General features: G+C 41.7%; 60 protein-coding genes (2 of these 60 cut by a window edge). 52 read left to right on the top strand and 8 right to left on the bottom strand.

All coding sequences use genetic code 11. The features are described from left to right. The 9 genes from lepA to mtaB all read left to right on the top strand — a co-directional run. Positions 1–1,289: the 3' portion of a translation elongation factor 4 gene (lepA, locus tag NSQ25_RS11775; RefSeq protein ID WP_326136229.1), read on the top strand. 550 nt of this gene lie to the left of the window's left edge; 1,289 of the gene's 1,839 nt are visible here — the last part of the coding sequence; its start codon lies beyond the left edge, outside the window; its stop codon occupies positions 1,287–1,289. Positions 1,290–1,403: 114 nt separating this feature from the next. Beyond that, positions 1,404–2,543 carry a radical SAM family heme chaperone HemW gene (gene hemW, locus NSQ25_RS11770; RefSeq protein ID WP_075623535.1) on the top strand — a complete coding sequence of 380 codons (1,140 nt, stop codon included), beginning with the start codon at positions 1,404–1,406 and terminating at the stop codon, positions 2,541–2,543. Between the two features lie 81 nt (positions 2,544–2,624). Beyond that, positions 2,625–3,656, top strand: a complete 1,032-nt coding sequence (gene hrcA, locus NSQ25_RS11765; RefSeq protein WP_003217350.1) for a heat-inducible transcriptional repressor HrcA — start codon at positions 2,625–2,627, stop codon at positions 3,654–3,656. 63 nt (positions 3,657–3,719) lie between these two features. Beyond that, complete coding sequence (gene grpE, locus NSQ25_RS11760) at positions 3,720–4,277, top strand: nucleotide exchange factor GrpE (RefSeq protein WP_024423035.1); 558 nt, start codon at positions 3,720–3,722, stop codon at positions 4,275–4,277. 24 nt (positions 4,278–4,301) lie between these two features. Continuing rightward, positions 4,302–6,140: a molecular chaperone DnaK gene (dnaK, locus tag NSQ25_RS11755; protein WP_041086261.1), complete on the top strand. Its 1,839-nt coding sequence runs from the start codon at positions 4,302–4,304 to the stop codon at positions 6,138–6,140. A 165-nt stretch (positions 6,141–6,305) separates the two neighbouring features. Further along, complete coding sequence (gene dnaJ, locus NSQ25_RS11750; protein ID WP_024427952.1) at positions 6,306–7,439, top strand: molecular chaperone DnaJ; 1,134 nt, start codon at positions 6,306–6,308, stop codon at positions 7,437–7,439. 22 nt (positions 7,440–7,461) lie between these two features. Next, entirely contained in the window at positions 7,462–8,397 is a 936-nt protein-coding gene (gene prmA, locus NSQ25_RS11745) for a 50S ribosomal protein L11 methyltransferase (protein ID WP_024423032.1), read from the top strand. A gap of 23 nt (positions 8,398–8,420) precedes the next feature. Continuing rightward, the gene (locus tag NSQ25_RS11740) at positions 8,421–9,191 is read left to right on the top strand and encodes a 16S rRNA (uracil(1498)-N(3))-methyltransferase (protein ID WP_326136231.1); all 771 of its coding nucleotides are present in this window, start codon (positions 8,421–8,423) and stop codon (positions 9,189–9,191) included. Continuing rightward, the gene (gene mtaB / locus NSQ25_RS11735) at positions 9,191–10,549 is read left to right on the top strand and encodes a tRNA (N(6)-L-threonylcarbamoyladenosine(37)-C(2))-methylthiotransferase MtaB (RefSeq protein WP_326136654.1); all 1,359 of its coding nucleotides are present in this window, start codon (positions 9,191–9,193) and stop codon (positions 10,547–10,549) included. The genes NSQ25_RS11740 and mtaB overlap by 1 nt, the downstream gene beginning before the upstream one ends. Positions 10,550–10,591: 42 nt before the next feature. On the opposite strand, the gene NSQ25_RS11730 is transcribed toward mtaB, so the two are convergent. Then, positions 10,592–11,521, bottom strand: a complete 930-nt coding sequence (locus NSQ25_RS11730) for a Na/Pi symporter (RefSeq protein WP_305933710.1) — start codon at positions 11,519–11,521, stop codon at positions 10,592–10,594. Between the two features lie 182 nt (positions 11,522–11,703). On the opposite strand from NSQ25_RS11730, the gene rpsU reads away from it, so the two are divergent. The 25 genes from rpsU to NSQ25_RS11605 all read left to right on the top strand — a co-directional run bounded on the left by rpsU (position 11,704) and on the right by NSQ25_RS11605 (position 35,054). Continuing rightward, positions 11,704–11,877: a 30S ribosomal protein S21 gene (gene rpsU, locus NSQ25_RS11725; RefSeq protein ID WP_003152957.1), complete on the top strand. Its 174-nt coding sequence runs from the start codon at positions 11,704–11,706 to the stop codon at positions 11,875–11,877. 14 nt (positions 11,878–11,891) lie between these two features. Then, positions 11,892–12,341, top strand: coding sequence for a GatB/YqeY domain-containing protein (locus NSQ25_RS11720; protein ID WP_024423028.1), 450 nt, complete (start codon positions 11,892–11,894; stop codon positions 12,339–12,341). A 141-nt stretch (positions 12,342–12,482) separates the two neighbouring features. Beyond that, entirely contained in the window at positions 12,483–13,796 is a 1,314-nt protein-coding gene (locus tag NSQ25_RS11715; RefSeq protein ID WP_034280117.1) for a nodulation protein NfeD, read from the top strand. Between the two features lie 27 nt (positions 13,797–13,823). Beyond that, the gene (gene floA / locus NSQ25_RS11710; RefSeq protein ID WP_024423026.1) at positions 13,824–14,816 is read left to right on the top strand and encodes a flotillin-like protein FloA; all 993 of its coding nucleotides are present in this window, start codon (positions 13,824–13,826) and stop codon (positions 14,814–14,816) included. Positions 14,817–14,847: 31 nt separating this feature from the next. After that, positions 14,848–15,345 (top strand): hypothetical protein, encoded by a 498-nt coding sequence (locus tag NSQ25_RS11705; RefSeq protein ID WP_070326493.1) that lies wholly within the window; start codon positions 14,848–14,850, stop codon positions 15,343–15,345. Positions 15,346–15,550: 205 nt separating this feature from the next. Then, positions 15,551–15,832, top strand: a complete 282-nt coding sequence (gene yqfC, locus NSQ25_RS11700) for a sporulation protein YqfC (RefSeq protein WP_012010618.1) — start codon at positions 15,551–15,553, stop codon at positions 15,830–15,832. Positions 15,833–15,850: 18 nt separating this feature from the next. Beyond that, entirely contained in the window at positions 15,851–17,041 is a 1,191-nt protein-coding gene (gene yqfD / locus NSQ25_RS11695; RefSeq protein ID WP_041118008.1) for a sporulation protein YqfD, read from the top strand. A 3-nt stretch (positions 17,042–17,044) separates the two neighbouring features. Continuing rightward, positions 17,045–18,004 carry a PhoH family protein gene (locus NSQ25_RS11690; protein ID WP_046311804.1) on the top strand — a complete coding sequence of 320 codons (960 nt, stop codon included), beginning with the start codon at positions 17,045–17,047 and terminating at the stop codon, positions 18,002–18,004. A 138-nt stretch (positions 18,005–18,142) separates the two neighbouring features. Next, on the top strand, positions 18,143–20,230 hold the full coding sequence (locus NSQ25_RS11685; RefSeq protein ID WP_326136655.1) for an HD family phosphohydrolase: 2,088 nt from the start codon (positions 18,143–18,145) through the stop codon (positions 20,228–20,230). After that, the gene (ybeY, locus tag NSQ25_RS11680) at positions 20,231–20,710 is read left to right on the top strand and encodes an rRNA maturation RNase YbeY (RefSeq protein WP_024423021.1); all 480 of its coding nucleotides are present in this window, start codon (positions 20,231–20,233) and stop codon (positions 20,708–20,710) included. Further along, positions 20,688–21,074, top strand: coding sequence for a diacylglycerol kinase family protein (locus tag NSQ25_RS11675; protein WP_024423020.1), 387 nt, complete (start codon positions 20,688–20,690; stop codon positions 21,072–21,074). The genes ybeY and NSQ25_RS11675 overlap by 23 nt, the downstream gene beginning before the upstream one ends. Before the next feature lie 113 nt (positions 21,075–21,187). Then, the gene (locus tag NSQ25_RS11670; protein ID WP_008356263.1) at positions 21,188–21,586 is read left to right on the top strand and encodes a cytidine deaminase; all 399 of its coding nucleotides are present in this window, start codon (positions 21,188–21,190) and stop codon (positions 21,584–21,586) included. Further along, positions 21,579–22,484 carry a GTPase Era gene (gene era, locus NSQ25_RS11665; RefSeq protein WP_326136232.1) on the top strand — a complete coding sequence of 302 codons (906 nt, stop codon included), beginning with the start codon at positions 21,579–21,581 and terminating at the stop codon, positions 22,482–22,484. The genes NSQ25_RS11670 and era overlap by 8 nt, the downstream gene beginning before the upstream one ends. A 148-nt stretch (positions 22,485–22,632) precedes the next feature. Further along, positions 22,633–22,776, top strand: coding sequence for a YqzL family protein (locus tag NSQ25_RS11660; RefSeq protein ID WP_003217288.1), 144 nt, complete (start codon positions 22,633–22,635; stop codon positions 22,774–22,776). 35 nt (positions 22,777–22,811) lie between these two features. Beyond that, positions 22,812–23,582 (top strand): DNA repair protein RecO, encoded by a 771-nt coding sequence (gene recO / locus NSQ25_RS11655; RefSeq protein ID WP_034280128.1) that lies wholly within the window; start codon positions 22,812–22,814, stop codon positions 23,580–23,582. 328 nt (positions 23,583–23,910) lie between these two features. Next, the gene (glyQ, locus tag NSQ25_RS11650) at positions 23,911–24,798 is read left to right on the top strand and encodes a glycine--tRNA ligase subunit alpha (protein ID WP_012010611.1); all 888 of its coding nucleotides are present in this window, start codon (positions 23,911–23,913) and stop codon (positions 24,796–24,798) included. Next, positions 24,791–26,836, top strand: coding sequence for a glycine--tRNA ligase subunit beta (gene glyS, locus NSQ25_RS11645; RefSeq protein WP_120208221.1), 2,046 nt, complete (start codon positions 24,791–24,793; stop codon positions 26,834–26,836). The genes glyQ and glyS overlap by 8 nt, the downstream gene beginning before the upstream one ends. Positions 26,837–27,003: 167 nt before the next feature. Continuing rightward, entirely contained in the window at positions 27,004–27,642 is a 639-nt protein-coding gene (locus NSQ25_RS11640; protein ID WP_024423017.1) for a helix-turn-helix transcriptional regulator, read from the top strand. A gap of 25 nt (positions 27,643–27,667) precedes the next feature. Next, on the top strand, positions 27,668–28,489 hold the full coding sequence (locus NSQ25_RS11635; RefSeq protein WP_008342399.1) for a pyruvate, water dikinase regulatory protein: 822 nt from the start codon (positions 27,668–27,670) through the stop codon (positions 28,487–28,489). Between the two features lie 261 nt (positions 28,490–28,750). Continuing rightward, positions 28,751–29,251: a YaiI/YqxD family protein gene (locus tag NSQ25_RS11630; RefSeq protein WP_024423016.1), complete on the top strand. Its 501-nt coding sequence runs from the start codon at positions 28,751–28,753 to the stop codon at positions 29,249–29,251. 33 nt (positions 29,252–29,284) lie between these two features. Beyond that, complete coding sequence (gene dnaG / locus NSQ25_RS11625) at positions 29,285–31,114, top strand: DNA primase (RefSeq protein ID WP_326136233.1); 1,830 nt, start codon at positions 29,285–29,287, stop codon at positions 31,112–31,114. Positions 31,115–31,320: 206 nt separating this feature from the next. Next, positions 31,321–32,442, top strand: coding sequence for an RNA polymerase sigma factor RpoD (gene rpoD, locus NSQ25_RS11620; RefSeq protein ID WP_326136234.1), 1,122 nt, complete (start codon positions 31,321–31,323; stop codon positions 32,440–32,442). Positions 32,443–32,743: 301 nt separating this feature from the next. After that, positions 32,744–33,103, top strand: coding sequence for a cytochrome c550 (gene cccA, locus NSQ25_RS11615; RefSeq protein WP_034280134.1), 360 nt, complete (start codon positions 32,744–32,746; stop codon positions 33,101–33,103). A gap of 120 nt (positions 33,104–33,223) precedes the next feature. Further along, positions 33,224–33,940 carry a tRNA (adenine(22)-N(1))-methyltransferase TrmK gene (locus NSQ25_RS11610; RefSeq protein WP_041118000.1) on the top strand — a complete coding sequence of 239 codons (717 nt, stop codon included), beginning with the start codon at positions 33,224–33,226 and terminating at the stop codon, positions 33,938–33,940. Beyond that, positions 33,933–35,054, top strand: coding sequence for a Nif3-like dinuclear metal center hexameric protein (locus NSQ25_RS11605; RefSeq protein ID WP_326136235.1), 1,122 nt, complete (start codon positions 33,933–33,935; stop codon positions 35,052–35,054). The genes NSQ25_RS11610 and NSQ25_RS11605 overlap by 8 nt, the downstream gene beginning before the upstream one ends. Positions 35,055–35,091: 37 nt before the next feature. Here NSQ25_RS11605 and NSQ25_RS11600 read toward each other — a convergent pair whose 3' ends face one another. After that, positions 35,092–36,036 (bottom strand): 4-hydroxy-3-methylbut-2-enyl diphosphate reductase, encoded by a 945-nt coding sequence (locus NSQ25_RS11600; protein ID WP_034280141.1) that lies wholly within the window; start codon positions 36,034–36,036, stop codon positions 35,092–35,094. Between the two features lie 157 nt (positions 36,037–36,193). Further along, positions 36,194–36,898 carry a VrrA/YqfQ family protein gene (gene vrrA / locus NSQ25_RS11595; protein ID WP_041117998.1) on the bottom strand — a complete coding sequence of 235 codons (705 nt, stop codon included), beginning with the start codon at positions 36,896–36,898 and terminating at the stop codon, positions 36,194–36,196. A gap of 155 nt (positions 36,899–37,053) precedes the next feature. Here vrrA and NSQ25_RS11590 point away from each other — a divergent pair, with 155 nt between their 5' ends. Both NSQ25_RS11590 and NSQ25_RS11585 read left to right on the top strand, forming a co-directional pair. Beyond that, positions 37,054–38,373, top strand: a complete 1,320-nt coding sequence (locus NSQ25_RS11590) for a DEAD/DEAH box helicase (RefSeq protein WP_024423009.1) — start codon at positions 37,054–37,056, stop codon at positions 38,371–38,373. A 9-nt stretch (positions 38,374–38,382) separates the two neighbouring features. Next, entirely contained in the window at positions 38,383–39,276 is an 894-nt protein-coding gene (locus NSQ25_RS11585; RefSeq protein ID WP_041117997.1) for a deoxyribonuclease IV, read from the top strand. 47 nt (positions 39,277–39,323) lie between these two features. Here the strand turns inward: NSQ25_RS11585 and NSQ25_RS11580 are convergent, their stop codons facing one another. Further along, on the bottom strand, positions 39,324–39,578 hold the full coding sequence (locus NSQ25_RS11580) for a DUF2624 domain-containing protein (RefSeq protein ID WP_024423008.1): 255 nt from the start codon (positions 39,576–39,578) through the stop codon (positions 39,324–39,326). A 140-nt stretch (positions 39,579–39,718) separates the two neighbouring features. On the opposite strand from NSQ25_RS11580, the gene NSQ25_RS11575 reads away from it, so the two are divergent. From NSQ25_RS11575 to NSQ25_RS11555, 5 genes are all read left to right on the top strand, one after another. Beyond that, a complete protein-coding gene (locus tag NSQ25_RS11575) occupies positions 39,719–40,600 on the top strand; it encodes a YitT family protein (protein WP_024427967.1) in 882 nt (293 codons plus the stop codon). 135 nt (positions 40,601–40,735) lie between these two features. Further along, the gene (locus tag NSQ25_RS11570) at positions 40,736–41,512 is read left to right on the top strand and encodes a metal ABC transporter ATP-binding protein (protein WP_024423006.1); all 777 of its coding nucleotides are present in this window, start codon (positions 40,736–40,738) and stop codon (positions 41,510–41,512) included. Beyond that, positions 41,512–42,372, top strand: a complete 861-nt coding sequence (locus NSQ25_RS11565) for a metal ABC transporter permease (RefSeq protein ID WP_326136236.1) — start codon at positions 41,512–41,514, stop codon at positions 42,370–42,372. Before NSQ25_RS11570 ends, NSQ25_RS11565 begins: the two co-directional genes overlap by 1 nt. Then, the gene (locus tag NSQ25_RS11560; protein WP_003217433.1) at positions 42,350–42,778 is read left to right on the top strand and encodes a Fur family transcriptional regulator; all 429 of its coding nucleotides are present in this window, start codon (positions 42,350–42,352) and stop codon (positions 42,776–42,778) included. The genes NSQ25_RS11565 and NSQ25_RS11560 overlap by 23 nt, the downstream gene beginning before the upstream one ends. 119 nt (positions 42,779–42,897) lie before the next feature. Next, entirely contained in the window at positions 42,898–43,815 is a 918-nt protein-coding gene (locus NSQ25_RS11555) for an ROK family protein (protein ID WP_034280152.1), read from the top strand. A 66-nt stretch (positions 43,816–43,881) separates the two neighbouring features. On the opposite strand, the gene NSQ25_RS11550 is transcribed toward NSQ25_RS11555, so the two are convergent. Further along, on the bottom strand, positions 43,882–44,460 hold the full coding sequence (locus tag NSQ25_RS11550; protein ID WP_326136237.1) for a hypothetical protein: 579 nt from the start codon (positions 44,458–44,460) through the stop codon (positions 43,882–43,884). A 139-nt stretch (positions 44,461–44,599) separates the two neighbouring features. Here NSQ25_RS11550 and NSQ25_RS11545 point away from each other — a divergent pair, with 139 nt between their 5' ends. After that, a complete protein-coding gene (locus NSQ25_RS11545) occupies positions 44,600–44,962 on the top strand; it encodes a DUF308 domain-containing protein (RefSeq protein WP_024423002.1) in 363 nt (120 codons plus the stop codon). Between the two features lie 43 nt (positions 44,963–45,005). On the opposite strand, the gene ispG is transcribed toward NSQ25_RS11545, so the two are convergent. Together ispG and NSQ25_RS11535 are read right to left on the bottom strand one after the other, a co-directional pair. Then, a complete protein-coding gene (gene ispG, locus NSQ25_RS11540) occupies positions 45,006–46,121 on the bottom strand; it encodes a flavodoxin-dependent (E)-4-hydroxy-3-methylbut-2-enyl-diphosphate synthase (protein WP_024423001.1) in 1,116 nt (371 codons plus the stop codon). A gap of 105 nt (positions 46,122–46,226) precedes the next feature. Continuing rightward, positions 46,227–46,529, bottom strand: coding sequence for a hypothetical protein (locus NSQ25_RS11535; RefSeq protein WP_039180007.1), 303 nt, complete (start codon positions 46,527–46,529; stop codon positions 46,227–46,229). Between the two features lie 200 nt (positions 46,530–46,729). Here NSQ25_RS11535 and NSQ25_RS11530 point away from each other — a divergent pair, with 200 nt between their 5' ends. Next, positions 46,730–47,272 carry a GNAT family protein gene (locus NSQ25_RS11530; RefSeq protein ID WP_326136238.1) on the top strand — a complete coding sequence of 181 codons (543 nt, stop codon included), beginning with the start codon at positions 46,730–46,732 and terminating at the stop codon, positions 47,270–47,272. Positions 47,273–47,344: 72 nt separating this feature from the next. Here the strand turns inward: NSQ25_RS11530 and NSQ25_RS11525 are convergent, their stop codons facing one another. Beyond that, complete coding sequence (locus NSQ25_RS11525; protein WP_041117993.1) at positions 47,345–48,103, bottom strand: DUF1189 domain-containing protein; 759 nt, start codon at positions 48,101–48,103, stop codon at positions 47,345–47,347. Between the two features lie 145 nt (positions 48,104–48,248). Here NSQ25_RS11525 and NSQ25_RS11520 point away from each other — a divergent pair, with 145 nt between their 5' ends. From NSQ25_RS11520 to pstB (NSQ25_RS11480), 9 genes are all read left to right on the top strand, one after another. Further along, positions 48,249–48,734, top strand: a complete 486-nt coding sequence (locus NSQ25_RS11520) for a DUF456 domain-containing protein (RefSeq protein WP_039180001.1) — start codon at positions 48,249–48,251, stop codon at positions 48,732–48,734. A gap of 182 nt (positions 48,735–48,916) precedes the next feature. Then, positions 48,917–49,525: a superoxide dismutase SodA gene (gene sodA / locus NSQ25_RS11515; RefSeq protein WP_326136239.1), complete on the top strand. Its 609-nt coding sequence runs from the start codon at positions 48,917–48,919 to the stop codon at positions 49,523–49,525. A gap of 122 nt (positions 49,526–49,647) precedes the next feature. Further along, positions 49,648–50,934, top strand: coding sequence for an MFS transporter (locus NSQ25_RS11510; protein ID WP_034280166.1), 1,287 nt, complete (start codon positions 49,648–49,650; stop codon positions 50,932–50,934). Positions 50,935–51,056: 122 nt separating this feature from the next. Further along, entirely contained in the window at positions 51,057–53,192 is a 2,136-nt protein-coding gene (locus NSQ25_RS11505; protein WP_024427976.1) for a penicillin-binding protein 2, read from the top strand. A 214-nt stretch (positions 53,193–53,406) separates the two neighbouring features. Beyond that, positions 53,407–54,324, top strand: coding sequence for a phosphate ABC transporter substrate-binding protein (locus NSQ25_RS11500; protein ID WP_046311780.1), 918 nt, complete (start codon positions 53,407–53,409; stop codon positions 54,322–54,324). Positions 54,325–54,403: 79 nt separating this feature from the next. Beyond that, entirely contained in the window at positions 54,404–55,330 is a 927-nt protein-coding gene (pstC, locus tag NSQ25_RS11495) for a phosphate ABC transporter permease subunit PstC (RefSeq protein ID WP_024422994.1), read from the top strand. Beyond that, positions 55,330–56,214 carry a phosphate ABC transporter permease PstA gene (pstA, locus tag NSQ25_RS11490; protein ID WP_046311778.1) on the top strand — a complete coding sequence of 295 codons (885 nt, stop codon included), beginning with the start codon at positions 55,330–55,332 and terminating at the stop codon, positions 56,212–56,214. The genes pstC and pstA overlap by 1 nt, the downstream gene beginning before the upstream one ends. A 32-nt stretch (positions 56,215–56,246) precedes the next feature. Then, positions 56,247–57,050 carry a phosphate ABC transporter ATP-binding protein PstB gene (gene pstB / locus NSQ25_RS11485; protein WP_170825867.1) on the top strand — a complete coding sequence of 268 codons (804 nt, stop codon included), beginning with the start codon at positions 56,247–56,249 and terminating at the stop codon, positions 57,048–57,050. 15 nt (positions 57,051–57,065) lie between these two features. Then, positions 57,066–57,671 carry the 5' portion of a phosphate ABC transporter ATP-binding protein PstB gene (gene pstB, locus NSQ25_RS11480; protein ID WP_041106885.1) on the top strand. It continues 177 nt past the right edge of the window, so the window shows 606 of its 783 coding nt (coding positions 1–606); its start codon is at positions 57,066–57,068; its stop codon lies off the right edge, out of view.

Raw genomic sequence — 57,671 nt, 5'->3', positions numbered from 1 at the left:
AACAAATCGTTGAAAAGGTGCCGGCTCCCGCTGGAGATCCAGAAGCACCACTTCAAGCCCTTATTTTTGATTCTCTTTACGATGCGTATCGCGGCGTTATTGCGTACATACGAATTGTCGAAGGAACCGTCAAACCTGGTCAGAAAATTAAAATGATGGCGACGGGGAAAGAATTTGAAGTACTAGAAGTGGGCGTTTTCACACCAAAAGCCATGCCAACAGACGAACTCACCGTTGGAGATGTTGGCTACTTAACCGCTGCAATTAAAAATGTCGGTGATACACGAGTAGGGGATACGATCACAAGCGCGGAAAACCCTGCGAAAGACGCACTTCCAGGATACAGAAAGCTAAACCCAATGGTATACTGCGGACTTTATCCAATTGATACAGCGAAATACAACGACTTACGTGAAGCGTTAGAAAAGCTTGAATTAAATGATTCTTCACTTCAATATGAGGCGGAGACATCCCAAGCACTTGGCTTCGGTTTCCGCTGCGGCTTCCTTGGAATGCTTCATATGGAAATCATCCAAGAACGGATTGAACGTGAATTTAAAATTGATCTGATTACGACAGCGCCAAGTGTTATTTATGATGTGTATATGACAGATGGAGAAAAAATCGTCGTAGATAACCCATCAAATCTGCCTGATCCGCAAAAGATTGAGCGAATTGAAGAACCGTATGTAAAAGCCACAATGATGGTGCCGAATGACTATGTAGGCTCTGTGATGGAGCTTTGCCAAGGAAAACGCGGGAATTTCATTGATATGCAGTATCTTGATGCGAACCGCGTGAGCATTGTGTACGAAATTCCTTTGGCAGAGATCGTATACGAATTCTTTGATCAGCTAAAGTCCAACACAAAAGGCTATGCGTCCTTTGATTATGAGCTGATTGGCTATCGTCCTTCGACGCTGGTGAAGATGGATATCATGCTGAATGGCGAAAAAATCGATGCCCTTTCCTTTATTGTTCACCGCGATTATGCATATGAACGAGGCAAGATCATCGTAGAAAAGCTAAAAGAATTGATTCCACGCCAGCACTTTGAAGTACCGGTTCAAGCAGCAATCGGTCAAAAAATCGTTGCTCGTTCCACCATTAAAGCGATGCGTAAAAACGTACTTGCTAAATGTTATGGTGGAGACATTTCCCGGAAAAGAAAGCTTCTTGAGAAGCAAAAAGAAGGGAAAAAGCGCATGAAGCAAGTGGGCTCTGTTGAAGTCCCGCAAGAAGCATTTATGGCTGTGCTGAAGATGGACGACAGCACACCAAAAAAATAACATCCTCAAGGCTACCTGCTTTACAATGTCTGCCTTGACGTTTATAGTCGATAACAAACAAAGACGCCGCAGCGATAAACTGCGGCTCTTTACCTGTAAAGAAGGTGTCATCAAATGAAAGCAGCATACATTCACATTCCATTTTGTGAGCATATTTGCCACTATTGTGATTTCAATAAATTTTTCATCAAAACGCAGCCAGTCGACGAATACTTAGCCGCTCTTGAGACAGAGATGCAGCACACGATTGAGCAAAAAGGCGAGCAGGAACTAAAGACGATTTTTATTGGCGGGGGAACCCCGACATCACTGACTGTCAGCCAGCTAGACCAGCTCATGAACAGCATTCACCGCGTACTAAAGCCGACAAAAAACCTGATTGAATTTGCAGTAGAAGCAAACCCAGACGAATTATCGCTTGAGAAACTGCATGTGCTTAAAGCAGCCGGCGTGAATCGGCTTAGCTTTGGCGTTCAAACTTTTGAAGACGATTTGCTCAAGAAAATTGGACGAGTTCATCAAAAGAAGGATGTCCTTACATCCTTTGAGCGAGCTAGAGCGGTTGGATTTGACAATATTAGCCTTGATCTCATGTTTGGCTTGCCGCATCAAGAAAAGCATCATGTGATGAATTCACTTGAGACGGCTTTCTCGCTGGGGGCAGAGCATTATTCGGTTTACTCACTCATCGTCGAGCCGAAAACCGTTTTTTACAACTTAATGCAAAAAGGAAAACTTCATTTACCGCCGCAAGAACGTGAGGCTGAAATGTATGAGCTTGTGATGGATGAAATGGAGCGCCATGGATTAAAGCAGTACGAAATTAGCAATTACGCCAAACCTGGCTTTGAAAGCCAGCATAACCTGACTTATTGGAGCAATGAAGATTACTTTGGTTTTGGTGCAGGCGCACACGGGTATGTAGATGGCATCCGAAATGTGAACGCAGGGCCGGTGAAACATTATTTGGAGCTGATTGACCAAACTGGGTTCCCGTATAAGGAAACACATCAGGTCACAAAAGCAGAGCAAATAGAAGAAGAAATGTTTTTAGGTCTTCGAAAAATCGAAGGGGTGAAAAGCGCTGATTTCCAAGCAAAATATGGTGCTGCACCAGAAGCACTTTTTTCCACTGTTCTTGAAGATTTAGAAGAAAAAGGCCTCATTGTAAAAGATGACATGGGGATACGTTTAACAAGAAAAGGAAAATTGTTAGGCAATGAAGTATTTCAAGCGTTTCTCGGTGAGTTATAATTGACATTTTAATTTGAGTTTGGTAATTTTGTTTATACAATTAGCACTCGTTGAAAGAGAGTGCTAACAGGGGTGATGATGATGTTAACAAATCGTCAGCTTTTGATTCTGCAAGTCATCATTAATGACTTTATTCGTTCGGCGCAGCCAGTTGGATCAAGGACTCTTTCTAAAAAAGAAGACATTACATTCAGCTCTGCGACGATTAGAAACGAAATGGCTGATTTGGAGGAACTTGGTTTTATTGAAAAGACCCATTCTTCATCAGGAAGAATTCCTTCCGAAAAAGGATATCGTTATTATGTAGATCATTTGCTCTCTCCGCGAAAACTGTCGTCTAAAGAGCTTGTGCTCATCCAGTCGGCCTTTCAGGAGAAAATTTTTGAGCTGGAAAAGACAGTTCAAAAATCGGCGGAAATTTTATCAGATCTCACAAACTATACATCGATTGTGCTTGGTCCAAAGCTAAGTGAAAATCGATTAAAGCAAATTCAGCTTGTCCCTGTTCAGCCAAACAAAGCAGTGGCGATCATGATTACAGACAGCGGACATGTTGAAAACAAAACCATTACCTTCTCTGAGCATCTCGATGTCTCCGATATTGAGAAGCTGATGAATATTTTAAACAGCCGCCTAGCCGGAGTCCCGATGGATCAGCTGAAGGACAGAATGTATAAAGAAGTTGTGATGCTTCTTCGTACGCATTTAAAAGATTATGATCATATTTTAGATGCGCTCGGCAATACATTTACATCGACTCAAAATGAATCAAAACTTTTCTTTGGCGGGAAGATTAATATGTTGAATCAGCCGGAGTTTCATGACATTGACCGCATCCGCTCACTCATGATGCTTATTGAGCAAAAGAATGATGTCATGCAGCTGTTTCATCCAAATCAGCAAGGAATCACCATTAAAATCGGTTCAGAAAACAATTTGGAAGCGATGGAGAACTGTAGCCTAATCACAGCTACTTATTCGATTGATCAAAAATCACTCGGCTCCATTGCCGTCATTGGTCCAACCCGTATGGATTATGGGCGGGTTGTCAGTCTCTTGCATCATGTATCAAAAGACTTGTCAAACGCACTTTCCAATTTGTATGATGAGTAGGGTGATAAAAGATAGGGGCACAGCCCCTTCGTATTTTTGAATCTTTTGAGGGAGGTGAACACAATGTCAGAAGAAAAACAGACACCTGAGCAAGAAGCAGAGGTTGAAGCACAAGAAGAAGCAGTTCAAGCAGATACTGAGGAAGTAACAAATGATGAACAGTCTGCCTTCCAAGAAAAAATCGATGAATTGCAGCAGCTTCTAGATGAAAAAGAAAACAAAATTCTGCGTGTTCAAGCAGATTTTGAAAACTATAAACGCCGTGCTCGAACTGAAGTGGAGACCGTGCAAAAATATCGTTCTCAACATGTTGTCAGTGATCTTCTCCCAGCTCTTGATAACTTTGAAAGAGCGCTTGGAATTGATCCAGACAATGAGCAGACGAAAAGTTTGTTAGAAGGAATGCAAATGGTTTACCGCCAGCTGGTAGAAGCGTTGAAAAATGAAGGCGTAGAACCAATTGAAGCTGTCGGCAAAGAGTTCGATCCAAACCTTCATCAAGCCGTCATGCAAGTTGAAGATGAAAACTACGATTCAAATATCGTTGTAGAAGAATTGCAAAAGGGCTATAAACTCAAAGACCGAGTTATTCGTCCATCAATGGTAAAAGTAAATCAATAACTACATAATGGGAGGTCATCGAATATGAGTAAAATCATTGGGATTGACTTAGGAACAACAAACTCATGTGTTGCAGTACTTGAAGGCGGCGAGCCAAAAGTCATTGCTAACGCTGAAGGAGCACGTACAACACCATCTGTTGTCGCTTTTAAAAACGGAGAGCGCCAAGTGGGTGAAGTAGCAAAACGTCAATCAATTACAAACCCGAACACGATCATGTCTGTTAAAAGACATATGGGTACTGATTATAAAGTAGAAGTTGAAGGCAAGAACTACACGCCGCAGGAAATCTCTGCGATTATTCTTCAGCATCTTAAATCATACGCTGAAGGCTATCTTGGCGAAGAAGTAACAAAAGCTGTTATCACAGTTCCTGCTTACTTCAACGATGCAGAACGTCAAGCAACGAAAGATGCTGGTAAAATTGCTGGTCTTGAAGTAGAACGTATCATCAACGAACCAACAGCAGCTGCACTTGCATATGGTTTAGATAAAACAGAAGAAGATCAAACGATTCTTGTATACGACCTTGGCGGCGGTACATTTGACGTATCGATCCTTGAGCTTGGAGACGGCGTCTTTGAAGTGCGCTCAACTGCTGGGGACAACCGTCTAGGTGGAGACGATTTTGACCAAGTCATCATTGATCACCTAGTGGCTGAATTCAAAAAAGAAAATGGCATTGATCTTTCTAAAGATAAAATGGCGCTTCAGCGTTTAAAAGATGCTGCTGAAAAAGCGAAAAAAGATCTTTCTGGTGTATCTTCTACACAAATCTCACTGCCATTTATCACAGCTGGAGAAGCAGGTCCTCTTCACCTTGAATTAACGTTAACGCGTGCTAAATTTGAAGAGCTTTCTGCAGATCTTGTAGAGCGTACAATGACACCTGTACGTCAATCACTGAAAGATGCTGGTTTATCTGCTAGTGAGATTGATAAAGTCATCCTTGTTGGTGGATCAACTCGTATTCCTGCAGTACAAGAAGCAATCAAAAAAGAAACAGGCAAAGAGCCTCATAAAGGTGTAAACCCTGATGAAGTAGTTGCACTTGGTGCAGCCATCCAAGGTGGAGTGATCACAGGGGATGTCAAAGACGTTGTTCTTCTTGACGTAACACCACTTTCTTTAGGAATTGAAACAATGGGCGGCGTATTCACGAAGCTGATTGAACGCAATACAACAATTCCAACAAGTAAATCTCAAGTATTCTCAACAGCTGCTGACAACCAAACAGCTGTAGATATCCATGTCCTGCAAGGTGAGCGCCCAATGGCTGCAGATAACAAAACATTAGGCCGCTTCCAATTGACTGATATCCCGCCGGCACCACGCGGCGTACCGCAAATCGAAGTATCTTTTGATATCGATAAAAACGGTATTGTCAACGTACGTGCGAAAGATATGGGTACAGGCAAAGAGCAAAACATCACAATCAAATCTTCTTCAGGTCTTTCTGATGATGAGATCGAAAAAATGGTCAAAGAAGCAGAAGAAAATGCTGAAGCAGATGCGAAGAAAAAAGAAGAAATCGAAGTGCGCAACGAAGCAGATCAATTAGTGTTTACAACTGAAAAAACATTAAAAGATCTAGAAGGCAAAATCGATGAAGAGCAAGTGAAAAAAGCAAATGACGCGAAAGATGCGCTAAAAGCTGCGATCGAAAAAGGCGAGTTTGAAGACATCAAAGCGAAAAAAGATGAGCTGCAAACAATCGTTCAAGAATTAACGACAAAGCTCTATGAAGAAGCTGCAAAACAAGCACAAGCTCAGCAAGAAGGCGCTGAAGGTGCTCAAAAAGCAGATGACAATGTAGTGGATGCAGAATACGAAGAAGTAAACGACGATCAAGAGAAAAAATAATCACCTTTACTTTTGAAAAAGACTGCTGAAACGTACTCGTCAGAAAGTCAAAGTCAGGATCTCTTGGCTTTGACTTTTTTTCTTTTCAACGATGAAAGGAATTGAAAAAGGTTAAATCAAAATGATACAATCGTATTTATGTGAGAAAATCGGGAGTGTGAAGAGATGAGTAAGCGTGATTACTATGAAGTGCTTGGCGTAAGTAAGAGCGCCTCAAAGGACGAAATCAAAAAGGCATACCGCAAGCTTTCAAAAAAGTATCACCCTGATATTAATAAAGAAGCTGGCTCAGATGAGAAATTCAAAGAAGTAAAAGAAGCCTATGAAACCCTTTCTGATGATCAAAAACGTTCGCATTATGACCAGTTCGGTCATACCGATCCAAACCAAGGCTTTGGTGGCGGCGGTTTTGGCGGAGGAGGAGACTTTGGCGGCTTCGGCGGCTTTGATGACATCTTCTCTAGTATTTTTGGCGGCGGAGCCAGAAGAAGAGATCCAAATGCACCGCGCCAAGGAGCGGACCTGCAATATACAATGACGCTTTCGTTTGAAGAAGCGGCATTTGGAAAAGAAGCAACCATTGAAATCCCTCGTGAAGAATCTTGCGAGACATGTCATGGATCAGGTGCAAAGCCTGGTACGCAGGCAAAAACCTGTTCACATTGCGGCGGTTCTGGTCAATTAAATGTTGAGCAATCCACTCCGTTTGGTAAAGTGGTCAACCGCAGAGTATGTAACTACTGCAGCGGAACAGGGAAACAAATTGATCATAAATGTTCAACATGCGGCGGCTCTGGCAAAGTGCGTAAGCGTAAGAAAATTAACGTGACGATCCCTGCAGGTGTTGATGATGGTCAGCAGCTCAGAGTGTCTGGGCAAGGTGAACCAGGCGTAAATGGAGGACCTCCAGGCGATCTATTCGTTGTCTTCCATGTGCGTGCGCATGAATTCTTCGAACGTGATGGAGATGACATTTACTGCGAGATGCCGCTTACCTTTGCGCAGGCTGCATTAGGTGACGAAATTGAAGTGCCGACATTACACGGAAAAGTAAAATTAAAAGTTCCTGCTGGCACTCAAACTGGCACGAAGTTTAGACTCAAAGGAAAAGGTGTGAAAAATGTACGCGGCTACGGCCAAGGTGATCAGCATATCGTTGTACGTGTCGTCACACCGACAAATTTAACAGACAATCAAAAAGATATCATTAGAAAATTTGCTGAAGTGAGCGGAAATAAACCAGACGAACAAGAAATGAGCTTTTTCGACAAGGTAAAACGCGCATTTAAAGGCGAGTAAGACGGATAAGGAGTTGGTAGTATTGAAGTGGTCAGAAATTAGCGTCCATACAACAAATGAAGCGGTGGAACCGATCACCAATATTTTGCATGAAGCAGGTGCAAGTGGTGTCGTGATTGAGGACCCGCTTGATTTAGTCAAGGAACGTGAAAATGTATACGGTGAGATCTACCAGCTCGATCCGAATGACTATCCAGATGAAGGTGTCATTGTGAAAGCCTATCTTCCAATGAACAGCTTTTTGATGGAAACGGTAGATGAGATCAAAGAAGCCATCAACAACCTTCTTCTATACGATATTGACCTTGGACGCAATACACTGTCAATTTGTGAAGTAAATGAAGAAGAATGGGCCACCGCCTGGAAGAAATACTATCATCCTGTGAAAATCTCTGAAAAATTCACCATCGTTCCCACGTGGGAAGAATATACACCGGTTCATTCTGATGAACTGATTATTGAAATGGATCCTGGAATGGCATTTGGAACAGGTACGCATCCAACAACCGTCCTTTGCATTCAGGCGCTTGAGCGCTACGTGAAGGAAAACGATACGGTGATTGATGTTGGAACAGGCTCTGGAATTCTAAGTGTGGCAGCAGCGATGCTTGGTGCAAAGGACATTCAAGCCTTTGATCTCGACACCGTTGCGGTAGAAAGTGCGAAGCAAAACATCGAATTAAATGGTGTAAGTGACCAAGTGACGGTCAAACAAAACAATTTGCTTGATGGAATTTCAGGTGAGCGTGATGTGATTGTCGCCAACATTCTGGCAGAAGTGATTTTGCGCTTTACAGATCAAGCCTATGACCTATTGAAGAAAGATGGCTATTTCATTACATCAGGCATCATTGGACAAAAGAAATTACAGGTCAAAACAGCATTAGAAGAGGCGGGTTTTGACATTGTTGAAGTGCTGTCAATGGAAGATTGGGTCAGCATTATAGCGAAAAAATAAAGCGAGTAGGTGTCAGGACACGTATGCAACGATATTTTATCGACCTCACGAAAGAAGAAGTGACGTTAAAGGGAGCCATCGTTATAAAAGGTGAAGATGTACATCATCTTTCCAATGTCATGCGGATGAAAGCAGGGCAGGAAATCCTTTGTTTAACGACAGACGGCTTTGAAGCGCTCAGTAAAATTGATACAATAACAAAGGAAGAAGTGATTTGTCACCTTGAAAGCTGGACAAATCAAGACAGAGAACTTCCGATTAGGGTGACGATTGCAAGCGGTCTTCCAAAAGGAGATAAGCTTGAGCTCATTATCAAAAAAGGCACAGAGCTTGGCGCAAGTGCTTTTATTCCGTTTCAAGCGGCTCGTTCTATTACAAAGCTTGACCAAAAAAAATCCCATAAAAAACGAGAGCGCTGGGAGAAAATCGCGAAAGAAGCAGCCGAGCAGTCCTACCGGAATATCATTCCCCGTGTTTATTCAGTATCAACGTTTAAAGAGCTGACGCAATTAGCTGGTGAATTCGATAAATGTGTCGTTGCATACGAAGAATCATCGAAAGAAGGAGAGCAAAGCCGCTTTCAAACTGTGCTTCAACAGATGAAAGGCGGACAAACCTTGCTAGTGGTTTTTGGCCCTGAAGGCGGTTTGGCAGAAAAGGAGATTGAAGAGCTTGAAACGCTTGGTGCAGTCATTTGCGGGCTTGGACCACGCATTTTAAGAACAGAAACTGCTCCTTTATATGCGCTTTCCGCTATATCTTATCAAACAGAGTTATTAAGAGGTGAATCATGATGGGAACAGTAGCGTTCCATACACTTGGCTGTAAGGTCAACCACTATGAGACAGAGGCGATCTGGCAGCTGTTTAAAGAAGCTGGCTATGAAAGAAAAGAGTATGAATCAAAAGCAGACGTATATGTCATTAATACATGTACGGTCACGAATACAGGCGATAAGAAAAGCCGCCAAGTCATTAGAAGAGCCATTCGCCATAACCCGGATGGTGTCATTTGTGTAACAGGCTGCTATGCGCAAACATCACCAGCAGAAATCATGGCGATTCCTGGTGTTGATATTGTGGTTGGAACACAGGACAGACATAAATTACTAGGCTATATTGAAGAATACCGCAGAGAAAGACAGCCGATCAACGGGGTTGGCAATATCATGAAAGCACGTGTGTTTGAAGAACTTGATGTTCCTGCCTTCACAGACAGAACGCGCGCTTCATTAAAAATCCAAGAAGGCTGTAACAATTTCTGTACATTCTGCATTATTCCTTGGGCGCGCGGACTTCTTCGTTCTCGTGATCCAGAAGAGGTCATCAATCAAGCGCAGCAGCTTGTTGATGCGGGCTATAAAGAAATTGTGCTGACAGGTATTCACACAGGCGGATACGGAGAAGACTTAAAGGATTATAACTTTGCAAAGCTTCTGAGAGAATTAGATGAACGTGTTATTGGCTTAAAACGAATCCGTATTTCATCTATTGAAGCAAGTCAAATTACAGATGAAGTGATTGAAGTGCTTGATCAGTCAGATAAAATTGTCAGACACTTACACATCCCGCTTCAATCTGGCTCAAATACTGTGCTGAAAAGAATGCGCCGTAAATATACGATGGAATTCTTTGCAGAGCGTTTAACAAAGCTGAAAAAAGCATTGCCGGGACTTGCTGTCACCTCTGATGTAATCGTTGGATTCCCTGGGGAAACAGAAGAAGAGTTCTTGGAAACGTACAATTTTGTCAAAGATCATCAATTCTCTGAGCTGCACGTCTTCCCTTACAGCAAACGTACAGGTACCCCTGCTGCAAGAATGGGAGATCAAGTGGATGAGAATGTGAAAAACGAACGTGTCCACCGTTTGATCGCTCTTTCTGACCAGCTTGCGAAAGAGTACGCATCAGCCTACGAAGGTGATGTGCTAGAGATTATTCCGGAAGAATCCTTCAAAGAACAAGAAGGAAACCACAATCTTTATGTTGGTTATACCGATAACTACATGAAGGTTGTTTTTGAAGGGACAGAGGACATGATCGGCCGTCTGGTCAAAGTGAAAATTACGAAAGCGGGCTATCCTTATAACGAAGGACAATTCGTTCGCATCAGCGATGATGTGCAGCCAGACAAAGTGAGAATGACCTCATAATAGATAAAAAAACCGGCAGCCAAAAGGGCAAGCCGGTTTCTTTTATTTTGACTGATTCGGCATGAGACACAAGATCAATGCGTGAAAAGGGCGAATGAACGGAAAGAAGAGGAGAGAGCTTGCCACATTAAACAGCAGGCTGAAATGCGCAATCTGCTGGGCAGGAGAGCTTGCGAGAAGGGCGACAACCTCTGTGATCAGGGCGAGAAACGGCAGGCATAAAAGAACCCCAAGCACATTAAACACGACGTGTGCATAAGCCGTTTGACGTGCTGCGTAGCCGCCGGATATCGCAGCCATCACAGCCGTAATACATGTCCCAATATTGGACCCCAACACAAAGCTGATGCCTTCCTGAAGTGCCACAGTTCCTTCATTCATAAATCCCATTAAAATACCGATACAGACTGAGCTCGAATGAACAATTGCTGTGAAAATGGTACCCGAAAGCAGCGCTGTCCAGTCTGAATGCTGCATCATTTCAAGAAAACGCAATGTCTCAGGCTGGCTTGTCATCATCCCTGCAATTTTTGAAAAGCCTTGTATGCAAAAAAAGATCATCCCGAGCCCAAATAAACTTTTTCCTGCATGTCTAAAAGATGTCCTGCCAAAAAGGATAAATACAAGACCGGCTATGATCAAAACCCACATGAATACGTCCATTTTAATGGCGATAAATTCTGTCGTAAACGTGGAGCCGATATTGGTTCCAAGAATCATTGGGATCGATTTTTTAAAAGAGAGAATGCCAGTACTGACAAAGCCGATGACGATGACCATAAAAGCAGAACTGCTTTGTAGAACCCCTGTAAACACAATGCTGACCAAGAATGCTTTTAACGGGTGATCTGTAAAGAGAAGAAGTGATTTCTCAATACGAGACGACGCAAGCGCCATTAATCCTTTTCTCAGCAAACCCATTGACCATAAAAAAATGAAAATAAGTGCACAAAAATAAATGATCGCCATCATAGAAAAGTCCTCCTCTTACCAATGAATATATGGACTTGTCTACCTGCTCATGACGAAAATATATTTCCAAATCACTTAGTTGACCTCACACTGGGCTTATATTATAATGTCTAGGTACATGTTTTGCATGTATATCTTTTTTTAATGCAGTCGATTGGTGTATTCGGAGGGAGGGAAAGAGAATGTCAAAAACGGTCGTTAGAAAAAACGAATCGCTTGAAGATGCTCTTCGTCGCTTTAAACGCAGTGTATCCAAAACTGGAACATTGCAAGAAGCAAGAAAGCGTGAATTTTATGAAAAGCCTAGCGTAAAGCGTAAGAAAAAGTCTGAAGCTGCTAGAAAACGTAAATTCTAAAGAGGGTGGATTTTATGAGTCTTCTTGAGCAATTAAATTCTGATATGAAGCTTATGATGAAAAACCGTGAGAAAGACAAGCTTGTTGTCATTCGTATGGTAAAGGCTTCGCTGCAAAATGAAGCAATTAAGCTTAAGAAAGACAGTTTGACCGGCGATGAGGAACTAACCGTCCTTTCCCGCGAGATTAAGCAACGTAAAGACTCCCTCCATGAATTTTCGAAAGCTAATCGCTTAGATTTAGTAGATAAAGTTCAAAAAGAGATTGACATATTAGACGTTTATTTACCTGAACAGCTTTCTGAAGAAGAACTGCAAACGATCGTGAAAGAAACGATTACTGAAACAGGTGCTTCCTCGAAGGCTGACATGGGTAAAGTCATGAGCGCTATTATGCCAAAAGTAAAAGGTAAAGCTGATGGAGCTGTCATTAACAGACTTGTCAGCGAGCAGCTGTCTCAATAAAAAAGTATCCTTCTATTGTTAGAAGGGTACTTTTTTTATGCCCTCGTGATTCTGTCATATAAAAATGAAACCTATGATACATTTGTAACGTATGTAAAGGAACAGTAAAATGGAAGAAAGAGAGGAGGGATCACCAAATAGATGAAAAAAATAAAAATTTCTATTGCTCTCTTCAGTTGTTTTATAATATGCTTGTTATTAGGGGTTCAATTGACCGCGAAATCAGCAGATCAGAAAGTACATGTTATCCCAATTGAAGATACAGTAGAAAAAGGACTTTCTAAATTCATTGAACGATCGTTTGAGCAGGCAAAGTCGGAACGGGCGAAGCATATTATTCTCGACATCAATACACCGGGTGGTGCAGTTGATGCAGCGCTTGAGATCGCAGATACGATTCGTGCTTCCGATATCCCAGTGACAGCATTTGTCAATCATAGAGCGCTTTCAGCCGGGGCCTTCATCGCGCTAAATGCCGATCAAATTTATATGACCCCGAATGGAAAAATGGGGGCTGCTGCGATCATTGATGGAGAAGGCAATGCTGCCGATCAAAAATCTGAATCTCTATGGCTTGCTGAAATGAGTGATGCTGCCGAAAAGCAGGGGCGTGATCCAAAGTATGCTCTTGCCATGGCGGATGTAGATATAGACGCAAAAGAAGCCGGTGCACCAAAAGGAGAATTGCTCACCTTCAACACAGACCGGGCGCTTCAATTCGGGTATGCAGAAGGGGAAGCAAAAAATATGGATGACTTGCTTCAGAAGCTGAAATTACAAGACGCTTCTGTTCAATACGATGAAGTGAGCTTTGCTGAAAAGGTTGCGCGTTTTCTTACGCACCCAATTGTCATTCCAATCCTTTTATCCATTGCAAGCTTAGGGTTAGTTGTTGAGCTCTATTCTCCTGGCTTTGGGGTCCCGGGCACCATGGGAGTGACAGCGCTTCTTCTATTCTTTTATGGTCATCTCGTGGCAGGTTTTGCAGGATATGAGACGTTGTTCCTGTTTTTAGCAGGGATTGCACTCATCATTCTGGAATTGTTTTTGCCAGGGGGAATCGTAGGTGTCATTGGACTGATCTGTGTCGTTGTCAGCTTATTTTTAGCAGCTGGAAGCTTTACAGAAATGGCGATTTCCATCTTGATTGCCACTGCTGTTTCAACCATAGCAGTTATTTTATTGACAAAGGTGTTGGGGAAACGTATGAAATTCTTTAAAAAGTTCATTTTAACCGATTCAACCAATAAAGAAAGCGGTTATGTCTCAAATGAAACAAGAGAGGATCTTGTTGGACAAATCGCAGTGACAGCCACTGCACTTCGTCCATCTGGTACGATCGTACTTGGAGATGAGCGCATTGATGTTGTGTCAGAAGGTGCATTTATCGATAAAGATGAACAAGTAAAAATTGTGAAAGCGGAAGGCTCACGCATTGTCGTGAGGAAAGTATAGATATACTGATTTTAGAGGAGGAATAAAATGGATCCATCTACTTTACTATTATTTGTGATTATCGCAGCAGGTTTGATTGTTCTATCGATCTTTTTCACCTTTGTACCGGTGATGCTGTGGATTTCTGCCCTAGCGGCTGGCGTAAAAGTGAGCATTTTTACACTTGTAGGAATGAGACTGCGCCGAGTGATTCCAAACCGAGTGGTCAACCCGCTCATCAAAGCACATAAAGCAGGTCTTGATGTGACGATTAACCAGCTGGAGAGCCACTATCTTGCAGGTGGTAACGTGGACCGAGTTGTGAACGCATTAATTGCAGCTCAACGCGCCAATATCGAATTGAACTTTGCTCGCTGTGCAGCCATCGACCTAGCAGGCCGTGATGTACTTGAAGCAGTTCAAATGAGTGTAAACCCTAAAGTCATTGAAACACCATTTATCTCTGGTGTTGCGATGGACGGGATTGAAGTCAAAGCAAAAGCACGTATTACAGTTCGTGCAAACATCGACCGACTTGTCGGTGGTGCAGGGGAAGAAACAATTATTGCCCGTGTAGGTGAAGGGATTGTCTCTACAATCGGTTCATCAGATAATCATAAAAAGGTTCTTGAGAACCCTGATATGATTTCTCAAACGGTTCTTGGTAAAGGATTAGATTCAGGTACTGCATTTGAAATTCTCTCGATTGATATCGCAGATGTTGATATCGGTAAGAACATCGGGGCGATCCTGCAAACAGACCAAGCAGAAGCAGACAAAAACATTGCACAGGCGAAAGCAGAAGAACGCCGCGCAATGGCTGTTGCACAAGAACAAGAGATGCGTGCGAAAGTTGAAGAAATGCGCGCGAAAGTCGTAGAAGCAGAGGCTGAAGTACCACTTGCAATGGCTGAAGCATTACGTGAAGGCAATATTGGTGTCATGGACTACATGAACATTAAGAATATCGATGCTGATACGGATATGAGAGATTCATTTGGCAAAATGACAAAAGGTCCATCTGATAATGAAAACAAATAAGCATCCTCTCACGCTTTAAGGAGGGAGCCCATTGGACATTCTATTTGAAAATCCGCTACTAATTGCGATTATCATCGGTATCATCTCTGCCGTCTTTGGGAAGATCGGCAAACAAGAGGAGAACGAAGAGCAGAATCAGCAAAAGAAGCCCGCTCCTCAGCGTAAGCAGGTGCCCCAAAAGCAAACAAAGCAAACAAGTCCAGATCCAGTCGTGACGGATCAGCTGGACGATTTCGGTGATGTACATGATCATGGCGGGATGAAGAAAAAAACTTCTCCGTCCTTACAAGATCGCTATACGGCTACACTTGCCGAAATGGAAGAAAGAAAAAACGAGCTGAACAAAGAGTTCCAATCGCTTGAAAGAGAGCTGACAAGGCCAAAGGCTGCATCTGCTGAAATGAGGCCAAAATTCATTGAGAAGCTGAACCAAGATACAATTGTTCAAGGAATGATCCTTGGAGAAGTATTTGGAGAGCCGCGCGCGAAAAAGCCGCACAGAACGATGAAACGGCCATATAAAAGATAAAGAAGAAAGCCCCCTTTATGAAAAAGGGGGCTTTTTTTGCCTGATGACATTTTTTCTTAAAGAAAATGCTGAAACAGCTGTTTTACAGGATTCATTAGCATGATATGAACCCCTGAGGAATAGGATGATATAGAGGCTTTCTCATCAGTCTCACCATCTTTCAGTTTGATCTCATACACATGAGGTGGGAAGGGGTTCTTATTGAATGGGAAAAAGAAAAAATCGACTTAAAGCATGGCTGACAAGAACACTTGAAATCCCTCCAGACGTGATGATGGATCTTCCCCGTATTACGATGGTTGGCAGACTCCACATTTACATAGAGAACCATAAAGGGCTTTTGCTTTTCAGTGATCAAGAGGTAAGGCTGATGCTCAAACAGGGACAATGCATTATTTCAGGGAAAGATTTTGTGATTAAAACGATTTTGCCAGAAGAGATTTTATTGGAAGGGAAAATCGATGAGGTCCGTTATATTGATTCTTAACTGACGGAGGGGAGAAGCGTGAAGAATAAATGGTTCGCCTATTTTATTGGCAGAGTGGAAGTGGAGATCAAAGGAAATGGCATTGAGCGGCTCATTAATGAGTGCACGAGGCAGGGGATCACAATGTTTCAAGTGAGCCGCCGTCAAGACAGCGTGCGCTTATTTATTCGCTTATCAGATGTACATGCCTTCAGAAAGGTACGCAGACATCATGACGTGACATGTTCATTTCATCAAAAAAAGGGCTTTCCATTTCTACTCCTATGGTCAAGGAAGAATATCGGATTTACCCTTGGGATTGTATGCTTTCTAGTGACGATATTGGCGCTTTCAAACATGGTATGGAAAATCGATATTAAAGGAGCCAATCCAGAAACTGAACATCAAATGAGAAAGCATTTAGACGACATTGGGGTGCAAAAAGGACGTTTTCAATTTCTAATGGGAACACCTGAAAAAATTCAAAAATCCCTGACAACCAATATTCAAAGCATCACATGGGTCGGCGTAGAACTAAACGGAACAACCTTTCAAATGAAAGTTGTGGAAAAAAATGAACCTGAAAAAGAAAAATACACGAGTCCTCAGCATATCGTCGCCAAGAAAAAGGCTGTCATCACGAGAATGTATGTAGAAAAAGGGGAGCCGCTTGCCGCGGTTGATGAACATGTAAAGAAAGGACAGATGCTTGTCTCTGGACTCATTGGCAGCGAAGATCAGCAAAAAACGGTAGGAGCCAAAGCGAAAATCTATGGTGAAACATGGTATCGTTCAGAAGTTTCTGTCCCTCTTCGAACATCTTTTGACGTTTTTACGGGTAAAATGAAGACAAAGCACAAGCTCTCCGCATTTGGAGGCTCACTGCCATTTTGGGGCTTTTCTTTTAAAAAGGATGATTTTAAGCAGCCAAAAACAGAAACAGAAGTTCATCCGCTTCATTTCTTAAACATGCAGCTCCCATTCTCTTATGAAAAGGAAATTACACGCGAAAGTGAGAAAATAAATCGCGAATACACAAATAAAGAAGCGGTTCAAGCAGGGATTAAAATGGGTAAAAAAGAATTAGAAGAGAAGCTAGGTCAAACAGGAGAGGTGAAAAGTGAAAAAGTTTTGCACGAGACAACAGGGAATGGTAAAGTTAAGTTAATCATCCTTTACCAAGTAATAGAAGATATTGTTCAACCAACACCTATTGTTCAGGGAGACTAGAGAATGACAGAACATTTACTTGAGATTCAACAAAAATTGGATAGCCCAAACGAAGCGATTGCTTTATTTGGCAATCAAGATGCTTATCTGAAACTAATGGAAAACGAGCTGAACGTCTCCATTATTACGCGTGGAGAAAAAGTGTATGTTTCTGGTGAGGAAGCATCGAGAGATACAGTAAGCCGTTTGATCACATCTCTTTTACATCTCATCCGTAAAGGAATTGAGATATCTGAACGGGATGTCGTCTATGCCATTAAAATGGCGCAAAAAAACAAGCTGAATTATTTTGAAAATATGTATGAAGATGAAATTACGAAAAATGCCAAAGGAAAGTCGATCAGGGTGAAAACAATCGGCCAGCGTGAATATGCTGCGGCGATGAAAAAAGATGACCTGGTCTTTGGAATTGGACCTGCTGGTACAGGGAAGACGTATTTGGCAGTCGTCAATGCGGTCCATTCGCTGAAAAATGGACATGTGAAACGGATAATCCTGACAAGACCAGCTGTTGAAGCAGGAGAGAGTCTTGGCTTTTTACCAGGCGATCTAAAGGAAAAAGTAGATCCTTATTTAAGACCACTATATGATGCCCTGCATGATGTGCTTGGCAGTGATCATACGGAACGACTAATCGAGCGCGGCGTGATTGAAATAGCGCCCCTTGCCTATATGAGAGGCCGGACGCTTGATGATGCATTTGTGATTTTAGATGAAGCGCAGAATACAACACCTGCCCAAATGAAAATGTTTTTGACGAGACTTGGGTTTGGCTCTAAAATGGTCATTACAGGAGATATTACACAGATTGATCTGCCAAAGGGCATGCAGTCAGGTCTTGCAGCTGCAAAGGACATGCTTGCAGAGATCAGGGGCATCTCATTTATTGAATTAGACCAGACAGATGTGGTCAGACACCCGCTTGTGGCGAAGATCATTGGCGCATACGAAAAGCAAAAATGAACTGAGTGACCCGATCGTCTTCATCGGGTCATTTTGTTTCGATCGTGGTTTAAAGTAAAAAAGGAGGTACTTTCCTTGAGAAAGAATCAAAAAGGCAGTAAGCGCAAAAGACTACTGTCTAAAAAAGAACCTCAGAAAATGGAGCGCTCACGTTATTTAAATGTTTTGCTGTACGCTGGTTTAGCAACCATTTTATTCGTGGTGCTCTTCTTCCATGTAAAGCCTGAATCGCTCGACTTAGATTTATTTTCAGTGAGCGAACAGACCATCTATTCTCCGTCAACCGTTGATGATCAAGAAGCGACAGAAGAAAAGAAACAAGAAGCAACAGATCAGGTAGAAGATCAATATACGCTCAAAAAAGCGTATTCTGATAATCGCGTAGACCTCATCTCATCCCTCTTTGAAGCCATTAAAGAAGAGAAGAAAGCAGCTGATGATAAAGAGAACGCGCCATCAGATCAAGAAATGGTCAAGCGTGTCAAAGAAAAGCTCACAACAGATATGCAGGAGGCTGTTTCGGATCAATCCATCAAAGCACTGCTCCAAGCAAGTGATGAAAATCTCTCATTTACTAAGGATTCCATCATCACAGTGGTGAATTCACTGATGAGTAAAGAAATCACAGCAGCGAAATTACAAGATGAGAAAAAACAAGTCAAAACAGAGCTTAAAAACAATTCGATTCCATCAAAATACTTAAATGCGGCGAAAGAAATCGGTGAATTTGCGATCATTCCAAACTATGTATTTGACCCAGTGGCAACAGAGAAGAAAAGACAGGAAGCGGCTGACAATATTCAGCCTGTGCAAATTAAGCAGGGGCAAATCTTAGTTGAAGAAGGAGAGCTCATTGACCGGGAAGTTTATCGCAAATTAGAACTCACGGGTCTGTTAAACAGCTCAAATTTATTTAAGCCTGTAAGTGGTCTTCTCATATTAATTGGACTTTTCTTAGCAGCGATTGTTCATTCCCTTGAATCGAGGAAAAAATCGCTTGTCCATAAGAATAAGTCGTTACTGCTTTACTCGCTTATTTTCACGATTATATTAATTATCATGGAAGTGTTCAGCCTCTTCCAGGAAACGAAGTATACGACGATAGGCTATGTCGTGCCAGTGGCACTTGGCACGATGCTGATCAAGCTGCTTATTAATGAGCGGCTGGCGATCTTCTCCGGTCTTGTATTTGCTCTTTGCGGCAGTATGATGTTTAATCAAGGAGTAACCGGCGTCTTTAACTATGTGATCTGCGCTTATTATCTGATGAGCGGGATGGCGGGTATTTTATTTTTAAGAAAACATAATGCAAGATCAAAAATATTGCAGGCTGGGCTTTTGGTTGCTTTGGTGAATGTACTTGTGGTTTTATCCATTACACTCATCCAAAACTCTTCACCATCAGGGCTTGAAATCGGTGTGAACCTCATGATGGCGATTGTTTCAGGGTTTGCATCATCTATCTTGGTCATTGGGTTAATGCCTGTTTTTGAGAGCATGTTTGGTATTCTTTCCACAATGAAACTGATTGAATTATCCAATCCAAATCATCCGCTGCTCAAAAAGATTTTAACCGAGACACCAGGTACATATCATCATAGTGTCATGGTGGCGAATTTAGCGGATGCTGCATGTGAAGCAGTCGGCGCAAATGGTCTTTTAGCAAGGGTCGGTGCTTATTATCATGACATTGGGAAAACGAAAAGACCGCAGTACTTTATCGAAAACCAAATGAACATTGATAATCCGCATGACAAGCTTTCTCCTCAGCTGAGTAAAAATATTATTATTGCCCATACGACAGATGGCGCTGATATGCTGAGAGAAAAGAAGTTTCCTGAAGAACTTGTCGACATTGCCGAACAGCATCACGGGAAGTCTCTTTTAAAGTTCTTTTACTATAAGGCGAAAGAGCGTGATGATCAGGTGACAGAAGAAGAATTCCGTTACCCTGGTCCAAAGCCGCAATCAAAAGAAGCAGCGATTATTTCTGTGGCTGACAGCGTTGAAGCGGCGGTTCGTTCGATGCATAATCCAAATCCAGAGCGGATTGAAAAGCTTGTCAAAGGCATTATTTCAGATAAAATGCAGGACGGGCAATTTAGTGAATGTGACCTCACATTTAAAGAATTAAATATTATCAGCCAAACGATTTGTACAACATTAAAGGGGATTTTCCATTCTCGGATTGAATATCCAGATGCCCCGAAGCAGAAGGTGAAGTAAATGACATTGTTAATCGATTTAATAGATGAAACAGGACAAGTATCAAAAGAGCAGCTTGAAGAAGTGGAAAAGCTTCTTCAGTTTGCTGCAGACGAACTTGAGGTCAAGGATCAAGCGGAAGTATCAGTGACGATCGTTTCGAATGAAGAGATTCATCAAATCAATAAAGAATACCGCGGAAAAGACGCACCAACGGATGTGATCTCCTTTGCACTTGAGGAAGAAGGAGAAGGGGAGATTGAAATCATAGGAGCGGATGATATCCCGCCTGTACTTGGTGACATTATCATTAGTGTGGATCGAACGAAAGAGCAGGCAGAGGAATATGGACATTCCTTTATGAGAGAGCTTGGATTCTTAACGATTCATGGCTTCCTCCATTTGCTCGGGTACGATCATATGACAGAGGAAGATGAAAAAGAAATGTTCGCCAAACAGACAAAAATTTTGGATGATTATGGCCTTTCGAGATCATCGTAAGAAAAGAAGGCCGCTCGCCCGTTTTTTTCGGAGTTTTTACTATGCATTTAGAGGAATATGGCGAACTTTCTTGAATGAACGGAATTTTCGATTTCACACAGTCGCAGCCATCATCGTGGTGATCTGCGGCTTTTGGTTCCGCATTGACCCATTTGAATGGCTGATCGTTCTTCTTCTTTGCGGGGGGATGTTTGCGCTTGAACTTGTCAATACAGCCATTGAACATACAGTGGATCTGATGACAGAAGAAAGGCACCCGCTTGCAGAGAGAGCGAAGGACGCTGCGGCAGGCGCTGTTTGCGTTTACGCCGCGATTTCGGTTATGATTGGGTTGATCATCTTCTTACCGAAGATCATGCAATAGAACAATATTACTATTTATTAACATTTTTAGAAATGGGCGTGAAAATGTCACGTGAATTATGTAAAATATAAATGTGACAGTGGTACCATTTCTTCTGAAAGTGGGAACTAGGAATGAACAAACAAGAGTTGATTTCAGAAGCAATCAAAGCAAGAGATTTTGCATATGTACCCTATTCTAAATTCAAAGTCGGTGCAGCATTACTGTCGAATGATGGAAAAGTGTATGGCGGCTGCAACATTGAAAATGCAGCATATGGTATGTGTAATTGTGCGGAAAGAACAGCACTTTTTAAAGCCTATTCAGAAGGCATTACATCTTTTCAAATGTTAGCAGTGGTGGCTGATACAGACCGTCCTGTTTCGCCGTGCGGCGCATGCAGACAGGTCATTTCAGAGCTATGTGCACCTGATATGCCAGTGATTCTAACGAACTTAAAAGGACATATATACGAAACAACAGTAAACGAACTATTGCCAGGCGCATTTTCACCGGAGGATTTAAATGACTAACGAAAGCTTCAAATCAGGATTTGTATCAATTATTGGAAGACCAAATGTAGGGAAATCAACTTTTCTTAATCGTGTCATTGGACAAAAGATCGCCATCATGAGCGATAAGCCCCAAACGACGCGAAACAAAGTGCAAGGTGTTCTGACAACAAACACATCACAAACGATCTTTATCGATACACCGGGGATTCATAAACCTAAGCATAAGCTTGGTGATTTTATGATGAGGGTGGCTCAAAATACACTGAAGGAAGTCGACCTGATCTTGTTTATGATTAACGCACAGGAAGGCTATGGCAAAGGTGATGAATTCATCATTGAACGACTAAAGCAAACATCTACACCGGTGTTCCTAGTCGTTAATAAAATTGACCAAATTCATCCAGATGAACTGTTCCTTTTAATTGATGAATACCGCACACGTTACCCATTCAGGGAAATTGTGCCAATTTCAGCACTTGAAGGAAACAATATCGACACGCTTCTTCAGCAGATTGAAGGTTATCTTCCAGAGGGCCCTCAATTTTATCCGGCAGATCAAGTAACAGATCATCCAGAACGGTTTATTATTTCTGAATTAATTCGTGAAAAAGTGCTGCATTTAACGAGAGAAGAGATTCCGCACAGTATTGCGGTTGCGATTGAATCGATTAAGCCAGATGAAAATGGCAAGATCCATGTCGCGGCGACCATTGTCGTAGAACGTGATTCGCAAAAAGGGATCGTCATTGGTAAACGAGGCAGCTTGTTAAAAGAAGTGGGACAAAAAGCGCGCAGAGATATTGAAGCACTTCTAGGCTCAAAAGTGTATTTAGAGCTTTGGGTCAAAGTTCAGAAGGACTGGCGTAATAAATCCACTCACCTGCGTGATTTTGGATTTAGAGAAGACGAATATTAAAAAATCGCTGCATTTGTCAGCAAATCTGACAATGGTGCGGTTCGATTAGTAAAAATTGTTTATCATGAAATGGAGGTAGCCTGGTCAAGATAAAATTAATATGTTGGATGTAGCGTTGCTGCTTCTAATAAAGAAAGGTGGGGTTTTTATGTTGAATTTTACATGGAACGTATTTTCACAAACAGGAAGCGTTGACACGTATCTGCTTTTCAAAGAGTTAGAAAAGGAGAACCTGGAAAGACCCGATGTACTTGAAGAAGAGATAGCACGATTTGATTTTCCAATCTTATAATTCTTGACCCCCTCCAATGCTCGGAGTGTAGACAAATGCTCATTAAAAGTGAAGGAATCGTCCTTAGAACAACAGATTATGGCGAAACAAACAAAATTGTCACGCTGCTCACTAGAGAACATGGAAAAATTGGCGTGATGGCAAGAGGCGCTAAAAAATCAAACAGCCGCCTGTCAGCTATAAGCCAGCCGTTTTTATATGGCACCTTTCTCATCCAATCATCAACAGGACTTGGAACGCTCCAGCAAGGCGAAATGATTGAAAGTATGCGGGCCATTCGGGAAGACTTATTTCTGACCGCATATGCCGCATATATGACGGAATTGATGGATAAAGGGACAGAAGAAAAAAAGCCAAACCCTTATTTGTTTGAGCTTCTGCTTCAATCTCTGCGTCATCTCAACGAAGGTACAGATGCTGATATTATTTTATTTATCGTAGAGGTCAAAATGTTATCAGTGATGGGGATGAAGCCTGAACTTGATCAATGTGTGCACTGTGGTCAAAAAGAAGGGCAGTTCCATTTCTCAATAAGAGATAACGGCTTCATTTGCCAAAATTGTTTTTCGAAAGATCCATATAAACTGCCCTTATCCCCCGCAGCTGCAAGGCTGCTCCGTTTGTTTCATTATTTTGATTTATCAAGGCTTGGTCAGGTTGATGTGAAACAGCAGACGAAACAAGAAATTCGGCAAGTGCTTGATCACTACTATGACGAATATTCCGGCCTCTATTTAAAATCAAAAAAATTCATGAATCAGATGGAATCCATGAAAAAGCTAATGGGCGGGGAAAACAAAAGTTGACATCTCCCATGACTTTTTGTAAGATCATCTAAGATAAAATATGTTGCATTGACAGAAAGAAGTACTTACGTAAAATCCATAAAAGCGACCTTAGGGCGGTGTGAGCTAAGGATGGAGGCGTAACGAAAGGCATTCTTGAGCAACGTAAAACAAAGCGGCTGGGTGCTACTACACCAGCAAATAGGGTGGAACCGCGGGAAAAACTCTCGTCCCTATGTTTGCAAGAACCTTGCGAGCATAGAGACGGGAGTTTTTGTGTTCTCTTACAAGGTTCTCATCCCACCCGCCATACATAGCGGTTGGTCTAGAAAAGATGGAGGTGCGATCATTGAATATTCAAGACATGATTTTGACGCTGCAAAAGCATTGGTCAAATGAAGGCTGCGTATTAATGCAGGCGTATGACACAGAAAAAGGTGCCGGAACGATGAGTCCATACACGTTCCTCAGAAGCATCGGCCCAGAGCCGTGGAAGGTAGCTTATGTAGAGCCTTCAAGACGCCCGGCTGATGGCAGATATGGAGAAAACCCAAATAGATTGTATCAGCATCACCAATTTCAAGTGATCATTAAGCCATCACCTGACAATATTCAAGAGCTATATCTTGAATCATTGAAGGCACTTGGCATTGACCCGCTGAAACATGATATTCGTTTTGTGGAAGATAACTGGGAAAATCCATCTCTTGGCTGTGCAGGACTTGGCTGGGAAGTATGGCTTGATGGGATGGAAATTACGCAGTTCACGTATTTCCAACAAGTCGGCGGCTTAGAATGTAAGCCCGTTTCTGTTGAAATCACATACGGTATTGAACGTCTTGCTTCTTACATCCAGGACAAAGAAAATGTCTTCGATCTTGAATGGACAGACGGATTTACGGTCAGAGATTTATTCTTAATGGCTGAATATGAGCACTCTGTTTATACATTTGAAACATCTAATACTGACATGCTGTTCGAGCTATTTACAACCTATGAGAAAGAAGCACATAGCCAAATGGACAAAGGGCTTGTTCACCCGGCATACGATTATGTCCTCAAATGCTCTCATACGTTTAACCTGCTCGATGCAAAGGGTGCTATTTCTGTGACTGAGCGAACTGGTTATATCGGAAGAGTGCGTCAGTTAGCAAGAAAAGTAGCCAAAACCTATTATGAAGAACGCGAAAAACTGGGATTCCCTATGCTAAAAGAGGAGGCGGCTTCTCATGAATAAACAAGATGTATTACTTGAAATCGGCTTAGAAGAGATGCCGGCTCGTTTCATGCCAGAGAGCACAAAGCAGCTGGGTGAGAAAGTAAAAGCATGGTTTGAAACGCAAAATATTTCATTCGAAGAGACTGCTTTATTTAACTCACCTAGACGTCTTGCTGTACTTGTGAAAGGTGTCGCAGAAAAACAAGAAGACATCAAAGAAGAAGCAAAAGGCCCGGCTAAAAAAATTGCCCAAGATGCTGAAGGCAATTGGACAAAAGCAGCTGAAGGCTTTGCAAGAGGACAAGGTGCTTCAACAGATGATCTCTATTTCAAAGAGATCAAAGGAGTGGATTATGTCCATGTCCAAAAGTTTCAAGAAGGAAAGCAAGTCAAAGACCTTCTGCCAGCGTTAGGTGAAATCGCCGCTTCATTAAGTTTTCCAAAGAACATGAGATGGGGAAGCGAGGATTTACGCTATATCCGTCCGATTAAATGGATTGTTTGTTTATTTGGAAAAGAGATTGTACCTGTTGAAATTGCTGGGGTGAAAAGCGGACGTGAGACTAGAGGACACCGTTTTCTTGGAACGACAGCCAGCATTGACACACCTGCTTCCTATGAACAAACATTGCGCGATCAATTTGTGATTGCAGACTCAGAGAAAAGAAAACAATTCATTACTGAACAGCTAGATGCGCTATCTTTAGAAAAAGGCTGGGTCATTCCTGTTGATCCTGAACTTTTAGAAGAAGTGAACGACCTTGTAGAATATCCAACTGTGCTGTCTGGTTCCTTTGAAGAAGAGTTTCTTGCATTACCGGAAGAAGTATTGGTGACGACAATGAAAGAGCATCAGCGCTACTTCCCTGTGAAAAATGAGCAAGGGGAATTATTGCCGCACTTTATTACAGTCAGAAATGGAAACAGTGAGGCGCTCGAAAATGTCGCAAGAGGGAATGAAAAAGTACTTCGTGCGCGTTTATCAGATGCTGCATTCTTCTATAAAGAAGACGAAAAACTAGTGATTGAAGACAATATTAAAAAGCTTGATAAAGTGGTATTCCATGAGAAACTTGGAACAATCGGCGACAAGCTGAAGAGAGTGACAGACATTGCAACTCGTCTAGCGGCGCATGTCGGAGCAGATGATGAAACCACTAAACGTGTGGCGAGAGCAGCAAGTATTTCGAAGTTTGACCTTGTGACTCAAATGGTCTATGAATTCCCAGAATTACAAGGAATCATGGGTGAGAAATATGCAAGAGCTCTTGGTGAACATGAAGAAGTAGCAAGAAGCATCAACGAGCACTATATGCCGCGCTTTGCTGGTGACGAGGCGCCGTCCACTTTGATTGGTGCGATTGTGGCAGTAGCAGATAAGCTTGATTCTATTTGTTCATTCTTCTCAATTGATGTGATCCCAACGGGTTCTCAAGACCCTTATGGACTTAGAAGACAAGCGAGCGGTATCGTTCAAATCCTGCTCGACCGTCATTGGAATATTTCATTTAAAGAGCTGCTAGCACTTGCACAAGTAAAGGCAGAACATGAAGCTGCTCTAATTGAATTTTTAACACATCGTTTAAAATATGTTCTTCAAGCAGAGCATATCCGCCATGATGTTGTTGATGCAGTGCTGGATGTTGAAAATATTGAGCCATATGCAGTCGTCAAAAAAGCAGCTGTTCTTGAAGAGAGTGTGAAACAAGAAAGCTTCAAAGAAACGGCTGAAGCATTGGGGCGCGTCATTTCAATCAGTAAAAAAGGGGAAGATGCAGAGATTCAGCCTGAACTGTTTGAAAATGAACATGAGCAAAAGCTGTTTGAGGCGTATCAGCAAGTAGAGAAAGCTGTAAAGGAACATGTAGCAGCAGGACAATACAGCTTGGCACTTGAGGCGCTGGATACGTTAAAAACACCGATTGTTCATTATTTCGATCATACAATGGTTCATGCGGATGATGAAAAACTGAAGCGAAATCGTTTAGCACAAATGGTCAAACTAGCCAAAGTTATTCAATCATTTGCGAATATGAACAATTTAATTGTAAAATAAATACCTAAGAACGGTTGCCTTTTCCGAAGGGCAATCGTTTTTTACTCATTTAATTCAAGGTTTTTGAGTGGATTTTTGTTTCATTCGGACAAAGATGCGCTATAATATGATGAGTTATGAAAATGATATACATAAAATAAAGATTTCGCTCTCTCTATTTAAAGGTGGTGAGTACAATCGAGTTAAATAAACGGCAAGAGCAGATTTTACAGATTGTCAAAGAGAATGGTCCGATCACTGGAGAGCATATCGCCGATCGGCTGAACTTAACAAGGGCGACCCTCAGACCGGATTTAGCCATTTTAACAATGTCAGGCTTTTTAGAAGCAAGACCAAGGGTCGGCTACTTTTTCACAGGAAAAACAGGCACGCAGCTTCTCGCAGATAAGCTGAAAAAACTTCAAGTGAAAGACTTTCAATCCATTCCAGTGGTAATACATGAGAATGTTTCGGTTTATGATGCGATTTGTACGATGTTTTTAGAGGATGTGGGCACATTATTCGTTGTGGACGATCACTCTATTTTAACAGGCGTGTTATCCAGAAAAGACCTCCTTCGCGCAAGTATAGGGAAACAGGAGCTTCCATCTATCCCTGTCCATATTATTATGACAAGAATGCCGAACATCACCGTTTGCCGCAAGGAAGATTTCATTATGGATGTGGCGAAGCACTTGATTGAAAAGCAAATAGATGCACTTCCTGTGATAAAAGATACGGATAAAGGCTTTGAAGTGGTCGGAAGAATTACGAAAACAAACATGACGAAAATACTTGTCAGCTTATCGGAGAACGAAATAATCTAATGACAGAAGACTGCGAGGGGATGTTATGAGTAATCGCGTAATTTTTGTGGTATCAGATTCAGTTGGAGAAACGGCAGAGCTCGTGGTCAAAGCGGCACTTAGCCAATTTGATGGCGGCTCATCAGACCATTCAAATATTAGAAGAATCCCGTATGTAGAGGATGTTGGTACGATTAAAGAAGTCATTTCACTGGCGAAAGCAGATAATGGGATCGTCTGCTTTACTCTTGTTGTGCCAGAAATGCGCCAATTCTTAATCGAGGAAGCAGAAGCAAACGGTGTCGTTTATTATGACATCATCGGTCCGCTCATTGATAAAATGGAAACGGCATATGGAAATGAAGCGAAACATGAGCCGGGTCGTGTACGTCAATTAGATGAGGACTATTTTAAAAAGGTAGAAGCCATCGAGTTCGCTGTGAAATACGATGACGGCAGAGACCCAAGAGGTATTCTAAAGGCTGATATTGTGCTCATTGGTGTATCACGCACGTCCAAGACACCATTATCTCAATATTTGGCACATAAGCGGCTGAAGGTAGCGAACGTTCCAATTGTACCTGAAGTTGATCCGCCAGAAGAGTTATTTTCAGTTGATCCGAAGAAATGTATCGGTTTAAAAATTAGTCCAGACAAACTAAATCATATTCGCAAAGAGCGTTTAAAATCTCTTGGTTTAAATGATCGCGCTATTTATGCGAACATTGAGCGGATTAAAGAGGAACTAGAGTATTTTGAAAAAGTGGTTGACCGCATTAACTGTCAAGTCGTTGATGTATCGAATAAAGCAGTTGAGGAAACGGCAAATGTCATTCATCAAATGCTGACCAAAAGAGGTTCCGAATAAACTCAGGATGCTCCTCCTGGGTTTTTCCTATGGTGGGAAACGGGTAAACAAAAACAATGGCATATTTGCTGCATTTGTATTATAATAAAAAATTGTGATAAAATGATTGATTTTAGGTTTAAGTTAAGTCAAGAACGAATAAACTAATATTGGCAGAAGTCAAGTGATTCTGAACATAACTTTTCGACAAAATGAGTTTTACTGTTGATTGCTTTATGGGGGAAAAGTATGGTCTTTTTGCTTCTCTAAAGCAGGAATAAGGTGGAGGGATGGAGAATTAGTCACCTGAATGAACGTAAAAAAGAGAGGACGATTTATGTCGATGCAGATGCTTGTCCTGTAAAAGACGAAATCCTTTCTGTCGCATCTCAATTTCAAGTACCAGTGACATTCATTGCTTCATATGAGCATTTTCAAACCAAAAGATCTCCACTTGAAGATTGGCGGTTTGTAGATACACATAAGGAAGCAGCGGATTTAGTCATTGCAAACTCAGCTGCCGCACATGATATTGTCGTCACCCAAGATATTGGTCTTGCCTCCTTACTGCTTCCGAGACAGGTCATTGTTCTGTCTGAAAGAGGACGAATGTACACAAACGAAACAATTGATTTTGATTTGGAACGCAGGCATGTTTCTAGCAAACAGCGAAGAAAAGGTGTATACGGAAAAGGTCCCAAAAAGCTTTTAGAAGAGGATAAGAAGCGATTTATGGCGCAACTACAAAAAATCCTGTCGAATCATGAAGGATTTTTAAATTAAAAGGCGAATAATGTACGACGGAGTGTTATTAGGATGAGCAAACGTATACCAGATGAACTTTTGGAGCAGATCCAAAAAAACGCAGACATTGTCGAAGTGATTGGAGAATACGTACAGCTTAGAAAGCAAGGTCGAAATTACTTCGGTCTTTGTCCATTCCATGGTGAAAATACTCCTTCATTCTCTGTTTCAGCAGATAAGCAAATCTTCCATTGTTTCGGCTGTGGTGCAGGAGGCAATGTGTTTTCTTTCCTCAGACAAATGGAAGGCTACTCATTTATTGAAGCCGTTTCACATGTGGCTGATAAGTACCATATTGATCTGCCTGATCAGGTAGCGAATGCTCAGATGAGTTCCTCTCAGCAAGAGGACACTGCAGATCATAAAATGATTGAGGCCCATGAGCTTCTTAAGAAATTTTACCACCATTTGCTGGTAAATACAAAGGAAGGTCAAAACGCACTCGATTATTTACGGTCCAGAGGCTTTACGGATGAAACAATTGCCAAGTTTGAGATCGGATATGCTCTTGATTCTTGGGATTTCGTGACCAAGTTTTTAGAAAAACGAGGATTTGATCCTGTGATGATGGAGAAGGCTGGTCTTTTGATTCAACGTGAAAACGGCACAGGCTTTTTTGACCGCTTTAGAGATCGTGTCATGTTTCCCATTCATGATCATCATGGAACGGTCATCGCTTTTTCCGGAAGATCGCTTGGTGATCAGCAGCCTAAATATATGAATAGTCCTGAAACGCCGCTTTTTCATAAAAGTAAGCTGCTTTATCACTTTCATGACGCACGTATGCATATTCGCAAACGCGAACGGGCGGTTCTTTTTGAAGGATTTGCAGACGTCATCTCAGCTGTTACATCAGGTGTCGGTGAAAGTGTTGCAACAATGGGTACGTCTCTTACAGAAGAGCACGTAAAGCTTCTCAGGCGGAACGTAGAAGAGATCATCCTTTGCTATGACTCTGATACGGCCGGATACGAAGCGACCATGAAAGCATCAGATTTGCTTGGAAAAAGAGGATGTAAAGTTCGCGTTGCCATGATACCAGATGGACTTGATCCAGATGATTACATTCGTAAATATGGCGGCGAGAAATTTAGGAATGACATCATAGATGCAAGTGTGACATTAATGACGTTTAAGATGAATTTTTTCCGAAGAGGAAAAAACTTATCAGACGAAGGAGACCGTCTTACTTATATGAAGCAGGTTCTCCGAGAAATCAGCCGGTTAAACGGCTCTTTGGAGCAAGAGATTTACATGAAACAGCTTGCTGGGGAGTTTTCGATCTCACTTGATTCATTAAAAGAACAACTGGAGCTGTTTGAAAAACAGCAGCGGCACGAAACCAAAAGCACGCAGAAAGAAAACGGGCTTGAAAAACGGCGTGCACATCTGTCAACACAAGTGAGAAGAAAGCGTCTGCGGCCGGCATATGAAAATGCAGAGCGAATGCTGCTTGCTCATATGTTAAAAAGCGATGACGTGATCCGCAAAGTACTTGACAGAATCGGGATTGAATTTAATATAGATTCGCACAGGGCGCTGGCAACGTACATTTATGCCTTGTATGAAGAAGGCAAAGAACCAACGCCGCAGCACCTGATGAACCGTATAGAAGATGATGTCATGAATCAGCTGTTGACGGATATATTGATGATTCAAGTCGGAGACGAACTAAGTGAAGCTGAATTAAGTGATTATGTAAAAAAAGTGTTGAATTATCGGAATTTGTCAATGATAAAGGAAAAAGAACTAGAACGTGCAGAAGCGGAGAGGCAAAAAGATTTCTTCAAAGCGGCAACACTTGCAAAAGAAATTATTCAGTTGAACCGTTCGCTGAAGTAATACGTCTATTATTAATGACAGGACTTACGGCTGGCAATGAATCCTTTACGGGAGGAGCATAAGACCGCAAGCATCTTGCCTTCATCATTATTTATTTTATTTCCTATTTGCTTCGTCATCTGTTTGATAGAGAGAGAAAAGCAGGGCGGAAGTAAATCGCAAGTTACTTTAGAATTCGTTGCAAGCTTTGGAAGGAGGGATCCATAATGGCTGATAAACAAGCCCACGAAACCGAAACTGAATTAACCTTTGAACAGGTGAGAGATAAGCTCACTGAAACGGGTAAAAAACGGGGCGTTTTAACATACGAAGAAATTGCAGAGCGTATGTCTAGCTTTGAAATTGAATCAGACCAAATGGATGAATACTATGAATACTTAGGCGAACAGGGTGTAGAGCTCATTAGTGAAAACGAAGAGACAGAAGACCCAAATGTTCAGCAGCTGGCTAAAGCAGAAGAAGAATTTGACCTGAATGATTTAAGCGTACCACCAGGTGTCAAAATCAATGATCCTGTTCGTATGTACTTAAAAGAAATCGGACGCGTCAATTTGTTATCTGCTAAAGAAGAAATTACGTATGCTCAAAAGATCGAAGAGGGCGATGAGGAATCAAAAAGAAGATTAGCGGAAGCGAACCTTCGTCTCGTTGTCAGCATTGCGAAACGCTATGTCGGTCGTGGTATGCTGTTCCTTGACTTGATTCAAGAAGGAAACATGGGTCTGATGAAGGCGGTTGAGAAGTTTGATTACCGCAAAGGATATAAATTCTCAACATATGCGACTTGGTGGATTAGACAGGCGATCACACGTGCGATTGCCGATCAGGCGAGAACAATCCGGATTCCGGTTCATATGGTGGAAACGATTAATAAATTGATCCGTGTTCAAAGACAGCTTCTGCAAGACCTAGGCAGAGAACCAACGCCTGAGGAAATTGCTGAAGACATGGATTTAACTCCAGAAAAGGTAAGAGAGATTCTTAAAATTGCGCAAGAGCCTGTATCTTTAGAAACACCTATTGGTGAAGAAGATGACTCGCATCTTGGTGATTTTATCGAAGACCAAGATGCGACATCTCCATCTGACCACGCTGCGTATGAACTCTTAAAAGAGCAGCTTGAAGATGTATTAGACACGCTGACGGACCGTGAAGAAAATGTGCTAAGACTACGTTTCGGACTAGACGACGGAAGAACTCGCACGTTAGAAGAGGTTGGAAAGGTGTTCGGCGTAACAAGAGAGCGTATCAGACAAATTGAAGCGAAAGCTCTTCGTAAATTAAGACACCCAAGCAGAAGTAAACGATTAAAAGACTTCTTAGAGTAGAAACCGGACGGATCTTGAAAGAGATCCGTTCTTTCTTATCAAAAATGAAAACGCTTTTTTCAATCTGATTATATTTTACTGAATAACAAATGAATTTGCAACGTTCTTAGAGAAAAGATGTATAAAAAATACATCTAAATGTGCTGAAGGCTTCATTTCTCATCTTGAATCATTTTTGTCTAATCTGTGAACTTGACCAAAGTTTTGTATCATAATTCGTTTACTTTTTGTAAAATTAAAGTAGAATTAGAATTGTTTGCATAGTCTTAAAGGGGTTTTTACAAAGGGGAGGATGAAAGAAATGAAACGGAATCCACTTATACCATTTTTATTGATTGCCATTTTAGGTATTGGACTCACTTTTTTCTTATCAATGAAGGGGCTGAAAGATGAAGAAAAAATTGCCTCTGGGGGCAAAGAGCAAAAGCAAGAAGAGACAGCAAATGCAACGCCGGAAGAATTGTATAAACAGAACTGTCTAAGCTGTCACGGGGAAAACTATGAAGGCGGCGCAGGTCCTGCATTAAAAGGTGTTGGAGACAAGCTTGAAGTAGCTGACATCAAGAAGAAAATCCAAGAAGGCGGCAACGGGATGCCAGGCGGGCTGATTCCGAATGAAAAGCTCGATGAAATGGCGGAATGGGTGTCTAAAATTAAATAATCTTACACAAAAAGCTCTTTTTCAAAAGAAGAGCTTTTTTCATTTGAAAACGACTTTTAAAAAGTCCATAATTTATATAAGATAGACAAGTATGAACATTAAAGAAAAGTAGTGATACGTATGAATGAAATGAATTTATCGAAACGATTAAAAAAAGTCGCAGACTTTTTACCAGATGAGGCAGTCTTCGCTGATATCGGCTCAGACCATGCCTACTTGCCATGCTATGCGATTCTGCATCAAAAAGCAGTGAAAGCCATTGCTGGTGAAATTACCGATGGACCGCTTCAATCGGCGCAGCAGCAAGTACATAGACTTGAATTAGATGAAGAAATTTCGGTCAGAAAAGGAAATGGCCTTGAAGTCATTGAAAAAGGCGAAGTGAATGCAGTGACGATTGCAGGTATGGGCGGGGCGCTCATCGCAAGCATTCTAAATGAAGGAAGGCATAAGCTCGCAGGCCATGAGAGGCTCATTCTTCAGCCGAATATCCATGCTCACCATATTCGTTTATGGCTTTATCAAGAGGGGTATGAATTGATAGATGAAGTCATTTTAGAAGAGGACGGCAAAATATACGAAATCATCATCGCAGAAAAAGGCGATAAAGATAAAGCCTATGAAGGAATGTCACTTGAAGCAGGCATGCTGGTTGGACCGTTTCTTGCGAAAGAGCAAAATGACGTCTTCCGGCGCAAGTGGATGCAAGAGCTTCAGCATATGGAGAAGATAGAAAGTCAAATTCAGCAGGCGGCGCGGACAGAAGAAAATAAAGAACGCCTTGAAGAGCTGAATGCGAAAATAAAGATGCTAAAGGAGGTTTTGACTGTTGGCTAAAACAGTAAACGGGCATGAAATCATCCAATTGTTTGAACAATTTTCACCAAAGGCATACGCCATGGAAGGGGATAAAATTGGTCTTCAGATTGGGACTTTAAATAAAAAAGTAACCAATGTGATGATTACCTTGGATGTATTAGAGAATGTAGTAGATGAAGCGATCGAGCGAAAAGTGGATCTTATTATTGCCCACCATCCGCCGATTTTCCGTCCATTAAAACATGTAGCGACGGATCAGCCGGCTGGACGTATCATTGAAAAATGCATCAAACATGATATTGCGGTATATGTGGCACATACGAATTTAGACGTAGCTGATGGCGGAGTCAATGACCTGCTTGCTGAGGCCTTAGAGCTTGAAGAAACAAGAGTGTTAGTGCCGACATACGAAGATCCAATCAAACAGCTTGCTCTGTATGTCCCAGAGGAATTTGAAGAGGCCATCCGGACAGCTTTAGGAAATGCGGGCGCCGGCCATATCGGCAACTACAGCCATTGTGCGTTTTCAAATGAAGGGACAGGCAGCTTTCTGCCATCAGAAGAAGCTGAGCCGTTTATTGGTGAGTCGGGTCAATTAGAATTTGTGAAAGAAGTGCGGATTGAAACCATTTTCCCAGCAAGTATAGAAAAACAAGTGATTCGCGAAATGATCAAAGCACATCCTTATGAAGAAGTCGCCTATAGTGTACACACGACAGACCTTCCTCCTATTCAAAAAGGTCTTGGCCGTATTGGAGAGCTAAATGAGCCAATGACACTGAGAGATTTCACACAATTTGTGAAAACGAAGCTGGATGTGAATGGTGCTCGTTTTGTAGGAGATCAAAATGCTGTTGTGAAAAAAGTGGCGGTGCTTGGCGGAGACGGAAATAAATACATCCATCAAGCGAAAAGAATGGGTGCCGATGTGTATGTGACAGGAGACCTTTATTTCCATGTTGCGCACGATGCCATGATGCTAGGGCTGAACGTTGTAGACCCGGGACATTATGCTGAAAAAATTATGAAAGAGGGCGTAAAGGCGAAGCTACAATCGCTGTGTGCGGATAAAAAATATGACGTACTGCTCTTTGTTTCTGAATCAAACACAAACCCATTTCAATTTATGTAAACAAAAAACGTCAGAGCGGATATGCTCTGACGTTTTCTTATTTCTTTGTTTTGACGCGAGGTAAAATTTTAGAAAGGGGAACAGTCCGTTCAATCTTCCAGGTCGTTTCATCATCTGGTTCATAGTTTTCTAAGAAACGAATGACTTCCTTTGTAATAGGTGTTGGTGTTGAAGCACCAGCAGTAACGGCAACGGTTTTGACGCCCTGCAGCCACTCCAGCTTGAGTTCACTTAAGTCGCCAATACGGTAAGCCTGCGTTCCGGCAATCTCCATTGACACTTGTGCGAGACGGTTAGAGTTATTACTTTTTGGATCGCCGACAACAATGGTTAAATCGGCTTGGCCAGCTTGCTGCGATACAGCTTCCTGACGCACCTGTGTCGCAAGGCAAATTTCTTGATGATACTCGACGTGAGGGTATTTCTCTTTAATCAGCTCCATCAGGTCGTGGACATCCCATTGCGACATCGTCGTTTGGTTCGTGATAAGCAGTTTTTCTGATGTTAAATCGAGTGCCTCAATGTCGGCTTCTGTTTCGACAAGGTGTACCTTGTCAGGGGCTACTCCGACAGCTCCTTCTGGCTCAGGATGACCCTTTTTCCCAATATAAATAATGTCATAGCCATCGGCTGTTTTCTCTGAAATGAGTTCGTGAGTTTTCGTTACATCTGGACAGGTCGCATCAATGGTGACAAGGCCTTTTTCTTCTGCGATTTGACGAACCTCAGGAGAAACGCCGTGAGCCGTGAAAATGACTGTTCCGCTTTCAACCTGCTTTAAAATGTCTAAGCGGTTTGGTCCGTCCAGTGTGTAAATACCATCTTCCTCGAAGGCATCAGTGACATGTTTGTTGTGCACAATCATACCTAATATATAAATTGGGCGTGGCAAGTTCTTATCAAGTGCGGCATTTTTAGCAATGACCATTGCATCCACAACGCCATAGCAATAGCCACGCGGCGATATTTTAATTACATTCATTTATTCGTCCTCCTGTAGGGAAGTGCTGCTAGAGAAGAACAATATAAAAAGCCGTAAAAAACGGCTTTTTATCATTCTCTTGCTTCCATTATAGCCAAAGTAAGCGTATATATCAAAGATTGTTATACGCAGTGAACACTTCGCCGTTAAAAGATCACTAGACATATAGTTTTGGAACAGAGCTGCCAGATCTTTTTTTCGGTTTTGCTTGAGGAGCAGGTGATGTGTGAGGTGCTGTTTTTTTGACGAGGATGTCTTCTGGTTCTTTATTTTTTTCTATTTCGTCAGTTTGTGCTTCTTCCTCGGGCACTTCTGTTTCTGCGCTGGTCTCCGCTGATTCTGCATCAGCATCATTTGCACTTTCTTCATCATCATCCGCACTGCCAAGCTGGCTGTACAGTTTAATCATCGCCGGCAAATTTCTCACTAAAGGACCGTATTGCTGAATCATTGGCGTAAATTGCTGCGCCATCCCGAGCACTTTTTGAACATTTCCTAACATGCTTGAGAGGGTTGCAGGATTTGTGAAGCTCTGGATTCCTTGTAATCCCGCACCACCTCCAGAGACTCCAGCTCCTCCTGCGCCAGGAAGAAATTTAGAGAGCATGCCTTTAATTCCTGCTCCGCCGCCTAGTGCACGGCTCTCACCTCCTGGAATACCGCCCATCCCGGGTAAACCGCCTCCCTGTACAGACGGGGAGCGAGGCATCATTTGCTGAAATGGATTGCCCTGCCCTTGAAAAGGCTGCTGGATAGGAGGCTGCTGCCCTCTTTGAAACATTCCGGGCTGTCCGCCATTTCCAAGGTGCCGGCGTGAGGGACGGCGCGGCTGAAAATCGCCCATAGGCCTTTGCCCTAACATACTTGTACCTCCCTTACTGCATTCTCTTTCTCTTCATAGGTTATGCAAGGAAGCACTAATTGGTTTCCTGTAGGAAAAGCGGACATGGTTTTTTTACTGAAAATCAGCTATAATGAGGAGATGAGCAAAAAGGCATTGCCTTAAGGAGTGAAAACATGAAAGAAACGAAATTTACGACATATGAATTAAAGCCTTTTATTATAGATGCTATTCATGAACTAGGCTTTTATGAGCCGACTGATATTCAAAAAAGAATCATCCCTGCTGTTTTAAAAGGAGAAAGCGTGATTGGCCAGTCACAAACCGGAACAGGAAAAACTCATGCCTACTTACTGCCGCTGATTCATTCAATTGATCCAAGCAAAGAACAGGTACAAGTAGTGATTACTGCACCTACAAGAGAATTAGCCAATCAAATTTTCAAAGAAGCTCAAACGATTTTAAAGAATGCTTCTCCAGAAGAAGAGATCAAAGCAAAGCTTTACATTGGCGGAACGGACAAGCAGAAATCAATTCAAAAGCTAAAAAACCAGCCGCATTTGGTGGTCGGTACACCTGGACGTATTGCTGACCTCATTCATGAGCAGGCGCTGAATGTTTATAAAGCGACCTCTCTTGTTATTGATGAAGCTGATTTAATGCTGGATATGGGATTTTTAGAAGATGTGGACCGTATTGGTGCACAAATGCCAGAACAGCTGCAAATGCTTGTGTTCTCTGCAACCATTCCAGAAAAACTAAAGCCTTTCTTGAAGAAATATATGGACAATCCAAAGTATGCGCATGTTGAACCAAGACGGATTACAGCAGAAAACATTCAGCATATTTTAGTTCCGTCTAAACAGCGTGATAAATTAAAATTGCTCCATGAAATGGTGACGAATGTACAGCCTTATTTAGGAATCATTTTTGCCAATACAAAAACAACTGTTGATGAAATCGCATCGTTCCTACAAGAAAAAGGAATGAAAATCGGTGTGCTCCATGGCGGATTAACGCCGCGCGAACGTAAAAAAGTCATGAAACAAATTGAAGATTTGGAGTTCACTTATATTGTGGCATCTGATCTTGCAGCACGCGGGATTGACATCAAAGGCGTCAGCCACGTGATTAACTATGAACTTCCATCTGATCTTGATTTTTATGTGCACCGCGTTGGAAGAACAGCTCGTGCGGGTTCTTCTGGAATTGCCATGACCATTTATGAGCTGGCTGATGAGGATGCACTCATTCAAATTGAGAAAATGGGCGTTGTGTTTGAAAACAAAACCATTGTTCATGGCGAATGGCGAGATGCAGATGACCGTCTGAAGCGTCAAAGACGTAAAAAAGCCCCGAATGAAATTGAAGAAAAAGCAAAACGTCTTGTGAGAAAACCGAAAGCCGTCAAACCTGGATACAAAAAGAAAATGACACGTGAGATGGATAAAATCAAAAGACAGGAACGTAGAAAGTCAAAGCGTAATGGAAAGTAGGGGGAAACATTGTTAAAGATTGGTTCACATGTATCCATGAGCGGAAAACATATGCTTCTTGCAGCGAGTGAGGAAGCTGCCTCTTATGGTTCGAATACGTTTATGATTTATACAGGTGCACCGCAAAATACGCGCCGCAAAAAAATTGAAGACCTGAATATTGAAGCTGGACAAGCGCATATGAAAGAGCATGGCATGACGGATATCGTCGTGCATGCTCCGTATATTATCAATATTGGAAATACAGTGAATCCAGCGACATTTGAGCTTGGTGTAGACTTTCTTCGATCTGAGATTGAGCGTACAAAAGCGCTGGGAGCAAGACAAATTGTTCTCCACCCGGGTGCGCATGTCGGAGCAGGGGCAGAAGCAGGGATTCAAAAAATCATTGAAGGTTTAAACGAAGTCATTGTAAAAGGTCAAGAGGTTCAAATTGCACTTGAAACAATGGCAGGAAAAGGATCAGAGTGCGGAAGAAGCTTTGAAGAGCTTGCCCAAATTATCGACGGAGTGACACATAACGAAGCTCTTTCTGTCTGCTTTGATACGTGTCACACGCATGATGCTGGTTACCCGATTGTGAGTGACTTTGATGGTGTATTAGAAGAATTTGACCGAATCGTCGGTATTGACCGAATCAAAGTTCTTCATATTAATGACAGTAAAAACGTACAAGGCGCAAGAAAAGACCGACATGAAAATATCGGTTTTGGTGAAATTGGTTTCGATGCACTGAGCTATATTGTGCATCATCCGCAGCTTCAAGATGTGCCGAAAATTCTAGAAACGCCTTATGTAGGTGAAGATAAAAAGAACAAAAAACCACCTTACAAATTCGAAATTGCGATGCTGAAAGAAAAGCAATTTGATGAAGGCTTACTAGATAAAATTACGGGTCAGTAAAAAGGATGCAACATGTTGAGGTGCCGCTAAATGCGGCCCTTTTTTGCTTAACTTGTAAACTGGTTAAACAAATCATTCACAGTCTGTGCTGTCTGTTTAGAAGTAATCGCTTCCACTTGCTTAAGAAGCCGGTTACGCTCTGAGTCATTAAAAATATTGATGTTTTTCCCGTTCATGAGTTTGGCAACCTCAGCAGCTTGATGAGACGTTAAACTGACGCCGTACTGTTTCGCATACCTTAACAGATCGTTTGCTGTGATCTGATTGAGCCGCTGCAGGACAATTTTTTGAATTAAAATCAATTCCATTCCTCCCCTCTGTAACAATGTATGGGCGAAAACGGAAAATGTGCAAAAAATTTTATTTTATTCTGTGAAATGATAAAATAGTAAAGTGAATAAAATGTTCATTGAAAATTTAACATGTGTAGAAGGGAGAACGTATGGCAAATAGTAAACAGCATAGAAAGGAATCAGTGCCTCATTTTATTTTGAGAATTTTTCTGATTCTAGTAGGAGCTGCATGTGCAGCAGTCAGCATTGAATTATTTTTAGTGCCAAACAATATTATTGATGGAGGCATCATCGGCATTTCGCTTATTTTGGATTATCTCTTTACAGATAACCCGTTTATAAATTTTGCGACGATTGTTGTCATTTTAAATATTCCATTTATGATATCAGGATACAAGCATATTGGGAAAACCTTTCTGATTTCCACTGTGATTGGGATTGTCAGCTTAGCCGTGATTGAATCTTCACTTCATCATGTGGAGGCATTTACAACACAGCCGATCTTAGCCACTGTATTTGGAGGGCTATTACTTGGATTTGGTGTTGGACTTGTCATCCGTAATGGAGGTTCAATGGATGGAACAGAGATCTTGGGAATTCTTCTGACGAAAAAAATTCCTTTCTCCGTCGGTGAGTTTGTCATGATCGTCAATGTGTTCATTTTTATTTGGGCAGGCTTTGTTTTCGGACCAGAGCAGGCTATGTATTCTGTCATGACATATTATTTGGCAATGAAAACAATTGATGCTGTTATTCAAGGGCTTGATGAAACAAAAGCTGTGATTATCGTATCAGACTATTATGATGAAATTTCAGATGCGATTCTGCATCGACTCGGCAGGGGAACGACAAAGCTGAGAGGAAAAGGCGGCTATACAGATGAAGAAAAAGATGTCATCTACGCCGTTGTCACAAGGCTTGAAATTACAAAGCTGAAATCCATTGTATTTGAAATTGATGACCAAGCATTTATCACGATTATGGATACGCATGAAACAAAAGGCGGTAAGTTCAAAACAGCCATTCATTAGCTTTTATTTTACTTTTTTATCTTTCTTTTATATAATGAAATGTATGTATGGACAGAGAAAATGGCAAAAGCCATTTTCTTTTTGTTGTATAAATCGTAATCATTCTTTTTATATTGATTAAAGGTGGAAAGATTCATGGCAAAGCCAATTATTGAAATGAAGGACATTTCGTACTCGTATGGACAGCGAAATGTCATTGATCACATTCATTTAACAGTAGAGGAAGGAAACTTTCTAGCACTTGTTGGACCGAATGGTTCTGGTAAAACAACCTTATTAAAATGCCTGCTTGGGCTCATTAAACCGCAGCAAGGTGAATTAAAGCTATTTGGCACGCCTGTTTCAAAATTTAGAGACTGGGATCAAATTGGATTTGTTTCTCAAAAGGCGAATAGCTTTAATACGGGTTTCCCTGCTTCTGTATATGAGGTCGTCGCAAGCGGACTGACCGCGAAAATTGGTTTGTTTAAACGAATGAGCAAGCAGGATAAATGGCAAGTAGAAGATGCCATTCGCTCAGTTGGCATACAGGATTTAAAGCATCAAAACATCGGTGAGCTTTCTGGCGGACAGCAGCAGCGTGCATTTATTGCCCGTGCGCTTGTCAGCCAGCCAAAGCTGCTCATTTTGGATGAGCCCACGGTTGGAGTAGACCAGCGGACAGTAGAAGGCTTTTATCAGCTGCTCGAAACATTGAACAAAGAAAAAGGAATGTCTTTAATTCTCGTCACACACGACGTTGGCACCGTTTCTGATAAAGTCACCCATGTGGCTTGTTTAAATCAGACACTGCATTTCCACGGGGATGCAGAAGCGTTTGATTCAATGGATGATCAGGCGCTATCCCAATTTTACGGGCATGACATTCAAGTGATTCATCACGACCATCACCATCATGGGGGACATGAATAATGCTATTTCCATTTTTTCATTATGAATTTTTACAAAATGCGTTTATCGCAGGTATACTGATTGGTTTTATTGCGCCCTTACTTGGTGTATTTATTGTCGTAAGAAGGCTCTCGCTTATTGCAGATGCCCTCAGTCACGTATCACTTGCCGGTATTGCCGCAAGTCTATTTCTTGATAAAAAGTTTGGCCTTTTGACAGGGGTAAGCCCGCTCTACTTAGGGATGGCTTTTTCTGTTGCGGGTTCATTGTTTATTGAACGCCTGCGCTCAGTGTATAAGCATTATCAGGAGCTTGCCATTCCTATTATTTTATCAGGGGGTATTGGGATCTCCGTCATCTTCATTTCACTAGCGAATGGCTTTAATACAGATTTGTTTAGTTATTTATTCGGAAGTGTCAGTGCGGTTTCAAGACTTGATCTTTGGATTATTGTAGGGATCTCACTCGTTGTTGTGTTAGCTGTTGTGCTTTTATATAAAGAATTGTTTCTGCTTTCTTTTGATGAAGAGCATGCAAAGGCTTCTGGTATTTCAGCAAAATGGATTCATTTTATTTTTATCTTAGTCGTTGCACTTGTCATTGCAGCATCGATGCGTATCGTCGGTACACTGCTTGTGTCGGCGCTCATGACGCTTCCTGTTGCAGCAAGTATCCGCATTGCCAAAGGATTCAAACAGGCGATTTTCCTTTCGATCTTATTTGGTGAATTGTCTGTATTGGCCGGATTGATTTTAAGCTATTATCTTGATTTAGCGCCAGGCGGAACCATTGTGATGCTGTCTATCTTGATTTTAATCGGGTGTATTAGTATTGGGAAATTCAGAAGGGGGAATCAACATGAACGTACAAGAAGCGCTTGATTTATTAAAGGAAAAAGGCTACAAATATACAAGCAAACGTGAAGACATGCTTCAATTGTTTTCTGATTCTGATAAATACTTGACGGCTAAAAATGTGCTGACGGCACTAAGTGAAGACTACCCTGGTCTCAGCTTTGATACGATTTATCGAAACTTGTCACTATATGAAGACCTTGGAATATTAGAAACAACAGAATTGTCAGGGGAGAAACTATTCCGTTTTAAATGTTCATTTTCCCATCATCACCATCACTTTATTTGTCTTACATGCGGGAAAACAAAAGAGATCGATGCCTGCCCAATGGACAAGCTCGACGCCGATTTAGAGGATTATCATATTAGCGGACATAAATTTGAAATATATGGAACGTGTCCTTCCTGCGAACCGAAGGAAGTTCACTCATGAGAAAGCCAGCCCTGGAGCTGGCTTTTTTGTTTTCTCTTTTGAAAACGTTTTACAAAGGGAGGCTGTTTCATTAAAATGAGATCAAGGTACTACATTTTGAAGTAAAGGGAGGGGTAAAGGTGGCCTATTATGTCGTGTTTGATGTAGGCGGGACGAGAACGAAACATGGATTAATGGATCAGGATGGAAAGCTGGTCTCTAGCGGTGACTATCAGACGAACTGCCGGCAGCTTGAACCGTTTTTAGAAGCCATGGCAGATGTGGTCAAGGAATATCAAAGGATGACGAATGTCAGCGGTATCGCCATCAGTCTACCAGGCTTTGTGGACAGTGAATCAGGTTATACAGAATTTGCAGGCGCCATCATCGCCTTAAATGGTCAAAATGTAAAAGCACTTTTAGAAGAGAAAACGTCTCTTCGTGTAGAAGTGGAAAATGATGCGAACTGTGCAGCTCTCGCAGAAAAATACAGCGGTCATGCGAAAGATTGTGACAGCTTTATTTGTATGACAATTGGCACGGGTGTCGGCGGGGGTATTTTTGCTAATGGTCAGCTTGTGCGCGGTGCATCATTTCGCGGTGGTGAATTCGGCATGATGCTGACAGAGACGGAAAATGGCCAGTTTACAACTCTTAACAGCAGCGCTTCAACGGCTGGATTAATTCGGAGCTATAAAGAAAAGCAAGGAATACCGCAAAGTACTCAAATAGACGGTCAAGAAATTTTTGAAAAGGCGAAGCATGATCCGGCCATTGAGAAGCTGGTGGATCAATGGTACAAGCGAATAGCCATTGGCGTTTACAATGTAGCGACTGTTCTTAACCCGGAGAAAATTCTCATCGGAGGAGGCGTAAGTGCGAGACCAGATTTATTACAAAATATTGAAAAACATTTACATACACTGCATGCGTGGAAGAACATTCAGGTGAAGCTGGAAACTTGCTGCTACTTAAATCAGGCAGGCATGAAGGGGGCACTTTACCATTTCCTCATGAAAGAAGGGCAGCTTGCTCCATTAAAAAAGCCGATACATTAAATGTATCGGCTTCAGCGTGTAGACAAATCCTCAAGTTTGATCCGCTTCGGTGCTCGCTCAGTTACATTAATAAGCAGTTTGCAGACGCTGCTCGTATTGTTTGATCCACTTAGATGCTTCCTGCCAGTTGTTTACGCGTATAATTCTGTCGTCGATCGGCATCTGGTTATAAGGGGAGTTAAAAAGGATAACCGGGATGTCAGCCTCTTTTGCAATCATTGTGGCATTGCCATGATGGTCTTCAAAAAATACATCAATTTTATGCTTTTGAACGGCTTCCAGCTTATGATGACCTCCAACCAGCTCAATAGCATCATAGTGCACGTCATGTTCTTGAAACCACTTGTAGGTAATATCCGAATGCTGCTGCCTTCTTGCGGTAATATAAATCAGTCTGTGCTGCTGCTTCATTTGTTCGAGGATCTCTTTTGCACCCTCAGCAGGCTCTGCCTGTTTATAAATAAGAGGCTCGTGCTGATCCATCCAGCCCCAAAATTCTTCTTGAGAAATCTTTAAAAGCTTCGTCAAATCATACTCTGTCATATCATCTAGTGTCATGGCACATTGGAACGACTCATTTAAGTAGGGGACAAAGGTGTCCTGCGCCGTCACTGTACCATCAATATCAATTCCTAAACGTAACATGCCCACACTCCTCATTTTTATACTCTTAAAGTGTAACATAATCAATTCACAATTCCAGCAAGTTTTAGCAATCATGAAACAGACATTTTTGCTCATACTAAAAAAGCTCCTTTCTATTAACCAAAAGGGGGAATTGATCATGGAAAGAGACGAGGATTTCAGAAGAAATGATCGTGAAATCGACACACACTTTAGTAATGATGATGGCTATTTAGAGGAAACAGCTGCTGAAATTGCAGAGCCATATCAAGCTTCAAGAGATCGAGAAGATAGACGAGGACGTGACCAAGCAGGTGACGATTCAGGCAGTAAAGGGATAGGCTATACAGCACTCGCGATTGCGATTATCTCATTATTTGTCTTGCCGGTGCTATTAGGGGTAGCGGCAATCGTCGTTGGTTATATTGCACGAAGAAAAGGAGCACATGCGCTTGGCGCGTGGTCAATTGGGATCGGAATTGTTTCCGTCATCCTAGGCATATTTATCACCCCGTTCTTTTAACAAGAACAGAAAAACGCCTGACTATGACGTCAGGCGTTTTTTGTTAGGCATTCGCTTGTTTTTCTTTTTCAGCTTCCATTTTCGCATAATGTTCTTCAGCGATTTTATCAATTTCTTTTTTCAGTTCTTCGACCATTGTTTCTTCCGGTACTTTACGAACAATTTCACCTTTACGGAACAATAAGCCTTCGCCTCTAGCGCCTGCGATTCCGATGTCCGCTTCACGCGCTTCACCTGGACCGTTAACAGCGCAGCCGAGAACTGCTACTTTAATCGGTGCTTTAATTTTAGAAATATATTCTTCGACTTCATTTGCAATGCTGATGAGGTCAATTTCAATTCGTCCACAAGTTGGGCAGGAGATCAGTGTTGCTGCATTTGATGCAAGACCAAATGATTTCAACAATTCACGTGCTACTTTTACTTCTTCAACTGGGTCAGCACTTAATGAAATGCGGAGTGTGTTCCCAATTCCCATATTCAAAATAGCGCCAAGTCCAGCTGCACTTTTGACTGTACCTGCAAATAACGTACCTGATTCTGTAATCCCAAGGTGAAGAGGATAATCAAAGGCTTTAGCCGCTTTTTCGTATGCTTCAATTGCAAGGTTTACATCAGATGCTTTCATACTGACGATGATGTCATGAAAGTCTAGGTCTTCTAAAATTTTAATGTGATGCAGTGCACTTTCGACCATACCATCTGCTGTTGGGTAGCCGTATTTATCAAGAATTTTTTTCTCTAATGAACCAGCGTTTACGCCAATACGGATTGGAATGCCTTTTTCTTTTGCTGCTTTGACAACCGCTTCGACTTTTTCTCTTCTTCCGATGTTTCCTGGATTGATTCGGATTTTGTCTGCGCCTGCTTCAATCGCTTTCAGGGCAAGCTTATAGTCAAAATGAATATCCACAACAAGCGGGATGTTAATTTGCTTTTTAATGTCCGCAATTGCATTTGCTGCACGCTCATCTGGACATGCGACACGCACGATTTGACAGCCTGCCTCTTCTAAACGTTTAATTTCAGCGACTGTCGCTTCGACATCATGTGTTTTGGTTGTTGCCATACTTTGAATAACAACCTCATTATTTCCACCTATAGTTAAAGGTCCCACTTTGACGGGACGCGTTTTAGTACGATGTGTGACTTCACTCACTTGTCAATCGCTCCTTAGTGTACAAGCAATCCTTTGCCGTGTACGTCGTGTTTTACAGTTCATATTGTAACAGTCTCTTTGTATGAATGACAAGGAATTAACGTTTTATCTCTTGTAGACAGGAAACTTATATGTGCTGCCTGCCCTGATTTCGTTCGCTTTAACACCTTGATTCAGCTCCTCGAAATCTTTAATGACGTCATCAAGCGGCTTGCTTGTATGTACGATGGAGAGGACCGTTTCACCTTGTTTTACAGTGACGTTCTTATATGTCTTTTTCTCAGCTGTTTGAAGGGCACTTGCTGGGACAGCTGGGTTTTCCTCAACAGGAATGGTTCCATTTTTTAAATCAAAAAAGATAATAAAGAGGACAAACAAACTGATTAGTAAAAAAAGAATTCGCCGCATTTTACTCACCGCTTTTAAGAGTTTACTTCAGTCTATGCATGTCCTGAAATGATAGAACCAAAAAGAGGAGAAAAGCTGGAAAGGATGGTTCTAGTTAGTCCTAGTATGTCTTGTAATAAAAACTTCTTGGGTCGTTGGTGTAGTAAATAGGAGAGCAACCTCATATGGCCAGTATGATAAAATAATAATGGGGGGATTTTATGAAGAAGGTTAGTCAGCATATATATGTGAGAACACTAACAGAAAATGATGCAGAATCACTGTTAACATTAGAGCTTGAGAACCGCTCATATTTTCAGGAATTTCCTTTGGTCAAAGATGATTTCTTCACGTTAACTCGCCAAATTGAGCGAATTCAGCGGAGTAGGCAAAGAAGTGCACAAGATGAATCTTACATGCACGGTATTTTCTTAAATGAAACCGATGCCTTAATTGGGACGATCTCATTAAGTTCTGTCGTAAGAGGTCCGATAGAAGGAGCTTGGCTCGGGTATGTACTCGATCAAAGGCAGGGCGGAAATGGATATATGACAGAAGCCATTCGCTTAATCATTGACTATGCCTTTTTTGAGTTGAATCTCCATCGTATTGAGGCTGGAGTAAAGCCGAGTAATAAGGGTTCCATTCGTGTACTTGAAAAGACAGGTTTTGAACATGAGGGATTAAATCGTAAAAAAGTAAAGATTAATGGAGTGTGGGAGGATCACTATTTGTTTGCGATCATCCATCCAGATGAGTCCTAGCATGAACATACATAAAAAGCTCCTCCGAGCCGGGGGAGCTTTCATTGTGTAGACAAATCCTTGTTGGATGGATCATTTGCTTTTTTTGGCAGGAATTTCTTTCACAACAAGATATAAAAAGATAAAGTTAATGACCCAATTTAATAAAAATGAGTTTGCAACAGGCGTGTTTAATGCACTCATAATGGCGAAAAAGACCGTTGTTAATGTGAGTGAATAAGCGGAGAGCTTCCAAAGCATTTGAAAGGACAGCTCTTTTTGCTGCATTCGTTTAATAAATGTACCAAGCATCGCAAGGAATGTTGCGCTGATAAACATGAGAGCCGCAGTTGATAGATATAGCAGTACACAGATCACAGGGATGATAATCGCTTGGTTCTGATTTGTGACGCGGGCGAGTTCATCTTTTGTCAGCGTTCCGCCAAGAAGCTGGTAGGGGATATCTGTCATTTGTCCATCAATGGCAATCACTGCTTTTTCCTTTAATAAAGCGATGGCCGTTTGCTTTGATTCAAGCTCACTTGCTTTTATTTTTTCAGCAGGATCAAAGATGATCGTGATGCCGTTTTCTTCTTTTTCTATTGGTGCACTTTGATCCGCTTGAAGTTTTCCTTTTTCGATTGAAAAGTCGGGTAAATCTTTTTTGATCACATGCTGAAATCCTGACATCGCATTCGAGATCTCTTGGCTCATATGATACCCCTGAGGAACTGCTGCGATGATTGAAAGGATAAAAATGAATAAAATTGCTTTACCGATCCCTGTAAAGCGTGCTTTAGCAATATCTTTTGGTGAATAAATTCCTTTTAACAATAGATTAAATACGTTCAATACCCATTCACTTCCTACATTCTTTTCTATTTCTCATATTGTATCAATGTCTATCCATCAAGTACAAGTATGGCCTTCATCACTGGTTAAGATAGAAGGAATGAGGCATAATGTATACAGCATATAAAAAGGAGGCGGCAGGGTCTTGGACGTTTTGTATTGGATACTGATTGGCTGTGCATTTATCATTGCGTTTGTAGGACTGGTTTATCCAATTATTCCGAGTGTGGTCTTTATGGTTCTCGGATTTATTTTATATGGTTTCTTCTTTAGCTTCGAGCCGCTTACACTGACGTTCTGGCTTATTCAAGCCATGTTTACTGCCGTCTTATTTGCGGCAGATTATGTCTCAAACTTGATTGGGGTAAAGCGCTTTGGCGGCAGCAAGGCAGCTATTTGGGGAAGCACCATTGGGTTATTAGCTGGTCCTTTTGTGATACCGATTGCAGGAATTATTATTGGTCCATTTCTTGGGAGTGTCATTGCAGAGCTCCTTGTTCATCAAAAAGATCTGAAGACGAGTGTGAAAGTCGGATTAGGCTCATTAATTGGATTTGTATCAGGTGTTTTTGCAAAAGGATTGATTCAAGCGCTGATGCTTGGCATCTTTTTATTTTATGTCCTTCGTTAAGTTGAAAAAGAGTGTTTAAAACTTTTTCAAAAGGGCTAAATACAAAATAAACACTGAAATGTTTCAGAACATGAGCAATAACGTTGAAACAAGCTGTTTCTTTTGATACTCTTTGAGTAGGGTGAATTGCTGACTTACAAAGGAAGCATTTCAGTACATACATTTTAAGGAGGAATTTAACCATGGCTTTTAAACTTCCAGAATTACCATATGCTTACGATGCATTAGAACCACATATCGACAAGGAAACAATGACGATTCACCACACTAAACACCACAACACATACGTAACAAACTTAAACAAAGCAATCGAAGGTGCATCAGCTCTTGAAGATCAATCAATTGAAGAGCTAGTGGCTAACTTAAACTCAGTGCCTGAAAACATTCGTACAGCTGTACGTAACAATGGCGGAGGACATGCGAACCACTCATTATTCTGGACGCTTCTTTCACCAAACGGTGGCGGCGCACCAACTGGTGAACTTGCAGATGCAATCGAAAAAGAATTAGGCGGATTTGAAAAATTCAAATCTGATTTCGCTGCAGCAGCTGCAGGACGCTTTGGTTCTGGTTGGGCATGGCTTGTTGTGAACAACGGAAAACTTGAAATCACAAGCACGCCAAACCAAGATTCTCCTTTAACTGAAGGAAAAACGCCAATTCTAGGACTAGACGTTTGGGAGCATGCTTACTACCTAAACTACCAAAACCGTCGTCCTGATTACATTTCAGCATTCTGGAATGTTGTGAACTGGGATGAAGTAGCTCGCCTTTACAGCGAGGCTAAATAAATCATTTGATTTGAAAAGACCTGCTCTTTAGAGAAGCAGGTCTTTTTATATTTTCCCTCCTTTTTTTACATATCTGCCTTTTGATGAGACAGACTATTGTGTAGAAAAGGAGAATGAATGGTATGAGCAGATTAAAGAAAATGTTCGGGGACATGGATGTTACAAAAGATTTATTGCTCCTCCTCACGATTGGCGGGTTATACGCACTTGCCATTGCGCTTTCGAATACGTTTGTAAATGTGTACTTATGGAAACAGTCTGGGAAATTCACAGATCTTGCGATTTATAATTTGGCCATTGTTGTGCTTCAGCCCATTACTTTTTTATTCGCTGGCCGGCTCGCAAAAAAAATAGACCGGGCGTTTGTCCTTCGTTTCGGTGTCATCTTTTTAGCCGCTTTTTATTTAATTGTCTTAATGGCAGGAGAACAAGCGGCCGCACGGCTAGTTTTATTGGGAAGTGTCCTTGGGATCGGCTATGGTTTTTACTGGCTTGCTTTTAACGTACTCACCTTTGAGATCACCGAGCCTGAAACAAGAGATTTCTTCAATGGATTTCTTGGGGTGCTTTCCTCAACTGCCGGCATGATCGGTCCGCTCATTGCGGGGATTGTCATTTCTCAGTTAACGGATGATACAGGCTACACCGTCATTTTCACATTATCGCTCTTTTTGTTTTCACTAGCGGTTGTGATGAGCTTTTTCCTCAAAAGAAGGCAGTCAAAAGGCAAATTTATGATCAAACAAATTTGGAAAGAACGTCATGCAGATGAGAATTGGCGTAGGATTACAACAGCTCACTTTTTTCAAGGGCTTCGTGAAGGGGTCTTTGTCTTCTTAATCAGTGTCTTCGTGTTTATTGCAACAAACAGTGAGCTTGCTCTCGGGACGTTTGGTTTAGTGAATTCAGGTGTTGCCTTTTTTACTTATTTCTTCGCTACACGTTTGATTAAGAAAAAGTGGCGGAAGAAGGCCATCATGCTTGGCGGGCTGATTTTATACGGCGCTTTGTTTTTAATCGTTTTCCACTTGTCCTATGTATCACTTCTGATGTATGCGGTAGCCATTGCAATAGGATATCCGCTCCTGCTTGTTCCTTATGTATCCTTAACATATGATGTTATCGGCCATGCAAGGTATGCCAGAAAGGCCCGAATTGAATATATTGTGGTCAGAGAGCTATTTTTAAATGCCGGCCGTATTTGTTCGATTGTTTTGTTCCTGCTGTCTGTCACCTTACTAGGTGATGAGCTCGGAATCCCTGCATCACTTGTTGTGCTCGGAGCGGGGCACACCCTCATTTATTACTTTGTAAAAGATATTCATTTGAAAGAAAAAACAGCTGATATGAAAGAGGCTGACGGTCAAAAGCCAGTTTCTCAAACGAACCTTATTAAGGGAGAAAGGTAAAATTTCTTACCAATGGAACATCAAATTTCTAGATAAATGATAGAAAAACCGCTAAAATGATGATGGCACCTTTTATACACAAAAAGGGGTGCCATTTCTTTCTTGATAGAAAAGGTGATGTGATGAGAAACAAGAAAAACAAAAAAGACGCGAAGGAAGGGCGCAAAACACTTCCGATCCGGCTGAATTTATTATTTTTAGCTGCCTTTATTATTTTTACCGGCGTTGTCGTTAGACTCGGGTTTGTGCAAATTGTCAATGGAGAAGATTATAAAAAGCAGGCAGAAAAACAAGAGGATGTGAATGTCAGCTCATCTGCTCCGCGCGGAAAAATTTATGATCGAAACTACAATACGATTGTCAGCAATAAAGCGCTGAATGCCATTACATATACGAGAACCTCGACGACTTCACAAGAAGAGCGGCTCAAAGTGGCATCAAAATTAGCGGATATGATTCATGTGAGTACGAAAAAAATCACAGATCGTGACAAAAAAGATTTCTGGATCTTAACGCATCCGAATGAAGCGAAAAAGCTTGTTCAAAAAGAATCAGAATTAAAGGGTGACGATAAGGTCTCTGATGATAAACTATATGAGCTTCAGCTAAAACGCATCACAGACAAGGAATTAAATCAACTGACGAAAAAAGATTTACAAGTGCTTGCCATTAAAAGGCAGATGGATGGAGGCTATGCACTTACACCTCAATTTATTAAAAATGAAGATGTAAAGCCAAGCGAAATTGCTTACGTCTCTGAGCATTTGGACGAGCTGCCAGGTGTTGATGTGACGACAGACTGGTCACGCAGCTATCCGTATAAAGGACTGCTCCGCAGTATGCTCGGCAGTGTGTCTTCGAGTGATGAAGGTCTTCCGCAGTCACTTCTTGAGCATTATCTATCACTCGGCTACAGCCGAAATGACCGTGTAGGAAAAAGCTATCTCGAATATCAATATGAAGATGTCCTGCAGGGCCAAAAGGAAAAAGAACAGAGTACAACTGATAAACAGGGCAATGTCACAAGCTCTAAAGTGTTAACAGAAGGTAAGAGCGGGAAAGACCTTGTGCTTACAATTGATATTCAGCTGCAAAAAGCGGTTGAAAAAATTATTGAAAAGAACTTGAGAAGTGCGAAACAAAGAGGGGGAACTGAGCTTCTTGACCGCGCATTTGTTGTCATGATGGACCCGAGAAATGGAGAGGTTCTCTCTGTTGCGGGTAAGCAGATTTCAAACAAAAACGGAAAATACAAATTCGATGACTACGCATTAGGAACAATGACATCCTCATATGCGATGGGATCAGCCGTAAAAGGGGCAACTGTACTGACTGGATATAAAACAGGTGCTATTCATATTGGAAGTACCCAATACGATGAACCTCTCTATATCGCCCAGTCGCCGCCAAAGAAATCCTATCAAAATATGGGACTCATTAATGATTTAACAGCACTAGAGCGTTCATCAAACGTATATATGTTCAAAACCGCAATCGCCATTGGGAAAAGCGAATATCGTAAGAATCAGGCGCTCCCAATTGATCCGAAAGCATTTGATACGTTCCGCTACAATTTCAGTAAATTTGGTCTTGGCGTCAAAACAGGTATTGACCTGCCAAACGAAGCAACGGGCTACAGAGGAACGTCTACACAATCGGGGCTCTTACTTGACTATGCGATTGGACAGTATGATACGTTTACACCGCTGCAAATGGCGCAATACGTTTCAACCATTGCAAATGGCGGGTACCGTTTACGTCCGCAGCTTGTTAAAGAAGTGAGAGAGCCAGATCCGCAGCGAGGCATTGGAGCTGTAACGGAATCCGTCAAACCGGATGTATTGAATAAGCTAGACATGACAAGTGATGAAATCAAGCGTGTCCAGCAAGGCTTCAAGCTTGTGATGCAGAACCCAAGAGGGACAGCCTATTCAAACTTTGGCAACAAAAAGTATAATCCAGCTGGCAAAACAGGAACCGCTCAATCATTCTATGACGGTCCAATTAAAAGCAAGCGCGGTACACCGACGTATAACACAACTCTTGTTGCGTATGCGCCTGCTGATAATCCAGAAGTGGCCATTTCCGTTGTCGTGCCATGGGTGTATCAAGACTACAACCAGCGCTATCCAATTACAAATGATATTGGTGAACAAGTATTAGATAAGTACTTTGAACTGAAATCAAAACAGGAAAGCAATGATACACAGGCGAAAAACAAAAACAAAATTGAAAATGAAGCAGAAACAAATAACTAGACCTTTCATAGGTAAAAACGCTCACTTTTTGTGGGCGTTTTTTTACGTTTTCTTCAAAAATTTCGATTTAAATTGACAAAATTCATAAAAAACGCCGCAATTTCTCTACAAAACTTCGACATTTACAAAACCTTAACATTCCATTTAAACGAAATTAATAAAGAACCTTTAATGTATTACTCGTAGGACAAATTATTCAGGGGGTATTCTTGAAATGAAAAAGAACAAATTATGGCTGCTTACTTTCCTTACTATCGCATTGTTAGCATTCGTCACAGCATGCGGAAACAGCAGCTCAAGCGGAGATTCAAAAGACAGTAAAGGAAATGCTTCAAACAAAGATGAGGCATCAGGTTCCATTACCATCTCAGGATCATCTGCGATGCAGCCTTTAGTTCTTGCGGCAGCAGAAAAATTCATGGATAAACATCCAAAAGCCGATATTCAAGTACAAGCCGGCGGTTCAGGAACAGGACTTTCTCAAGTTTCAGAAGGATCTGTACAAATTGGGAACTCAGATGTATTCGCTGAAGAGAAAGACGGAATCGACGCAAAAGCTTTAAAAGACCACAAAGTAGCAGTTGTTGGAATGGCCGCAGCTGTAAACCCTGAAGTGGGTGTCAAAGACATCACAAAGGACGAATTGAAAAAAATCTTCACTGGTAAAATCAAAAACTGGAAAGAGCTTGGCGGGAAAGACCAAAAAATCACGCTTGTCAACAGACCTGATTCTTCAGGAACTCGTGCCACATTTGTGAAATATGCACTTGACGGCGCAACACCTGCAGAAGGAATCACAGAAGATTCTTCAAACACAGTGAAAAAGCTGATTGCAGAAACACCAGGTGCGATTGGATACCTAGCATTCTCTTATTTAACAGATGACAAAATTACACCGCTCAGCATTGATGGTGTGAAACCAGAAGAAAGCAATGTAGAAAGCGGTAAATATACAATTTGGGCATACGAGCACTCTTATACAAAAGGTGAGCCGGAAGGTCTAACAAAACAATTCTTAGATTACCTTATGAGTGACGAAGTACAAAAAGAAATCGTCAAAGACCAAGGCTACATCTCAGTCTCTAATATGAAAGTAGAAAGAGACGCAACAGGCAAACAATCAGATAAGTAAGAGGTCTTGAATTGCTGATGAAGGAAAAGTGGAGCATTTCACTTTTCCTTTTATGACATTCATAGGAGTGTAGAAAAAGATGAAGCAGATAGAACATACAGAAGCGAGCGATCGGCTGATCAGCTCGAAGAAAAATAGGCAAATGGATGAAGTAAGAGGAAGTATTTTGGTGAAATTCTGCGCATTCTTAATGATTGCAGTATCCATCGCCATCACCATCTTCCTTGGAATTAAGGGTTTACAATCTTTCATCGTAAATGGTGTAAGCCCAATTGAGTTCTTAACCAGTATCAATTGGAACCCAACAGCAGAAAACCCGGAGTACGGCGCATTTCCTTTTATCTTTGGATCGATCGCCGTCACGCTTCTATCGGCACTTATTGCAGCGCCGCTAGGCATCGCAGGAGCGATCTTTATGACAGAAATTGCACCTGCATGGGGCCGGAAAATTCTTCAGCCAGTCATTGAATTGCTTGTAGGGATTCCATCCGTTGTTTACGGATTCATAGGTCTTACAGTATTGGTGCCGTTTATCGGACATTTCAAGTCAAGCGGCTCAGGGCATAGCGTGTTAGCAGGAACGATTGTCCTGTCTATTATGATTCTGCCAACCGTTACATCCATTGCAACTGATGCTATGGCTTCCCTTCCAAAAAGCTTACGTGAGGGATCGTATGCACTTGGCGCTACAAGATGGCAAACGATTAGACGTGTGCTTGTACCAGCAGCTCTTCCAACATTAATGACAGCAGTCGTTCTTGGAATGGCAAGAGCATTTGGAGAAGCCCTTGCCGTTCAGATGGTCATTGGAAACACGCGTAATTTACCAGAGAGCATTATGGATACAGCTGGTACTTTAACAACCATTATTACGTTAAACATGGGTCACACAACGTATGGAAGTGTTGAAAACAATACACTTTGGTCAATGGGGCTTGTCCTTCTAGTTGTATCGTTTATGTTCATACTCATTATCAGATACTTGTCGTCTAGGAGGAAGATTTAATGAATAGCAAAATGACCGATCGTTTTGCCACGTTTGTTTTTGGATTATGTGCTGCCATTATTACGGCGATCCTAGTTGGTTTGTTTTCTTATATCATCTTCAACGGTGCAAAAGAATTAAATTTCGACTTTTTGACAACCCGCTCAAGTGCAATTGGCTCTGGCGGCGGTATTAGGGATCAGCTGTTTAACTCGTTTTACATTTTGTTTATTACAATGCTGATCACAGTACCACTTGGTGTCGGCGGCGGAGTGTACATGGCTGAATATGCGCCTCAAAACAAAGTCACTGATTTTATTCGCACATGTATTGAAGTGCTGTCTTCACTTCCTTCTATTGTCATTGGTATGTTTGGTTTACTCATGTTTGTCAATTTAACAGGCTGGGGCTATACGATCATCGGAGGAGCTCTTGCGCTCACGGTGTTTAACCTGCCAGTGATGGTGAGGGTGACAGAAGACGCGCTTCGCTCTGTACCGAAGGATCAAAAGGAAGCATCACTAGCGCTTGGTGTGACGAAATGGCATACAGTGAAGACGGTCCTGATTCCAGGAGCGATTCCTTCTATTATTACCGGTGCGATTTTAGCATCAGGAAGAGTCTTCGGGGAGGCAGCAGCGCTTCTTTTCACAGCAGGCCTCACCACACCGCGTCTTGATTTTACAAACTGGAGTCCATTTTCTGATACGTCACCGCTGAATGTTTTTAGACCGGCAGAAACATTAGCCGTTCATATATGGAACGTCAATACACAAGGAATCATTCCAGATGCAGAGGCCATTGCAAATGGTGCATCAGCCGTACTTGTGCTTTCAGTTTTAGTATTCAACTTAGCAGCTAGATGGCTTGGTTCATTTATTCATAAAAAGCTTACGTCAAAATAATGTGAGAGAGGTGTGAAGGGGATATGGTTCAAATGCTAGCAGAAAAAAAAGAGATTGCAGCAAAAAAGGCTCCACTTCAAGCGGAACAGATTTTACAGGTGCAGGATTTAAGCATTTATTATGGTGAAAAAAGAGCAGTCAATCACATTTCATTTGAAATTGAGAAGAACGCAATTACCGCATTAATCGGCCCATCTGGCTGCGGGAAATCAACCTTTTTACGCAGCATTAACCGCATGAACGACTTGATCCCAGGTGCGAGAAGTGAAGGGGCGATCATGTACGAAGGGCTCAATATTTTGGATGACCGCATTAATGTGGTGAATTTACGAAGAGAAATCGGCATGGTTTTCCAAAAACCAAACCCATTTCCTAAATCGATCTACAATAACATTACCCATGCGTTAAAGTATGCGGGGGAAAAAAGAAAATCAGTGCTTGATGATGCGGTAGAGGAAAGCTTAACAAAAGCAGCGCTTTGGGATGAGGTCAAAGATCGTCTGCACCGCTCGGCTTTGTCATTATCCGGTGGTCAGCAGCAGCGCCTTTGTATTGCGCGTACACTTGCGATGAAGCCCAGCGTTCTTTTATTAGATGAACCAGCATCTGCCCTAGACCCGATCTCAAATGCAAAAATTGAAGAGTTATTATCAGAGTTGAAAAATGATTATTCGATCGTCATTGTGACACACAACATGCAGCAAGCGTTACGTGTATCTGATCATACGGCCTTTTTCCTAAACGGTGATCTAGTAGAATATGATGCCACTGAACGTATCTTTACACGTCCTGCACAGCAAAAAACAGAAGACTATATCAATGGTCGATTTGGATAAGGCGGGTGAATTTTAATGAATGCAGTAGCAACTGAAACAGCAAAAAAAGAAGTGTTTCGTGTAAATGATATGAACCTTTGGTACGGACAGCATCACGCACTCAAGCATATTGATTTAGACATAAGAGAGCATGAAGTCACAGCAATTATCGGTCCGTCCGGCTGCGGAAAGTCAACGTTTATCAAGACCTTAAATCTTATGGTCAAAACAGTGCCAGGTGTGAAAATCACTGGAGATATGATGTATAACGGCGACAATATTTTAAAAGGCCGCGTTGATCTCGTGGAACTGCGTAAAAACGTCGGGATGGTCTTTCAAAAAGGGAACCCATTCCCTCAGTCAATCTTTGATAATGTCGTCTACGGACCAAGAATTCATGGCGTGAAGAGCAAGCAGCAATTGAAAGAAATCGCTGAAAAAGCGCTTCGTGATGTTGCCCTTTGGGATGAAGTGAAAGATCGTTTAAGTGCGCCTGCATTAGGTCTTTCTGGCGGTCAGCAGCAGCGTCTTTGTATCGCAAGAGCTATTGCCACAAGCCCAGACATTTTACTAATGGATGAACCAACATCAGCGCTTGATCCTGTCTCAACATTAAAGATTGAAGAATTGATTATGAAATTA

The sequence above is a fragment of the Bacillus sp. FSL R5-0512 genome (genome assembly GCF_038593295.1).
GTDB lineage: Bacteria > Bacillota > Bacilli > Bacillales > Bacillaceae > Bacillus > Bacillus safensis.
Note: the sequence above shows the minus strand (reverse complement) of the source record. Positions and strands in the feature narration are given on the sequence as shown.

What these genes read in the sequence shown, in the direction of transcription:
- recO (WP_034280128.1), top strand. Translation starts at nt 22,812, where the DNA reads ATGCTCATTAAAAGTGAAGGAATCGTCCTTAGAACAACAGATTATGGC.
- ybeY (WP_024423021.1), top strand. Translation starts at nt 20,231, where the DNA reads ATGACATTGTTAATCGATTTAATAGATGAAACAGGACAAGTATCAAAA.
- rpsU (WP_003152957.1), top strand. Translation starts at nt 11,704, where the DNA reads ATGTCAAAAACGGTCGTTAGAAAAAACGAATCGCTTGAAGATGCTCTT.
- NSQ25_RS11685 (WP_326136655.1), top strand. Translation starts at nt 18,143, where the DNA reads ATGGAGCGCTCACGTTATTTAAATGTTTTGCTGTACGCTGGTTTAGCA.
- NSQ25_RS11730 (WP_305933710.1), bottom strand. Translation starts at nt 11,521, where the DNA reads ATGATGGCGATCATTTATTTTTGTGCACTTATTTTCATTTTTTTATGG.
- hrcA (WP_003217350.1), top strand. Translation starts at nt 2,625, where the DNA reads ATGTTAACAAATCGTCAGCTTTTGATTCTGCAAGTCATCATTAATGAC.
- hemW (WP_075623535.1), top strand. Translation starts at nt 1,404, where the DNA reads ATGAAAGCAGCATACATTCACATTCCATTTTGTGAGCATATTTGCCAC.
- dnaK (WP_041086261.1), top strand. Translation starts at nt 4,302, where the DNA reads ATGAGTAAAATCATTGGGATTGACTTAGGAACAACAAACTCATGTGTT.
- NSQ25_RS11560 (WP_003217433.1), top strand. Translation starts at nt 42,350, where the DNA reads ATGAACGTACAAGAAGCGCTTGATTTATTAAAGGAAAAAGGCTACAAA.
- cccA (WP_034280134.1), top strand. Translation starts at nt 32,744, where the DNA reads ATGAAACGGAATCCACTTATACCATTTTTATTGATTGCCATTTTAGGT.
- NSQ25_RS11635 (WP_008342399.1), top strand. Translation starts at nt 27,668, where the DNA reads ATGAGTAATCGCGTAATTTTTGTGGTATCAGATTCAGTTGGAGAAACG.
- NSQ25_RS11670 (WP_008356263.1), top strand. Translation starts at nt 21,188, where the DNA reads ATGAACAAACAAGAGTTGATTTCAGAAGCAATCAAAGCAAGAGATTTT.
- NSQ25_RS11535 (WP_039180007.1), bottom strand. Translation starts at nt 46,529, where the DNA reads ATGCGGCGAATTCTTTTTTTACTAATCAGTTTGTTTGTCCTCTTTATT.
- pstA (WP_046311778.1), top strand. Translation starts at nt 55,330, where the DNA reads ATGAATAGCAAAATGACCGATCGTTTTGCCACGTTTGTTTTTGGATTA.
- sodA (WP_326136239.1), top strand. Translation starts at nt 48,917, where the DNA reads ATGGCTTTTAAACTTCCAGAATTACCATATGCTTACGATGCATTAGAA.
- NSQ25_RS11505 (WP_024427976.1), top strand. Translation starts at nt 51,057, where the DNA reads ATGAGAAACAAGAAAAACAAAAAAGACGCGAAGGAAGGGCGCAAAACA.
- pstC (WP_024422994.1), top strand. Translation starts at nt 54,404, where the DNA reads ATGAAGCAGATAGAACATACAGAAGCGAGCGATCGGCTGATCAGCTCG.
- floA (WP_024423026.1), top strand. Translation starts at nt 13,824, where the DNA reads ATGGATCCATCTACTTTACTATTATTTGTGATTATCGCAGCAGGTTTG.
- NSQ25_RS11600 (WP_034280141.1), bottom strand. Translation starts at nt 36,036, where the DNA reads ATGAATGTAATTAAAATATCGCCGCGTGGCTATTGCTATGGCGTTGTG.
- NSQ25_RS11675 (WP_024423020.1), top strand. Translation starts at nt 20,688, where the DNA reads ATGGCCTTTCGAGATCATCGTAAGAAAAGAAGGCCGCTCGCCCGTTTT.
- NSQ25_RS11565 (WP_326136236.1), top strand. Translation starts at nt 41,512, where the DNA reads ATGCTATTTCCATTTTTTCATTATGAATTTTTACAAAATGCGTTTATC.
- NSQ25_RS11660 (WP_003217288.1), top strand. Translation starts at nt 22,633, where the DNA reads ATGTTGAATTTTACATGGAACGTATTTTCACAAACAGGAAGCGTTGAC.
- mtaB (WP_326136654.1), top strand. Translation starts at nt 9,191, where the DNA reads ATGGGAACAGTAGCGTTCCATACACTTGGCTGTAAGGTCAACCACTAT.
- NSQ25_RS11500 (WP_046311780.1), top strand. Translation starts at nt 53,407, where the DNA reads ATGAAAAAGAACAAATTATGGCTGCTTACTTTCCTTACTATCGCATTG.
- NSQ25_RS11740 (WP_326136231.1), top strand. Translation starts at nt 8,421, where the DNA reads ATGCAACGATATTTTATCGACCTCACGAAAGAAGAAGTGACGTTAAAG.
- NSQ25_RS11510 (WP_034280166.1), top strand. Translation starts at nt 49,648, where the DNA reads ATGAGCAGATTAAAGAAAATGTTCGGGGACATGGATGTTACAAAAGAT.
- NSQ25_RS11530 (WP_326136238.1), top strand. Translation starts at nt 46,730, where the DNA reads ATGAAGAAGGTTAGTCAGCATATATATGTGAGAACACTAACAGAAAAT.
- yqfC (WP_012010618.1), top strand. Translation starts at nt 15,551, where the DNA reads ATGGGAAAAAGAAAAAATCGACTTAAAGCATGGCTGACAAGAACACTT.
- NSQ25_RS11720 (WP_024423028.1), top strand. Translation starts at nt 11,892, where the DNA reads ATGAGTCTTCTTGAGCAATTAAATTCTGATATGAAGCTTATGATGAAA.
- NSQ25_RS11550 (WP_326136237.1), bottom strand. Translation starts at nt 44,460, where the DNA reads ATGTTACGTTTAGGAATTGATATTGATGGTACAGTGACGGCGCAGGAC.
- NSQ25_RS11610 (WP_041118000.1), top strand. Translation starts at nt 33,224, where the DNA reads ATGAATGAAATGAATTTATCGAAACGATTAAAAAAAGTCGCAGACTTT.
- grpE (WP_024423035.1), top strand. Translation starts at nt 3,720, where the DNA reads ATGTCAGAAGAAAAACAGACACCTGAGCAAGAAGCAGAGGTTGAAGCA.
- NSQ25_RS11690 (WP_046311804.1), top strand. Translation starts at nt 17,045, where the DNA reads ATGACAGAACATTTACTTGAGATTCAACAAAAATTGGATAGCCCAAAC.
- dnaG (WP_326136233.1), top strand. Translation starts at nt 29,285, where the DNA reads ATGAGCAAACGTATACCAGATGAACTTTTGGAGCAGATCCAAAAAAAC.
- rpoD (WP_326136234.1), top strand. Translation starts at nt 31,321, where the DNA reads ATGGCTGATAAACAAGCCCACGAAACCGAAACTGAATTAACCTTTGAA.
- vrrA (WP_041117998.1), bottom strand. Translation starts at nt 36,898, where the DNA reads ATGTTAGGGCAAAGGCCTATGGGCGATTTTCAGCCGCGCCGTCCCTCA.
- era (WP_326136232.1), top strand. Translation starts at nt 21,579, where the DNA reads ATGACTAACGAAAGCTTCAAATCAGGATTTGTATCAATTATTGGAAGA.
- NSQ25_RS11570 (WP_024423006.1), top strand. Translation starts at nt 40,736, where the DNA reads ATGGCAAAGCCAATTATTGAAATGAAGGACATTTCGTACTCGTATGGA.
- dnaJ (WP_024427952.1), top strand. Translation starts at nt 6,306, where the DNA reads ATGAGTAAGCGTGATTACTATGAAGTGCTTGGCGTAAGTAAGAGCGCC.
- NSQ25_RS11715 (WP_034280117.1), top strand. Translation starts at nt 12,483, where the DNA reads ATGAAAAAAATAAAAATTTCTATTGCTCTCTTCAGTTGTTTTATAATA.
- NSQ25_RS11545 (WP_024423002.1), top strand. Translation starts at nt 44,600, where the DNA reads ATGGAAAGAGACGAGGATTTCAGAAGAAATGATCGTGAAATCGACACA.
- pstB (WP_170825867.1), top strand. Translation starts at nt 56,247, where the DNA reads ATGCTAGCAGAAAAAAAAGAGATTGCAGCAAAAAAGGCTCCACTTCAA.
- glyS (WP_120208221.1), top strand. Translation starts at nt 24,791, where the DNA reads ATGAATAAACAAGATGTATTACTTGAAATCGGCTTAGAAGAGATGCCG.
- NSQ25_RS11575 (WP_024427967.1), top strand. Translation starts at nt 39,719, where the DNA reads ATGGCAAATAGTAAACAGCATAGAAAGGAATCAGTGCCTCATTTTATT.
- NSQ25_RS11590 (WP_024423009.1), top strand. Translation starts at nt 37,054, where the DNA reads ATGAAAGAAACGAAATTTACGACATATGAATTAAAGCCTTTTATTATA.